The 57,418-nt window shown below is 72.4% G+C and carries 50 protein-coding genes and 1 tRNA gene (1 of these 51 cut by a window edge); 31 read left to right on the top strand and 20 right to left on the bottom strand.

Features of this window, described 5'->3' with window-relative positions; all coding sequences use genetic code 11:
• A protein-coding gene (locus BU197_RS20915) for an MMPL family transporter (protein ID WP_188269823.1) crosses the window boundary here: on the top strand, positions 1-2,073 show its 3' portion. 123 nt of this gene lie to the left of the window's left edge; only the last 2,073 of its 2,196 coding nucleotides appear in the window; the start codon falls outside the window, past its left edge; its stop codon occupies positions 2,071-2,073.
• Positions 2,074-2,202: 129 nt separating this feature from the next.
• Here the strand turns inward: BU197_RS20915 and BU197_RS20910 are convergent, their stop codons facing one another.
• Positions 2,203-2,571: an SsgA family sporulation/cell division regulator gene (locus BU197_RS20910; RefSeq protein ID WP_188269822.1), complete on the bottom strand. Its 369-nt coding sequence runs from the start codon at positions 2,569-2,571 to the stop codon at positions 2,203-2,205.
• 163 nt (positions 2,572-2,734) lie between these two features.
• On the opposite strand from BU197_RS20910, the gene BU197_RS20905 reads away from it, so the two are divergent.
• The 5 genes from BU197_RS20905 (at position 2,735) to BU197_RS20885 (ending at position 7,904) form a co-directional block, all read left to right on the top strand.
• Positions 2,735-3,970: an energy-coupling factor ABC transporter permease gene (locus BU197_RS20905; RefSeq protein ID WP_188269821.1), complete on the top strand. Its 1,236-nt coding sequence runs from the start codon at positions 2,735-2,737 to the stop codon at positions 3,968-3,970.
• Between the two features lies 1 nt (position 3,971).
• Positions 3,972-4,733 (top strand): cobalt ECF transporter T component CbiQ, encoded by a 762-nt coding sequence (cbiQ, locus tag BU197_RS20900; protein WP_188269820.1) that lies wholly within the window; start codon positions 3,972-3,974, stop codon positions 4,731-4,733.
• Positions 4,730-5,482, top strand: coding sequence for an energy-coupling factor ABC transporter ATP-binding protein (locus BU197_RS20895; protein ID WP_188269819.1), 753 nt, complete (start codon positions 4,730-4,732; stop codon positions 5,480-5,482). Before cbiQ ends, BU197_RS20895 begins: the two co-directional genes overlap by 4 nt.
• A gap of 85 nt (positions 5,483-5,567) precedes the next feature.
• Positions 5,568-6,917 carry a serine hydrolase domain-containing protein gene (locus tag BU197_RS20890; protein WP_317452334.1) on the top strand — a complete coding sequence of 450 codons (1,350 nt, stop codon included), beginning with the start codon at positions 5,568-5,570 and terminating at the stop codon, positions 6,915-6,917.
• Between the two features lie 240 nt (positions 6,918-7,157).
• The gene (locus BU197_RS20885; RefSeq protein ID WP_188269857.1) at positions 7,158-7,904 is read left to right on the top strand and encodes an SDR family NAD(P)-dependent oxidoreductase; all 747 of its coding nucleotides are present in this window, start codon (positions 7,158-7,160) and stop codon (positions 7,902-7,904) included.
• 106 nt (positions 7,905-8,010) lie between these two features.
• Here the strand turns inward: BU197_RS20885 and BU197_RS20880 are convergent, their stop codons facing one another.
• Positions 8,011-8,883 (bottom strand): helix-turn-helix domain-containing protein, encoded by an 873-nt coding sequence (locus BU197_RS20880; protein WP_188269818.1) that lies wholly within the window; start codon positions 8,881-8,883, stop codon positions 8,011-8,013.
• 261 nt (positions 8,884-9,144) lie between these two features.
• On the opposite strand from BU197_RS20880, the gene BU197_RS20875 reads away from it, so the two are divergent.
• The 7 genes from BU197_RS20875 to BU197_RS20845 all read left to right on the top strand — a co-directional run bounded on the left by BU197_RS20875 (position 9,145) and on the right by BU197_RS20845 (position 15,366).
• The gene (locus BU197_RS20875; RefSeq protein WP_188269817.1) at positions 9,145-9,369 is read left to right on the top strand and encodes a hypothetical protein; all 225 of its coding nucleotides are present in this window, start codon (positions 9,145-9,147) and stop codon (positions 9,367-9,369) included.
• Complete coding sequence (locus BU197_RS20870) at positions 9,369-9,773, top strand: ATP-binding protein (RefSeq protein WP_188269816.1); 405 nt, start codon at positions 9,369-9,371, stop codon at positions 9,771-9,773. The genes BU197_RS20875 and BU197_RS20870 overlap by 1 nt, the downstream gene beginning before the upstream one ends.
• Before the next feature lie 173 nt (positions 9,774-9,946).
• Positions 9,947-10,963, top strand: a complete 1,017-nt coding sequence (locus BU197_RS20865) for an XRE family transcriptional regulator (protein WP_188269815.1) — start codon at positions 9,947-9,949, stop codon at positions 10,961-10,963.
• A gap of 233 nt (positions 10,964-11,196) precedes the next feature.
• Positions 11,197-11,937: a hypothetical protein gene (locus BU197_RS20860; protein WP_188269814.1), complete on the top strand. Its 741-nt coding sequence runs from the start codon at positions 11,197-11,199 to the stop codon at positions 11,935-11,937.
• Between the two features lie 2 nt (positions 11,938-11,939).
• On the top strand, positions 11,940-13,253 hold the full coding sequence (locus BU197_RS20855; RefSeq protein WP_188269813.1) for a UDP-N-acetylglucosamine 1-carboxyvinyltransferase: 1,314 nt from the start codon (positions 11,940-11,942) through the stop codon (positions 13,251-13,253).
• A gap of 2 nt (positions 13,254-13,255) precedes the next feature.
• Entirely contained in the window at positions 13,256-14,299 is a 1,044-nt protein-coding gene (locus BU197_RS20850; protein WP_317452333.1) for a serine hydrolase domain-containing protein, read from the top strand.
• A gap of 11 nt (positions 14,300-14,310) precedes the next feature.
• Positions 14,311-15,366 (top strand): UDP-N-acetylmuramate dehydrogenase, encoded by a 1,056-nt coding sequence (locus BU197_RS20845; protein ID WP_188269812.1) that lies wholly within the window; start codon positions 14,311-14,313, stop codon positions 15,364-15,366.
• Positions 15,367-15,460: 94 nt separating this feature from the next.
• Here BU197_RS20845 and BU197_RS20840 read toward each other — a convergent pair whose 3' ends face one another.
• The 4 genes from BU197_RS20840 to BU197_RS20825 form a co-directional block, all read right to left on the bottom strand.
• Complete coding sequence (locus BU197_RS20840; protein WP_188269811.1) at positions 15,461-16,312, bottom strand: EamA family transporter; 852 nt, start codon at positions 16,310-16,312, stop codon at positions 15,461-15,463.
• Complete coding sequence (locus tag BU197_RS20835; protein ID WP_223183971.1) at positions 16,309-16,743, bottom strand: YbaK/EbsC family protein; 435 nt, start codon at positions 16,741-16,743, stop codon at positions 16,309-16,311. Before BU197_RS20835 ends, BU197_RS20840 begins: the two co-directional genes overlap by 4 nt.
• A 347-nt stretch (positions 16,744-17,090) precedes the next feature.
• On the bottom strand, positions 17,091-18,725 hold the full coding sequence (locus BU197_RS20830) for a penicillin-binding transpeptidase domain-containing protein (RefSeq protein WP_188269809.1): 1,635 nt from the start codon (positions 18,723-18,725) through the stop codon (positions 17,091-17,093).
• A 126-nt stretch (positions 18,726-18,851) separates the two neighbouring features.
• Positions 18,852-20,594 (bottom strand): dolichyl-phosphate-mannose--protein mannosyltransferase, encoded by a 1,743-nt coding sequence (locus BU197_RS20825; protein WP_188269808.1) that lies wholly within the window; start codon positions 20,592-20,594, stop codon positions 18,852-18,854.
• Positions 20,595-20,646: 52 nt separating this feature from the next.
• Here BU197_RS20825 and rsmI point away from each other — a divergent pair, with 52 nt between their 5' ends.
• The 14 genes from rsmI to BU197_RS20755 all read left to right on the top strand — a co-directional run bounded on the left by rsmI (position 20,647) and on the right by BU197_RS20755 (position 37,884).
• Positions 20,647-21,534: a 16S rRNA (cytidine(1402)-2'-O)-methyltransferase gene (gene rsmI, locus BU197_RS20820; RefSeq protein WP_188269807.1), complete on the top strand. Its 888-nt coding sequence runs from the start codon at positions 20,647-20,649 to the stop codon at positions 21,532-21,534.
• Between the two features lie 138 nt (positions 21,535-21,672).
• Complete coding sequence (locus tag BU197_RS20815) at positions 21,673-22,083, top strand: hypothetical protein (RefSeq protein ID WP_188269806.1); 411 nt, start codon at positions 21,673-21,675, stop codon at positions 22,081-22,083.
• Positions 22,084-22,182: 99 nt separating this feature from the next.
• A complete protein-coding gene (locus tag BU197_RS20810; RefSeq protein WP_188269805.1) occupies positions 22,183-23,052 on the top strand; it encodes a TatD family hydrolase in 870 nt (289 codons plus the stop codon).
• Between the two features lie 308 nt (positions 23,053-23,360).
• Positions 23,361-24,485: a ubiquitin-like domain-containing protein gene (locus tag BU197_RS20805; RefSeq protein ID WP_317453400.1), complete on the top strand. Its 1,125-nt coding sequence runs from the start codon at positions 23,361-23,363 to the stop codon at positions 24,483-24,485.
• A gap of 347 nt (positions 24,486-24,832) precedes the next feature.
• Positions 24,833-25,705 carry a 16S rRNA (adenine(1518)-N(6)/adenine(1519)-N(6))-dimethyltransferase RsmA gene (rsmA, locus tag BU197_RS20800; RefSeq protein ID WP_188269804.1) on the top strand — a complete coding sequence of 291 codons (873 nt, stop codon included), beginning with the start codon at positions 24,833-24,835 and terminating at the stop codon, positions 25,703-25,705.
• Positions 25,702-26,634, top strand: a complete 933-nt coding sequence (locus BU197_RS20795; protein WP_317452269.1) for a 4-(cytidine 5'-diphospho)-2-C-methyl-D-erythritol kinase — start codon at positions 25,702-25,704, stop codon at positions 26,632-26,634. Before rsmA ends, BU197_RS20795 begins: the two co-directional genes overlap by 4 nt.
• A 214-nt stretch (positions 26,635-26,848) precedes the next feature.
• Positions 26,849-28,654, top strand: a complete 1,806-nt coding sequence (locus BU197_RS20790) for an ABC-F family ATP-binding cassette domain-containing protein (RefSeq protein WP_188269803.1) — start codon at positions 26,849-26,851, stop codon at positions 28,652-28,654.
• A gap of 112 nt (positions 28,655-28,766) precedes the next feature.
• Positions 28,767-30,641, top strand: coding sequence for a PQQ-binding-like beta-propeller repeat protein (locus BU197_RS20785; RefSeq protein ID WP_188269802.1), 1,875 nt, complete (start codon positions 28,767-28,769; stop codon positions 30,639-30,641).
• Between the two features lie 13 nt (positions 30,642-30,654).
• Complete coding sequence (locus BU197_RS20780) at positions 30,655-32,631, top strand: PQQ-binding-like beta-propeller repeat protein (protein WP_188269801.1); 1,977 nt, start codon at positions 30,655-30,657, stop codon at positions 32,629-32,631.
• 212 nt (positions 32,632-32,843) lie between these two features.
• Positions 32,844-33,527, top strand: coding sequence for a response regulator transcription factor (locus BU197_RS20775; protein WP_188269800.1), 684 nt, complete (start codon positions 32,844-32,846; stop codon positions 33,525-33,527).
• A 188-nt stretch (positions 33,528-33,715) separates the two neighbouring features.
• Positions 33,716-34,762, top strand: a complete 1,047-nt coding sequence (galT, locus tag BU197_RS20770; protein ID WP_188269799.1) for a galactose-1-phosphate uridylyltransferase — start codon at positions 33,716-33,718, stop codon at positions 34,760-34,762.
• Positions 34,759-35,739 carry a UDP-glucose 4-epimerase GalE gene (gene galE / locus BU197_RS20765; RefSeq protein ID WP_188269798.1) on the top strand — a complete coding sequence of 327 codons (981 nt, stop codon included), beginning with the start codon at positions 34,759-34,761 and terminating at the stop codon, positions 35,737-35,739. Before galT ends, galE begins: the two co-directional genes overlap by 4 nt.
• Positions 35,736-36,875 carry a galactokinase gene (galK, locus tag BU197_RS20760; protein ID WP_188269797.1) on the top strand — a complete coding sequence of 380 codons (1,140 nt, stop codon included), beginning with the start codon at positions 35,736-35,738 and terminating at the stop codon, positions 36,873-36,875. The genes galE and galK overlap by 4 nt, the downstream gene beginning before the upstream one ends.
• Before the next feature lie 232 nt (positions 36,876-37,107).
• Positions 37,108-37,884, top strand: coding sequence for a response regulator transcription factor (locus BU197_RS20755; protein WP_317452268.1), 777 nt, complete (start codon positions 37,108-37,110; stop codon positions 37,882-37,884).
• Here BU197_RS20755 and BU197_RS20750 read toward each other — a convergent pair.
• The 4 genes from BU197_RS20750 to BU197_RS20735 all read right to left on the bottom strand — a co-directional run bounded on the left by BU197_RS20750 (position 37,843) and on the right by BU197_RS20735 (position 42,408).
• Positions 37,843-38,340 carry a MarR family winged helix-turn-helix transcriptional regulator gene (locus BU197_RS20750; protein ID WP_188269795.1) on the bottom strand — a complete coding sequence of 166 codons (498 nt, stop codon included), beginning with the start codon at positions 38,338-38,340 and terminating at the stop codon, positions 37,843-37,845. The two genes, BU197_RS20755 and BU197_RS20750, sit on opposite strands and share 42 nt — an antisense overlap.
• Positions 38,341-38,619: 279 nt before the next feature.
• Positions 38,620-40,329 (bottom strand): FG-GAP repeat domain-containing protein, encoded by a 1,710-nt coding sequence (locus tag BU197_RS20745; protein WP_188269794.1) that lies wholly within the window; start codon positions 40,327-40,329, stop codon positions 38,620-38,622.
• Positions 40,330-40,756: 427 nt separating this feature from the next.
• Positions 40,757-41,437: a TetR/AcrR family transcriptional regulator gene (locus tag BU197_RS20740; protein WP_188269793.1), complete on the bottom strand. Its 681-nt coding sequence runs from the start codon at positions 41,435-41,437 to the stop codon at positions 40,757-40,759.
• Complete coding sequence (locus BU197_RS20735) at positions 41,434-42,408, bottom strand: acyl-CoA desaturase (protein ID WP_188269792.1); 975 nt, start codon at positions 42,406-42,408, stop codon at positions 41,434-41,436. The genes BU197_RS20740 and BU197_RS20735 overlap by 4 nt, the downstream gene beginning before the upstream one ends.
• Before the next feature lie 265 nt (positions 42,409-42,673).
• Here BU197_RS20735 and ppc point away from each other — a divergent pair, with 265 nt between their 5' ends.
• Entirely contained in the window at positions 42,674-45,403 is a 2,730-nt protein-coding gene (ppc, locus tag BU197_RS20730; protein ID WP_188269791.1) for a phosphoenolpyruvate carboxylase, read from the top strand.
• Positions 45,404-45,470: 67 nt separating this feature from the next.
• On the opposite strand, the gene BU197_RS20725 is transcribed toward ppc, so the two are convergent.
• The 7 genes from BU197_RS20725 to BU197_RS20695 form a co-directional block, all read right to left on the bottom strand.
• Positions 45,471-46,535, bottom strand: coding sequence for an LPXTG cell wall anchor domain-containing protein (locus tag BU197_RS20725; protein WP_223183672.1), 1,065 nt, complete (start codon positions 46,533-46,535; stop codon positions 45,471-45,473).
• A 437-nt stretch (positions 46,536-46,972) separates the two neighbouring features.
• Positions 46,973-47,416 carry a hypothetical protein gene (locus BU197_RS20720; protein ID WP_188269790.1) on the bottom strand — a complete coding sequence of 148 codons (444 nt, stop codon included), beginning with the start codon at positions 47,414-47,416 and terminating at the stop codon, positions 46,973-46,975.
• Between the two features lie 98 nt (positions 47,417-47,514).
• Positions 47,515-48,111, bottom strand: a complete 597-nt coding sequence (gene pth / locus BU197_RS20715) for an aminoacyl-tRNA hydrolase (protein ID WP_188269789.1) — start codon at positions 48,109-48,111, stop codon at positions 47,515-47,517.
• Between the two features lie 129 nt (positions 48,112-48,240).
• The gene (locus tag BU197_RS20710) at positions 48,241-48,822 is read right to left on the bottom strand and encodes a 50S ribosomal protein L25/general stress protein Ctc (RefSeq protein WP_188269788.1); all 582 of its coding nucleotides are present in this window, start codon (positions 48,820-48,822) and stop codon (positions 48,241-48,243) included.
• A 268-nt stretch (positions 48,823-49,090) separates the two neighbouring features.
• Positions 49,091-50,065, bottom strand: a complete 975-nt coding sequence (locus tag BU197_RS20705) for a ribose-phosphate diphosphokinase (RefSeq protein WP_188269787.1) — start codon at positions 50,063-50,065, stop codon at positions 49,091-49,093.
• A gap of 121 nt (positions 50,066-50,186) precedes the next feature.
• Complete coding sequence (gene glmU / locus BU197_RS20700; RefSeq protein ID WP_188269786.1) at positions 50,187-51,635, bottom strand: bifunctional UDP-N-acetylglucosamine diphosphorylase/glucosamine-1-phosphate N-acetyltransferase GlmU; 1,449 nt, start codon at positions 51,633-51,635, stop codon at positions 50,187-50,189.
• Between the two features lie 110 nt (positions 51,636-51,745).
• Positions 51,746-51,817, bottom strand: a tRNA-Gln gene (locus tag BU197_RS20695).
• Between the two features lie 168 nt (positions 51,818-51,985).
• On the opposite strand from BU197_RS20695, the gene BU197_RS20690 reads away from it, so the two are divergent.
• Positions 51,986-53,359 (top strand): sensor histidine kinase, encoded by a 1,374-nt coding sequence (locus tag BU197_RS20690; protein WP_188269785.1) that lies wholly within the window; start codon positions 51,986-51,988, stop codon positions 53,357-53,359.
• A gap of 136 nt (positions 53,360-53,495) precedes the next feature.
• Here BU197_RS20690 and BU197_RS20685 read toward each other — a convergent pair whose 3' ends face one another.
• Positions 53,496-53,987, bottom strand: coding sequence for an SUKH-3 domain-containing protein (locus BU197_RS20685; protein ID WP_188269784.1), 492 nt, complete (start codon positions 53,985-53,987; stop codon positions 53,496-53,498).
• 10 nt (positions 53,988-53,997) lie between these two features.
• Entirely contained in the window at positions 53,998-54,510 is a 513-nt protein-coding gene (locus BU197_RS20680) for a YwqJ-related putative deaminase (RefSeq protein ID WP_188269783.1), read from the bottom strand.
• A 269-nt stretch (positions 54,511-54,779) separates the two neighbouring features.
• On the opposite strand from BU197_RS20680, the gene BU197_RS20675 reads away from it, so the two are divergent.
• Positions 54,780-55,778, top strand: a complete 999-nt coding sequence (locus BU197_RS20675) for an SMI1/KNR4 family protein (protein ID WP_188269782.1) — start codon at positions 54,780-54,782, stop codon at positions 55,776-55,778.
• A gap of 72 nt (positions 55,779-55,850) precedes the next feature.
• Here BU197_RS20675 and BU197_RS30625 read toward each other — a convergent pair whose 3' ends face one another.
• Entirely contained in the window at positions 55,851-56,894 is a 1,044-nt protein-coding gene (locus BU197_RS30625; protein ID WP_223183680.1) for a hypothetical protein, read from the bottom strand.
• 313 nt (positions 56,895-57,207) lie between these two features.
• On the opposite strand from BU197_RS30625, the gene BU197_RS30620 reads away from it, so the two are divergent.
• Positions 57,208-57,418 (top strand): hypothetical protein (locus BU197_RS30620; protein WP_223184109.1); only part of this gene is annotated, 211 nt, incomplete at its 3' end.

The following is a 57,418-nucleotide window of genomic DNA, read 5'->3' as shown; positions in this document are numbered from 1 at the left end:
ACCAGTTCCTTCTCGATGCCCGGCACCGAGGCCCAACGCGCCTTCGACCTGCTCGAAGAGCGCTTCCCCGGCGGTGCCGCCGACGGCGCCACCGCCCGGATCGTCTTCCAGGCCCCCGAGGGCCGGAAGGTCACCGACCCGGCGCACAAGGCCCTCGTCGAGCAGACCGTGGCCTCGCTGAAGTCCGGCTCGGACCAGATCGCCTCGGTCACCGACCCGTACACCGCGCACGCCGTCTCGCAGAACGGCTCCACCGCCTACATCTCCGTCGCCTACAAGGTCAACGCGATGGAGCTGACCGACGCGACGCGCGAGGCGCTCACCGAGGCGGGCGAGGACGCCCGGGGCCAGGGCCTGACCGTCGAACTCGGCGGCGACGCCCTCATGAGCATGCCCGAGGGAGGCGCGGGCGAGGCCATCGGCGTCGTCATCGCCGGCATCGTCCTCGTCATCACCTTCGGCTCCCTCGTCGCCGCCGGTCTGCCGCTGCTCACCGCGATCATCGGCGTCGGCATCGGCGTCTCCACGATCGGCGCGCTCGCCAAGGTCCTCGACCTCGGCAACACCACCTCCACCCTCGCGATGATGATCGGCCTCGCCGTCGGCATCGACTACGCCCTCTTCATCGTCTCCCGCTACCGCGCGGAGCTGGCCGAGGGCCGCGAGAAGGAAGAAGCCGCGGCCCGCGCGACCGGCACCGCCGGTTCCGCCGTCGTCTTCGCCGGACTCACCGTCGTCATCGCCCTGGTCGGCCTGGCCGTCGTCAACATCCCGATGCTGACGAAGATGGGCTTCGCCGCCGCGGGCACCGTCGTGATCGCCGTACTGATCGCGCTGACCCTGGTCCCCGCCCTGCTCGGCTTCGCCGGTGACAAGGTCCTCGGCCGCAAGCAGCGCAAGGGCGCCAAGGGCACCGAGGGTGCCAAGGGCGCCCGGACCGCCGACGCGCCCGCCGTCCGGGACAACGGCGGCACCCGCTGGGCCCGCTTCGTCCTGCGCCGTCCCATCCTGGTGCTGCTCGTCGGCGTCCTCGGCCTCGGCGCGATCGCGCTGCCCGCCACCTCGCTGAAGATGGGCCTCCCCGACGACAGCGTCAAGCCGACCTCGGCCACCGAGCGCCGCGCCTACGACGCCCTGTCCGACGGCTTCGGCCCCGGCTTCAACGGCCCGCTGCTCGTCGTCGTCGACGGCGACAAGGCGACCGCCGACAAGGCCGTCACCGCGATCAAGTCCCTCAAGGGCTGGGCCGCCGTCACCCCGCCGGCGCCCAACGAGGCCGGCGACGCCGCCATGATCACCGTGATCCCGAAGGACCGCCCGTCCTCGGCCGCCACCGAGCAGCTGGTCCACGACATCCGCGCCGCCACCGGCGACGAGGTCATGGTCAGCGGCGCCCCCGCGATGAACATCGACTTCTCGCAGAAGATGAACGACGCCCTGATGCCGTACCTGGCACTCGTCGTCGGTCTCGCCTTCGTCCTGCTGATCCTGGTCTTCCGCTCGGTCCTCGTCCCCCTGAAGGCGGCCCTCGGCTTCCTGCTCTCGGTGGTCGCGGCCCTCGGCGCGGTCGTCGCGGTCTTCCAGTGGGGCTGGCTCGGCAGCCTCTTCGGGGTCGAGCAGACCGGCCCGATCATGTCGATGATGCCGATCTTCATGGTGGGCGTGGTCTTCGGCCTCGCGATGGACTACGAGGTCTTCCTCGTCACCCGCATGCGGGAGGCGTACGTCCACGGGGAGCGGCCCGCCGAGGCGATCGTGACCGGCTTCCGGCACAGCGCCCGGGTGGTCACCGCCGCCGCGGTGATCATGATGGCGGTCTTCGCGGGCTTCATCACCATGAGCGACCAGATGGTCAAGATGATCGGCTTCGGCCTGGCCGTCGCCGTCCTCTTCGACGCCTTCGTGGTCCGTATGGCGATCGTCCCCGCCGTCCTCGCGCTCCTGGGCCACAAGGCCTGGTGGCTGCCGAAGTGGCTGGACCGCGCCCTGCCCAACGTCGACGTGGAGGGCGAGGCGCTCAGCAAGACGTCCGCGACCGACGAGACCGCGCACCCGGACCTGGTGAAGGTCTGACCGCACGGCCCCCGGCCTCACGAGGCACCTCGCCAGGCATCTCGCGTAGCTGCTCGCAAGGCACCTCGTAAGGCCCTTCGTAAGGCCTGATCCACCCGGTCCGCCGGGACCCGCGCCGCCGGTACGTCGTCATCGACGTGCCGGCGGCGTCCGTGTGTCGACGGCGGCGTACGTGTGCCGCAGGAAGCGCCGCAGGGTCTGGCTGTCGAACTGGACGACCGTGACCCCGTCCGCCGTGTGCAGCTCCACCACCGTCTGCACCCGGCCGCAGGGCCACACCTCGATGTCACCGCGCCGGGTCGGGGCGCGCAGCCCCTTCTCCAGGAGGGAGCGCGGGAAGGACCACTCGACCGCGTCGGGGAAGCCGAAGCGCACGGTGGCGGGGGCGGAGCCGGGGTCGTAGCGGAGGGACACGGGTACGGGGCGGGAGAGCGGCGCGTCACTGATGATGCGGCCCTTGGCCCGGTCCTCGACGGGTCGATCGGCTGCGGCGGCCATCGAAGGCTCCTCAGGATTGTCCTCTTGTCGACTAATGTCCCACTTCTTCCCCGGATGCGCGCGACTATGCTCCGTCGTTCCGAGCCCCGGGGCCCGTGCTCCGCCGTTTCCGTGACCCATGCGCTCTTGCAAGCCCTTCGCAACAGCGCTCATCATTCAGACTGTGCATGTACCTGACGGTTTCATCAACGCGCCCGTCTCGGCCGCCGCCGGAGTCCTCGCCGCCGGGGCCGTCGCCGTGAGCCTGCGCGGCGCGCGCCGCGAGCTGGACCAGCGGACCGCCCCGCTCGCCGGACTCGTCGCCGCCTTCGTCTTCGCCGTACAGATGCTGAACTTCCCGGTCGCCGCCGGGACCAGCGGACATCTGCTCGGCGGCGCGCTCGCCGCGATCCTCGTCGGCCCCTGGACCGGCGTCCTGTGCATCGCCGTCGTCCTGCTCATGCAGGGCGTCCTCTTCGCCGACGGCGGACTCACCGCCCTCGGCGTGAACATCACCGTCATGGGCGTCGTCACCGTCGTCGTCGCCTACGCCCTCTTCCGGGGCCTCGTCCTCCTGCTGCCCCGCACCCGCGCCTCCGTGACGGCGGCCTCCTTCCTCGCCGCCCTGGTCTCCGTACCGGCCGCGGCGACCGCCTTCACCGGCATCTACGCGATCGGCGGCACCACCGACGTCCCCGTCCCCAAGGTCCTCACCGCCATGGTCGGCGTGCACGTCCTCATCGGCATCGGCGAGGCCGTCATCACCTGTCTGACCGTCGGCGCCGTCATCGCCGTCCGCCCCGACCTGGTGTACGGCGCCCGGGGCCTGACCGCCCCGCTCAAACTCCGCGTCGGCGGGGTGCTGGTCGACGCCCCGACCGCGACCCCGACCGCGACCCCGACCGCGACCCCGGCCCCGACTCCGACCCTGACCTCGGCCCCGACCCCGATCAGGGCTTCGGCCCCGGCCCGTTCCCCGCGCGCCCTCTGGGCCGGTGGTGTCGTCACCGCCCTCCTCCTGGCCGGATTCGTCTCCTTCTACGCCTCCGCCAGCCCCGACGGTCTGGAGAAGGTCGCCGCCGACCAGGGCATCGACGCCAAGGCCGAGGACCACGCGGCGGCCGGTTCCCCGCTCGCCGACTACGGCGTCAAGGGCGTTCAGGCACCCCGGCTCTCCGGCGGTCTCGCCGGGGCGATCGGCGTCGGCGCCACGCTCGCCGTCGGCAGCGGCGTCTTCTGGGCCACCCGCCGCCGGGCCGCCCAGACGTCGGGGGCGGCGGCCGAGACGGCTTCGGTATCGGCCCCGGCATCGATCCCGGCATCGGCGGCCCCGGCATCGGCCCCGGCGCCGACGGTCACCGAATCGCCCAGCTCGCCCAGCTCACCCCACTCGCCCGACTCGCCCCCGGACGCCCGCTGACATGGGCGCGGGGCACGCGCACCAGCTCTACCGGCACGCCCGCTCGCCGGTCCACGAGCTGCCCCCGCAGACCAAGCTCGTCGCCGTCCTCGGCTTCGTCGTGGTCGTCGTCTCCACCCCCCGCGAGGCCGTCTGGGCCTTCGCCCTCTACGCGCTGCTCCTCGCGGGCGTCGCGGCCACGGCCCGGGTCCCGGCAGGACTCCTGCTGCGCAGGCTGCTCATCGAGCTTCCGTTCGTCGCGTTCGCGCTGCTCATGCCGTTCGTCGTGCCCGGCGAGGAGACCCGCGTCCTCGGGGTCACGCTGAGCGTCCCCGGCCTCTGGGGCGCCTGGAACGTCCTCGCCAAGGGCACCCTCGGCGTCGCCGCCTCCGTCCTCCTCGCCGCCACCACCGAACTGCGCGCCCTGCTCCTCGGCCTCCAGCGGCTGCGGCTTCCCCCGTTGCTCGTCCAGATCGCCTCGTTCATGATCCGCTACGGCGACGTCGTCACCGACGAGCTGCGCCGGATGTCCGTGGCCCGCCGCTCCCGGGGCTTCGAGGCCAGGGGCGTACGCCACTGGGGCGTCCTCGCCAAGACGGCGGGCGCGCTCTTCATCCGCTCGTACGAGCGCGGCGAACGGGTCCACCTCGCCATGGTCAGCCGGGGCTACACCGGCACCCTGCCCGTCCTCGACGAGACGGCCGCGACCCGCGCCCAGTGGGCCCGCGCCGCCGTGCTCCCGCTCGCCGCCCTCCTGATCCGCCTCCCGGGATGGACCCCATGACCGCTCCCGCCCACCCCTCCCTCGTCGTATCCGGTCTGGCGTACGCGTACCCCGACGGGCATCAGGCCCTCTACGGCGTCGACCTGACCGTGGCGCGCGGCGAACGGGTCGCCCTCCTCGGGCCCAACGGCGCGGGCAAGACCACCCTCGTCCTGCACCTCAACGGCATCCTGACGCCCGGCGCGGGAACGGTCACCGTCGCCGGGCTGCCCGTGGGCCGCCGGCACATGGCGGAGATCCGGCGCAAGGTCGGCATCGTCTTCCAGGACCCGGACGACCAGCTGTTCATGCCGACCGTCCGGGAGGACGTGGCCTTCGGTCCGGCCGCCGCAGGGCTGCGGGGCGACGCGCTCGACACGGTGGTCCGCCGGGCCCTCGACCGGGTGGGCATGGCGGACTTCGCCGACCGGCCCCCGCACCACCTCTCCTTCGGGCAGCGGCGCCGGGTCGCCGTCGCCACCGTCCTCGCGATGGAACCGGAGATACTCGTCCTCGACGAGCCCTCCTCCAACCTGGACCCGGCCTCACGCCGCGAACTCGCCGACATCCTGCGCGATCTGGACGTCACCGTCCTGATGGTCACCCACGACCTGCCGTACGCCCTGGAACTCTGCCCGCGCGCGGTGATCCTCAGCGAGGGCGTCATCGCCGCCGACGGCCCGACCGGCGTGATCCTCGCCGACGAGGAACTCATGGCCCGCCACCGCCTGGAACTGCCGTTCGGCTTCGTGCCGCAGTCGGTCGCCTGACGCCCCCGGAATCCGCCCCGGGCCCGCCGCGTTGCACCATGGACGGTCGAGAACCGGACATGTGCGACGAGCGAGGAGTGGGGACGTGGACGTCCAGGGCACGGTGGCGGCGGGCTGGGAGCCCGTCAGGGACGCGTTCCTGCGTAACTTCGAACAGCGCGGCGAGCGCGGCGCGGCGGTCGCCGTCCACCACGACGGGAAGACGGTCGTGGACCTGTGGGCGGGCAGGAAGGACGCGGACGGTCCGGGCGCCCCCGGCACCCCTGAAGGGACGAGCGGCGCGGGAAGGACCCGTACGGGAGACCCCGAGGCCCTGTCCGACGCGGGAGCGGCCCTTACGGGAGACCCCGAGGCCCTGTCCGGCCCGGGAGCGACCCCTACGGGAAACCCCGAGGAGGCGGGCGCCCCCACCTCCGCCCCCACCCCCTGGACCGCCGATACCGCCCAGGTCGTCCGCTCGGCCACCAAGGGCGTCGCCGCCGTCGTCCCGCTGCTCCTGCACCAGCGCGGGCTGCTCGACCTGGACGCCCCGGTGGCCGCGTACTGGCCGGAGTTCAAGGCGGCGGGCAAGGAGCGCGTCACCGTACGGGAGCTGCTCGCGCACCGGGCGGGCGTGCCCGTCCTGGACCGGCCGCTCACCCTCGCCGAGGCCGTCGACCTGCCGACGGCGGCCGCCGCGATCGCCGCCCAGGCCCCCGTCTGGGAGCCCGGCACCGCCCACGGCTACCACGCCCACACCTTCAGCTGGCTGCTCTCGGGCCTCGTGCACCGGGTCACCGGCCGGACCATCGGCCGGTGGGCCGCCGAGGAGATCACCGGTCCCCTCGGCCTGGACCTGTGGATCGGACTGCCGGACGAGGAGGCCCACCGGGTCGGCCGGATCGGCCCCGTGGAGGAGACCGAACCGCCCGGCGGCGGCGGGCTCAGGCTCCGCCCCAAGCGCGCGGTCACGGAGGCGTACCAGGACCCGGACTCCCTCACCCGGCGCGCCTTCGCCGTCATCGACCCGCGCCCCGACGAGAACGACCCGGCCTATCTCGCCGCCGAACTCCCCGCCTCGGCCGGAGTGGCGACGGCCCGCGCGCTCTCCCGCTTCTACGCGGCGCTCCTCGGCCCCGTGGACGGCGCCGCCCGGCTCCTCACCCCCGAGAGCCTGGCGCTCGCGGGCACCGAGCAGTCGGCGGGCCAGGACCGGGTGCTGCTCGTCGGCACCCGCTTCGGCCTCGGCCACATGCTGCACGGACCGGCGTCCCCGCTGCTCGGCCCCTCCTCCTTCGGACACCCGGGCCGGGGCGGCTCGCTCGGCTTCGCGGACCCGGAGACGGGGGTGGCCTTCGGCTACGTCACCAACGGCATGCGAAAGACGGTCACGGCGGACCCGCGCGCCCAGTCCCTGGTCAGGGCGGTGCGGACGGCGCTGGACGGAAGGGCCTGAGACCGCCCGCGCACCCCTCCCGCAGGCCCTTCCCCGCGTCCGCCGGGCGCTTTTCCGACCGCCGGGGTCTGGCGCGGAGCCGTACCGGCTGCTGTGATCGACCGCATGGATGACACGGGCGGTACGGGTGGGACGGACGGTACGGGCGTGGCGAACGGTGCGGACGGTACGGGTGTGGCAGACGGTGCGGACAGTGCGGGTGTGACGGATCTGCGGGAACGGTTCGGCGGCTGCGCGGCCATGGTCACGGGTGCGGCCAGGGGCATCGGCGCGGCCACGGCGCGGAGGCTCGCGGCGGAGGGCGCGCGGGTCCTCGTCACGGACGTCGACGAGGCGGCGGCGCGGGAGACGGCGGCGGGCATCGAGGGCGCGGAGGCGGTGCGCTGCGATGTGTCGGACCAGGCGTCGGTGGACGCGGCGGTGGCGCACGCGGTCCGCGTCTTCGGGCGGCTCGACGTCCTCGTCAACAACGCGCTGGGCCCGGTGACCCCGGACGAGGCCCTCTTCGAGGACGAGCCGGAGGAGGTGTGGACCGTGCAGCAGGACGTGACGTTCCTGGGCGCGGTCCGGTGCGCGCGGGCGGCGCTGCCGCATCTGGCGGCCGGCGGGCGGGGCGCGATCGTGACGATCGGCTCCGTCAACGCGGAGGCGGACTTCGGCAATCACGCGTACAGCGCGGCGAAGGCGGGCCTGGCGTCGCTGACCCGCACGCTCGCGGGGGACGCGGCGCGGCGCGGGGTCCGGGTCAACCAGGTCAACCCGGGCACGATCGCGACGAGGGCGTGGGCGGGCCGGGAGAAGGACCTGGCGGCGCTCGGGGACCGGGTCTACCCGCTGGGCCGGGTCGGCACCCCGGAGGACATCGCGGCGGCGGTGGCCTTCCTGGCGTCGAAGGACGCGTCCTGGATCACGGGTACGGTCCTGCGGGTGGACGGCGGACTGCTGGCGGTGAACCGTCACTTCGCGGAGGTACTGGGGGAGGAGTAGCCCCGCCCCCAGGCCGCACGCTCCCGGCCCCGGCCCCGGTCCCGCACGTTCCCGGCCCCGGGCCCGCACCCTCTCGACCCGGGCCCGGGGCCTCCCGACCCCCGGCTCACACCTTCCCCTCCAACTCCTTGGCCAGCAGACGCAACAGCTCGGCGCTGTCGTCGGGCCCGAGTGCCACCGCCTGAAGGTTCTCGAACATGGATTTGAAGTGGCGGATCTCCTCCTCGGCCTCCAGGAAGGCGTCGCCCGCAGGGGTTTCCACGTAGACGAGTTCGGGGTCGTCCGCGTCCGGGAAGTCCATGTGGGTGAAGCCGCCGGTCATGCCGACGTGCGCGCCACACGTGAACGGGAGGACCTGGAGGGTGATGTGGGGCTCGGCCATCAGGTCGAGCAGGTGCCACAGCTGGTCCCGCATGACCTCGGGCCCGCCGACCTCGCGGCGCAGGGCCGCCTCGTCCACGACGGCCCGGAAACGCGGCGGCTGCGCCCCGGCGAGGGCGGTCTGCCGTTCGCGGCGCACCTGGAGACGCTGCTCGGTCTCCTTCCGGCCGACGGCGGGGAGGGTGCCCCGGACGACGGCCAGGGTGTACGGCTCCGTCTGGGCGAGCCCGGGGACGAACAGGGACTCGTAGGTGCGGACAGTCCGCGCCTCGCTCTCGAAGCCGAGGTAAGAGGCGAACTTCTCGGACAGCTCCGAGTGGTAAGTCCGGACCCGTTCCTGGTCGTTCGAGCCGCTCTGGAGCGCGAGGAGATCGGCGCGCTGGGTCTCGCTGGCCCGGTAGACGTCCAACAGGCCGACGAGGGTGCGCTTCTGGGGCCGGGCCCGTGAGCGCTCGATCCGGTAGAGCGTCGCCTCGTTGATCCCGGTCCGCTCGGACACGTCCTCGCGCGTGAGTCCCGCTTCGGCGCGCAGCTTTCTCAACTCGGCGGCCAGACGCCGGAGTCGGACGGTCGGTGGACGCGGTCTCTTGTCGGCCATGTGCCGGTTCCCTCTCTGCCGGGACGGTTTCCGCGAGTGTGCGCCGTCAGCATGCCGACTCTCAAATCACTCGAACGCCTAGAGATCTTTCGCCTGCCTTGCGTTCGCCGGTCGGGCGTGGGCAGGCTGTGCCCGTGATCGCCGACTGTCACGGCTCCGTGACGTTGGGGTGATCGTGCCTGCCTGTGCGCGAAACAGGCGGACCCCCGCGACCGAGCGACCGGTCCGGGGGCGTGGTCAACGCCTTCAAGGAGCGCCAACGTGCGTAACCCTATCGTCCGTGTCGTGGAGTTGGTTCTGCGTCGGCTCCTGCCCCCGACGGGCCGCCGCCGCTCGAACGGCACGCCGCCGCCCCCTCCCGTACCGCCGACCCCGCCGGTCCCGCCCGTGCGCGGCTGCGGAGGCCTCGCCCCGGCGGGCCACTGCCACGCCCGGGTCCTCTGCCTCCGGGCCGAGGGCGCCCGCCTCGTCCGAGGGGCGGCCTGATGGAACCCGATGTGATCGTCCTGCGCTGGACCCAGTCGCCGGGCAGCGTCCCGGCGGCCCGCAGGGAACTGCGCCGCACGCTGACCCGCTGGTCGTGGACCACCGTCGAGGACGCCGCCTCCCTGGTCCTCTCGGAACTCCTCACCAACGCCGTACGTCACGGCCACGTACCCGGCCGAGAGATCGAAACCCACTTCGCCCGCACGGGTGACACCCTGCGTATCGAAGTCCACGACGCCTCGGAACACCGCCCCTTGATGGCCCTCCCGGAGGAAGGAGCGACCGAGGGCGGCTGGGGCCTTCCCCTGGTCGACACCCTGGCGACGAAGTGGGGCGTGGAGAGCCGCCGGGGGCCGGGGAAGCTGGTGTGGGCGGAACTGGCGGTGGAGGAGAGGGAGTTCTGAGAGACGCGCGCCCCTCGGACGCGTCTCGAAGGGATGTTCGGCGGCTGGGCCCCCTTCCACCGCCCGAGTCCCGCACTACGCTGGCGAGTGCGCCCGCCGCCGGGAGGAACGCCGGACGGAACACCGGCCAGGGGACCGGGAAGAGCACGGAAAAGGACCCCGAGGAGGACGATGTGCGTCGCCGCCCGTTCCTGACCCTGGCAGCCGCCGCCCTCTTCGCCCCGTCCATCGGTCAACAGGCCGCGCACGCACAGGAGAAGGAGCTGCCGGGAGACCTGGAAGACCTCCTGTTGTACGGGCAGGACCGGATCCAGGCCCCCCGCCGCGAGCCGACCCGGCAGACCGTCGCCGCGTCACTCGTCGCCTCCCGCGAGGAGTTCAAGGCGGCTCGCTACGACGCTCTGGCCCGCGCCCTGCCCGGCCGGATCGCCGCAGCCGGAAGGGTCGGCGCCCCGGAGGAACAGGCCCGTAACGTCGCCCGGCTCTACAGCGTCGCGGTACGGCTCTGCATCAAGATCGGCACCGACCACCTGGTGTCCGTGACCGCCGACCGTGCCCTGACCGCCGCCAGGCAGGGCGGCGATCCCCTGATCACGGCGGAGGCCCAACGGATGGTCTCCAGCGCGTGGCGCCGCCAGGGGAGCCTGGCGCGCGCGACGGGCATCGTGGTGGACGCAGCCGAGGAACTGCTCGCCGACACCACCGCCCCCGAGGCAGCCCGGCTCGCCGTCCGCGCCGACCTGTACGCCACCGCCGCGTACACCGCCGCGAAGTCCGGCGACCGTTCCGCCGCGCACGCCCTGATCAAGGAGGCCGCCGACAGTTCGGCGGCGGCCGGCAGGGCTTCGGGACAGGTCGACGGACTCCCCGGGGTCGCCCTGCACCAGCTGTCCGTGCACTACGAGCTGGGCGACTCGGGAAAGGCGATCGAACTGGCCGCCACGATCGACCCGGCCGCTCTGCCGACCACCGAACGGCAGGCCCGGTTCTTCACCGACGTGGCCCGCGCGTTCGACCAGTGGGGCAAACCGGCGCACTGCTACCGGGCCCTGCTCGCCGCCGAGGAGGTCGCCCCACAGGAGATCCGCCGTGGCGCGGTACGCGACCTCGCCACCGGCCTGCTGCGCCACGACCGCACCCTGCCCGGCATCCGCGCCTTCGCCGAGCGCGCGGGCGTACCAGTCGTCTGACCCGTAGTCGGAGTACGGCCCGTAGCCCGGCTACGAATCCGGTTTCCGAAAAGGGAGTTCACTGGAGAACGTTCCACTTCTGCTGTGGAACGGCGCGGCGCCATGGTCCACGGGCAGGTTGAGGCTTGCCCGAATGCAGGGGTGGTCGTGCCTGACACGTCACCGCCCAGGTTCGCCGGGGCCGTCAAGCATTACGCCGTCTTCCGCTCGCCCGTCCGAGAGGAGATCCACGCATGCCCCGAATGACCGACCCGGCCACGACCTACGCCGAGCTGGAGCGCTTCGACCGTCGGACTGCTCCCGCGTACTACATAGACACCACGGCCATCAAAGATCCGACCGTGCTCGACCTGCTGAACTCCTGCCCGACTGTCTTCGGCATCAAGAAAGCCGTCGCTGAACTGCTGGCAGGGCGTCGGGGCACCAAGTTGCCCGAGACTGCCGGGATCATCGAGCCGGGCGCGACCGTCCGGGGTCATGTGATCGTGGCGGCCGGAGCCGTCATCGCGGAAGGTGCCCATGTCACCGGCCCGGTGTTGGTCTGCTCCGGCGCGGTGATCGAGGCCGGTGCCCGAGTACGTGACAACACCGTCATCGGCCCCGATTGCCGGATCGGCTTCGGAGCCGAGGTCACCCGCTCCCTGCTCGCCGGCGGGGTCTTCATGAAACACACCAGCTTCGTCGGTGACTCCGTGCTCGGCCTCGGCGTCAACATCGGCGCGTTCGCCTCCACCACCGGCCTGCGTGTCACTTCCGGGCCGGTCGCCGAGCCGGCCACCGTCGAGGTGTGCGCCTACCTCGACGGCCACCGGGTGCCCACAGGCCAAACGAAGTTCGGTGCGGTGGTCGGCGATGGTGTGATCATCCCAGCCGGGACCATCCTCCAGCCCGCCACTCTCATTGGCTCACACACCCTGCTCTACCCCAAGTCCCAGGTCGGTGGCTTCTATCCGGCCGGAAGCCAGGGAAGGTGACCATGCCCATCGCCGGGATCGGAACCGACGCACCGGTGAGCGACGCCCGTGCCGTGCACATCATCGGCGGCCACCGTCTGACCGGCACCACCGCTGTCCAGGGCAGCAAGAACATCGCGTTGCACCTGTACGCCGCCGCGATCCTTGCCGATGAACCGGTGACCCTTCGTGGCGCGCCCGAGATTCTGGACACCCGCGTGGTCGCCGACATCCTTCACCGCACCGGCACCGTTGTCACGGTGGCAGGTGATGAGTTTGCCACCAGTCCGGCCGATTCGTGCCTTGCCGTAGTCCCGGACGAACTCGGGCGGCGCATCCGCACCACTGCGGTGATAGGAGGCGCCCTTCTCGCCCGCTCGGGGAAAGTCACTTTTCCGCTGCCCGGCGGAGACGCCTTCTGTGCACGCCGCATCGACCGGCACCTGGCTGCGATGAAGGCTGCCGGGGCAGAGGTCGAGGTCGGCGAAGGCCGAGTACGTGCCCGCTTCACCGGCAAGCGGGTGCCCTTCACCACAGATGCCGAGACCAGTTCGTGGGGGCCGAGCCTGGGGGCGACGGTTACAGCGATGCTGCTGGCCGTCCGTACCACGGGGACTTCCGTGATTCTGAATCCGAGCCTGGAGCCCGAAGTCGCCCACACCGCCGCCCTGCTGTCTCAAGCCGGTGTCGGCATCGAATGGCAGGGCAGGGCGGCTCTGCACGTCACCGGCGTCGGCCACGTCAGGGGCGGCGTGTTTTCCGTGCCGCCGGACCGGCTGGAGGCCGCCACCCTCGCGCTGGCCGCAGCCATCACGGGCGGGTCTGTGCAGCTTGAAGGGTTTCCCTTGGCAGCCTTCCCTGACGGGCTGTTGTCGGTGTTCGCCGACGCCGGTCTCCAGCTCGCCCCGCTGGGCAGTGGCACCGTCGTCAGTGCCCCGGGCGGGCTGCATGCGGTACAGATGGCCACGGGACCGCACCCGGGTTTCCCGACCGGCGTACAGCCCCAACTGACAGCCCTCCTTACTCAGGCTGAAGGAACATCCCGGATCCGGGAACGTGTCTACATCCGACGCGATACTCATCTACCGGCCCTCGCCGCTTTCGGCGCGAGTGTCAACACGACAGGCTCGCTGATCACCGTCCAGGGCCGGTCCGTGCTCAGGGCCGCCGATGTGGTCGGGAAGGACATTCGGGCCGCGACCGCGCTCGTGCTTGCCGCCCTGGCGGCCGAGGGCACCTCTACGATCCGGGGGATGTACCACCTGCGGCGCGGATACGGCAGTCTCCTGCCCAAGCTCGCCGCCCTCGGAGCAAGAGTGACGATCCGTCAGGAGTAGCCGTGGCTGCCACCGCACCGCTGAACCCGAACATGATCACCGAACTGCGAGAATGCCTGGAGTTGATGACCGCCGACGGCATCGTGCCTGGCGGAGTCATTGCCCACGGCACCGTCGAGGCAGTCCCCTGCTACATGGCCTCCGGTGTCGTCGCACCCGAGTGTGGTGACGCCCGGCCGGGCCCGGAGACCGTGTACGACGTCGCGTCGCTGACCAAGGTGCTGGCCACCTGGCCGCTGGTCGGCATGGCACTCGACGGCGGCTTCACACTGGACACCCCCATGTGGGAACTGCTGCCCATGATGGGCCCCGACGCCCCTGGTGGGAGGGTCACCGCCCGCCACATCCTGAGCCACACCTCCGGTCTGCGGGCGGATACCCGGCTCGATCGGTACCGGAACCGGGGCGAATCGCTGGCCCAGCTGATCTGCGACGAAGACCTGATCGCAGAGCCCGGCGCAGGGCACCGCTACATCAACCGTGGATTCATCCTGCTCGGTCTCGCCCTCGCCCACACCAACGGGCGGCGCTTGGACGACCTGGCCACCGAACTCTGGCAGGCCCTCTCCATGCACGCCACTGTCTACGGGCCCATGACCCGCTCCCCCCGGGTCGCGCCAACGGAACAGCGACTGCCCGGCGGTCCCAGGCTGTGGGGAATTCCGCATGACGACAACGCCGCTCTCCTCGGGGGTGTCGCCGGTCATGCCGGAGTGTTCACCACACCGGCCGACCTTGCCGTCTTCGCCACCGCACTGCTGGCTTCACACAAGACCGGCGGGCGCCTGGGAAGTTGGCTCTCCGACAGCATGCGACCGGTGGCCGAGATCGAACCCGGCCTCGACCGGGGACTGGCCTGGATTCTTGCCGACAGCGGCCGGGTGGCCTACCACCACGGTTTCACCGGCACCAGTCTTTATCTCGCCCCCGAGACCGGCCGCTACCTGGCCATCTGCACCAACGCGGTCTACCACCATCAGGACCACCGGGCCCGGCTGGCCCCGCTGCGGGCCCTTGCGCTCAAGGCGATCTCTCACGAACCCTAGGAGGGGAGTCCGTGCCCCCGACCAGCCTCGCGTCCCTGACCACCTTGCGCTTCGGCGGCCCGATCGCGGAACCGCTGTGGCTCTACGACCCCGACGACTGGCAGGAACTGGTCCACATCATCGGCCGGCGTCGGGAAGGCAGCCCTTTGACGCTTGGCCACGGCAGTAATGTCATTGCTTCCGACACTGGATATCCAGGCTCCGTCACCGTGGTGAACACCTGCGGCATCTTCGCGGAGAAGCAAGGCGACGGCACGGTGCTGGCAACGGTGCAGGCCGGTCATCCGCTCACCGATCTCGTCGCTTGGGCCGCTGGCGAGTCCCTTGCCGGGGTCGAGTGCCTGGCCGGTATACCTGGCACCACCGGCGCCGCTCCGGTCCAGAACACCGGAGCGTATGGGCAGCAGATCGGCGACGTCCTCGACCACGTCACTGCCTGGGACTGGGACCTGGGCGGCCTGCGGACCCTGCCTTCCCAGGCGTGCCGTCTGCGGCACCGAGGCAGCCGGTTCAAGAACGAACCCGACCGCTGGACCGTCCTCACTGTCACTCTTCGCCTCACTTCGGCCCCGGCTGCCCCGATCACCTACCGCCCGCTGGCCGAAGAACTCGGCGTTCAGCCCGGAGCCAGACCGCCTGTCGCCGAGGTCGCCGCCGCTGTCCTCGCAAACCGCCACCGCCGTGGGCTCCTGCTCGACCCGCACGGCTCCGATGCCCGTCAGGTGGGCTCCGTCTTTCTCAACCCGCCCATTACCTCGGCCCAAGCCGACCGTTGGTCGGCGACGGGCTGCCCAATCCACACCGACAGTGACGGAGAACTGCGGGCCAGTGCGGGCTGGCTCCTCGAACTCGTCGGATGTCGACCCGGCCGGAAGATCGCCCAAGGAACTCGGTGTTCGTCGGCCCGCACCCTCACACTGACCGCCCACGAGGGCGCCACCGCGACCGGTTTCGTCGACACCTTGTCCGCCCTTGCCTCCCAGGTCGAGCGGGCCACCGGCATTTCTCTTCGCCCTGAGCCGGTGAAGGTGGGCACGTGGGCGCCACCGCACCGTGAATCGGTGTGACGGCGAAGGCCGCCCGCAAAGGCCGAAACGGTGCTGGTGGTCTCGCAGGCTTCGGCATCGGAGCGGCACGACACCGTCCGCTGAACCGCTCCCCTCACCCCGCCCGCAGCATCAACCCGATCCCCACCGCCATCAGGGCCGCCGCCGCGATGCGCGGGGCGCCGAAGCGTTCCTTGAAGAAGAAGGCGCCGATGGCCGCGCCGACGATGATCGACGATTCGCGGAGGGCCGCGATGGGGGCCAGAGGGGCCTTCGTCTGGGCCCACAGGACCAGGCCGTAGGCGCCGACCGAGAGGGCCGCGCCGAGGAAGCCCCGGGCCGCGTACGGGCGGAGTTGGGGGAGCAGGGCGCCTCGGCGGGTCCACAGGGCGTACGCCGGGATCGACACGCCCTCCAGGACCATCAGCCACGCGATGTAGCCGATCGGGGTTCCCGAGGCGCGGACGCCCACGCCGTCCACGACCGTGTACCCGGCGATCGCCAGGCCCGTGCCCATCGCCGCGAGCAGCGCCGGCCACTGCGGGGCGCCGCCCTTGCCCCGGATGCCCCACAGCGCCATCCCCGTCAGGCCCGCGCAGGCCACCGCGACGCCGAGCAACTGCCAGCCGCCCGGCACCTCGTCCAGGAACAGCGCCGCCAGGACCGTCACCACCAGCGGCGCCGTCCCCCGCGCGATCGGGTACATCTGCCCGAAGTCGCCCAGCGTGAACGAACGCATCAGCAGCACCATGTAACCGACGTGCAGCCCCGCCGACACCACCAGATACGGCCACGCCCCCGCCGCGGGCAGCGGCGCGAACAGCGCGAGCGCCAGGCCGATCAGCGCGCCGCCACCGGATATCAGGGTGAACGAGAGCAGTTGGTCCTTGATGTGGTGCGCGATCGCGTTCCAGCCCGCGTGCGTGATGGCCGCCGCCAGGACCGCGAGCGTGACGAGCGGTGTCATGCCGACTGCTCGCGCACATCCACCAGGGCGGCGCCCGCGTGGGCGATCAGCGACTTCGGGTCGAGCGCGAACACCGTGTGCGGCGTGCCCGCCGCCGCCCACACCAACTCGTGGTCGAGCAGCCCCCGGTCCGCCAGGACCCGCGTCCGGGTACGGTGCCCGAACGGCGGTACGCCCCCGATCGCGTACCCCGTCGTCTCCCGGACCACCTTCGCGTCCGCCCGGGTCACCTTCTCCGCGCCCAGCTCCCGCCGGACCCGCTCCACGTCCACCCGCGACGCCCCGTCCATCAGGACCAGGACGGGCACCCCGTCCGCCGCGAAGATCAGCGACTTCACGATCTCGGAGACCTCGCAGCCGATCGCCTCGGCCGCCTGCGCCGCGGTCCGGGTCTCGTCCGGGAAGCGCCGGACCTCGACGTCCAGGCCCAGTTCCCGGAGCGCGGCGGCGAACTGCGGGTGCGCGGCGGATCCGGGGGAGTCGGGGGATCCGGGGGAGTCGGGAGAGGTGGGCGAGGTGGGGGAAGCGGGAGAGGTGGGCGAGGTGGGCGAAGCGGGAGAGGTGGGCGAGGTGGGCGAAGCGGGAGAGGTGGGGGAAGCGGTCGCGTCGCCTGTGCCTGCCGCGCCCGCGCTTTCGGTGTTCTCAGCCGTCATGGCCAGCACCGTAGCGGTCGGTGTAGGGGGCAAGCGACCCACTTACGGTCCCGGGGACCCGGCCGGTGGGCACCGGCCCCGGCCCCACCCGCACCCCGCACCCCGGCCCCCACGCCGCCCCGCCCCTACCCCGCCTTCAGCACCCGCGCCACGACCTTCCCCGCCGAGTCGCCGCCGTGGCCGCCCTCCTGGACGACCGCCGCCGCCGCCAGGTCGCCCGAGTAGCCGGTGAACCAGCTGTTCGAGGTGGCGTTGCCGTCGACCTCCGCCGAGCCGGTCTTCGCGCCCTTGGGGGACGGGACCCCGGCCATCGCCTGCGCCGCCGTGCCGTTGACCGCCGTCTCGCGCATCATCCGGCGCAGCCCCGAGGCGATCCGGGTGGGGAGCGGGTCGGCCTCGGCGAACGGGCGGTCGTCCAGCTTCCGCGCCACCAGGTACGGCTGGAGGAAGGCGCCGTTCTTCGCGGTCGCGGAGAGCGAGGCCACGTTCAGGGCGCTCATCGTGATCTTGCCCTGGCCGATGTACGAGGCGGCCGTCTCGGCCGACTCCGAGGCGGGGACGCTGCCGTCGGCGGACGGCACGCCGATCTTCCACTCCTTGCCGATGCCGAAGTAGCGACTGGCGGTGTCGCCGAGCGCCGTCCCCTCGATCCCCTTCTCGTTGAGCGGACCGATCGCCTTGATGAAGGCGGTGTTGCAGGAGCGGCGGAAGGCGTCGGAGAGGGTGCCGTCATCGATCTTGAAGTCGTCGAGGTTGTGGAAGGTGCGCCCGTCCCACGGGACCGACGGCGGACACTCGACCTTGCTGTCCGGCATCGCCAGACCGTGTTCCATCATCATCGTCGCCGTGACGATCTTCATGGTCGAGCCGGGGGCCTGCGCCCCCTGGAGGGCCGTGTTGAAGCCTCCCGCCGGGCTGTTGGCGACCGCCCGTATCGCCCCGGTCGACGGCTCGACGGCCGCCACCGCCGCCTGGCCGTAGGCCTGCACGGCCTTCTCCGCCGCCGCCTGCACGTCCGCATCGATGGTCGTCCTGAGCACCCCCGGCTTGCCCTTCCGCAGGACGAGGAGGGTGGTGTCGGGGACGGTCTCGCTGCCCGAGTCGATCCAGGTCTCGATGCCGGAGGTCCCGTCGACCTGCGAGCCGTACCGCTGCCGCAGCGTGTCGAGGACGGGGGCGAGGGAGGGGTACTTCTCCGGGGACAGCTCGACGCCCTCGTGGTCCAGGGCTTTCAGGGCGGCGGTCTTCGCCGTCCCCGTGCGCAGGGTGGCGTTCGCGGTGAGCCGGGGGTGGAGCACCGTCGGCGCCCACTTCACCAGCGGCCGGCCGGTGCTGAGCCCGCGCACCACGGTCAGCTGGGAGGAGTACGCCAGCTCCTTGGAGACGTCCTCGTAGGAGACCGTGGCCCGGACGGTGAACGGCACCTTCGTACCGGCCGGGGGGCCAGGGGTGATCACCGCCCTGGTGATCCCGGCGCCGCCCTGGAAGGCGGTGAGCGCCGGGCCCGCCGTGACCGGGTCGTTGGTGTACTGCGCGGCCTGATCGGACTCGCCCGCCGCCCAGGCGGCCAGGAAGTCCTTGGCGACGGCGGTGGTCTCCTCGGCGGTGAGGGGCCCGGTCTTCGGGGCGTTCGCGCTCGTGGTCCCCGTGGAGTCGCCTCCGGTGACCCCGTTCCAGAGGTTCCAGCCCCCGTAGCCGACCCCGCCCGCCACGACGGCGAAGACGCTCCCGACGATCGCGACCTTGGCTCCACTGCGCATGGCTGCGCCTCCCCTCCCCAGGTGGACGTTCGAGTCAAGCAGCCGGGGCGAACGCCTGTCGAGCGACTTCCCGCATATCAGTCACACCCGCCGTACGCCTCGCATCCGCCCCGCCCGCCGCACCCGTCACACCCAGGTGTCCAGCCACATCCGCCCGCGCCACTGATCCAGTGGAATCGGCGTTCCCGTGTAGATGGGCCAGAAATAAATGAAATTCCAGATGATGAGGAGGACGATGCAGCCCGCCGCCACCGCGCCGAAAGTACGGCGTCTTTCCGACGAGCCTGCCGGGCCGACGATCGCGCCCAGCATCATGGCCACCGCCAGACAGAGGAACGGAACGAACACCACGGCGTAGAAATAGAAGATGGTGCGTTCCTGGTAGTGGAACCAGGGGACCCAGCCCGCCGCCACGGCGCACGCGATGGCGCCCGCGCGCCAGTCCCGGCGGAAGGCCCAGCGCCACAGGATGTACAGGAGGGCGATGCAGGCGGTCCACCACAGGAGCGGGGTGCCGAGGGCCAGGATCTCCTGGGCGCACTTCTCCTTCGCGTCGGCGGGGCAGCCGTTCACGCCGGGGGCGGGGGACTCGTAGAAGTACGAGACGGGGCGGCCGAGGACGATCCAGGACCAGGGGTTCGACTCGTACACATGGGGCGAGGTGAGGCCCACGTGGAAGTTGTACACCTCGAACTCGTAGTGCCAGAAGCTGCGCAGCCAGTCCGGCAGCCAGCTCCAGGTGCCGCCGCCGTTCAGCTTGTCCTGGTCGGCGGCCCATGTCCGGAAGTAGCCCTTGTCACTGGCGAGCCAGCCGCTCCAGGTCGCCATGTACGCGGCGATGCCCACCGGCACCACCGCCCCGAACGCCGGGGCCAGGTCCTTCAGGAACACCGCGACGCGCGGGCGGACCGCACCGGCCGTACGGCGGGCGCCGACGTCCCACAGCACCGTCAGGAGGCCGAAGGCGACCATGAAGTACAGCCCGTTCCACTTGGTGCCGGCGGCCAGGCCCAGCATCACACCGGCCGTGATCCGCCACGGGCGCCAGCCGAGCCGCAAGGACTCCGCGATCTCCGCGTCGGGCCGGAGGACCCCCTCCTCGTCCTCCGGGAGCGCCGCCGCGAGCCGCCGTCTCGCCCAGTCCCGGTCGATGACCAGGGAGCCGAAGGCGGCCACCGCGAAGAACATCACCACCAGGTCGAGCAGGGCGGTGCGGCTCATCACGAAGTGCAGTCCGTCGACGGCGAGCAGCAGACCCGCCAGACAGCCCAGGAACGTCGAGCGGAACAGGCGCCGCCCGATCCGGCAGATCATGAGCACCGACAGGGTGCCCAGCAGCGCCACCATGAAGCGCCATCCGAACGGCTCGAAGCCGAACATCTTCTCGCCGAGACCGATCAGCCACTTGCCCATCGGCGGATGGACGACATAGCCCGGGTCCGTCGGGATCAGGACCGCGCCCGGGTCGGAGAGGATCGTCTTGTCGATGTCTTTCGGCCACGCCCCCTCGTACCCCTGGTTGATCAGGGCCCAGGAGTCCTTGGCGTAGTACGTCTCGTCGAATATCACCGCGCGCGGCTTGCCCAGGTTCCAGAACCTGAGCAGCCCCGCGAGGGCCGTGACCAGGAGCGGACCGCCCCAGGCGGAGAGCCGCCAGAGTCGCTCGGCCCGCTCGGGAGAGAGCCCGAGCAGCGCCGTGACACGGGCGGAGGGACGGATGAACGGAGGGACGAGGCGCTCCCGCAGCCCGATGGGTGCGGTGCGTCCGGCGGGCGGTTCGTAGCCGAAACGCCGCAGCCGTCGCTGCCACGAAGAGGGCTCTGCCACGGCGTGCCGGCCCTCCAGGGCCTCGGGTGCGGTACTGGTCACCGCGCCATCGTAGGGAACGCGCCTGCGCACGTCGCCTGTCCGGGCTGCGAGGATGGGCGGTGTGACAGGAACGCTGGTACTCGCAGGGACCCCCATCGGTGACATCGCGGACGCTCCGCCCCGACTCGCCACCGAACTGGAGAACGCGGACATCGTGGCCGCCGAGGACACCCGGAGGCTGCGCGGACTGACGCGCGCGCTCGGCGTCCACACCTCGGGCCGGGTCGTCTCCTACTTCGAGGGGAACGAGTCCGCCCGTACGCCGGAACTGGTCGAGGCGCTGGCCGGCGGCGCCCGGGTGCTCCTGGTGACCGACGCGGGCATGCCGTCCGTCTCCGACCCCGGCTACCGGCTCGTCGCCGCCGCCGTCGAGCAGGACATCAAGGTGACCGCCGTCCCCGGGCCGTCCGCCGTGCTCACCGCGCTGGCCCTCTCCGGGCTCCCCGTCGACCGCTTCTGCTTCGAGGGCTTCCTGCCGAGGAAGGCGGGCGAGCGGCTCGGGCGGCTGCGCGAGGTCGCCGACGAGCGCCGGACCCTCGTCTACTTCGAGGCGCCGCACCGGCTCGACGACACCCTCGCCGCGATGGCCGAGGTCTTCGGCGCGGAGCGGCGGGCGGCCGTCTGCCGCGAGCTGACCAAGACGTACGAGGAGGTCAAGCGGGGTCCGCTGGCCGATCTCGCCGCCTGGGCCGCCGAGGGCGTACGCGGGGAGATCACCGTCGTCGTCGAGGGCGCCCCGGAGACCGGACCGGCCGAACTCGACGCGGAGGAGCTGGTCCGCAGGGTGCGGGTGCGCGAGGAGGCGGGCGAGCGGCGCAAGGAGGCCATCGCGGCGGTCGCGGCGGAAGCGGGGCTTCCCAAGCGGGAGGTATTCGATGCCGTCGTGGCGGCAAAGAACGCGGCTGCGGCGTCCCCCGGAAACGGTAAAGGACTAATCTGAAAAGCAAAGGGAAAAGCCGTGCCGGGACACTCCGCAGGGCAGTTGGCAAGGGAAGAGCCAAAAGCCTCCCATGGTTCGTCTCGCGCTGATGCGCTCCGGCCGGAAAAGGCGTCCACTGATCAGTGGAGAGGAGCTGGCATGAGTGAGACCACCGGTACCGGCATATCCGTCGCCCACGAGGCTTACGCCTTCGCCTGCATGCGCTGTGGATACGGCTGGGAGCAGGCGTACGAGATCGAGCACCACACCGACGCTTCCCACAACGCGTTCGTCGTCTACAAGGCGGACGGGGAGCGGGTTCCGTCGCCGCTGTCCAGTCCCACCTGCATGAACTGCGGCGGCCATGTCGTCCGGATCATGCGCGCGGGGCAGGTGTCGTCCGTGCTCGACCTGATCGCGGCGACGGAGAAGCACCGGCGTGGCGCCAAGGAGACCAAGCCGGTGTCGCCGTCCGGCCCCATCGGCCAGGAACTCACCGAGGGGGAGCCCCCGGTGCCGCACCACTGGCACCTGGCGGACCTTCTGCATCCCTTCCGGCGCCGTACGTGACGGAGGTCCGGCGCCGCACGCGCCGTCGGCTCCGGCGTCGCGCCTGACCCGGGGGCGACCCCGAGCGCGGGGCGGGGCGGGCCTCGTACGATCGGGGCCATGAGTGCCAAGGACGCCCCGCCGCCGCTGCCCGAACCCCTCCTGGTGGAGGTCGCGGACTCGCACACCCATCTGGACCTCCAGTCCGGGACCGTCGAGGAGGCCCTCGTCAAGGCCGCCGCCGTCGGCGTGACCACGGTGGTGCAGGTGGGCTGCGACGTGAAGGGCTCCCGGTGGGCCGCCGAGACCGCCGCCGCCCACGAGCGGGTGCACGCGGCGGTCGCCCTGCACCCCAACGAAGCCCCGAGGATCGTCCTGGGCGACCCCGAGGGCGTGGCCCGGCAGGGCGTACGGGAAGGCGGCGGCGACGCGGCCCTCGACGACGCCCTCGCCGAGATCGACCGGCTCGCCGCCCTCCCGTACGTCCTCGGGGTCGGCGAGACCGGCCTCGACTTCTTCCGTACGGGCCCCGAGGGCATCGCCGCGCAGGAGCGTTCCTTCCGGGCCCACATCGAGATCGCCAAGCGGCACGGCAAGACCCTCGTCATCCACGACCGGGAGGCCCACGCCGACGTGCTGCGCGTCCTGGACGAGGAGGGCGCCCCCGAGCGGACCGTCTTCCACTGCTACTCCGGCGACGCGGCCATGGCCGAGATCTGCGCCGCCAAGGGCTACTACATGTCCTTCGCGGGCAACGTCACCTTCAAGAACGCCCAGCCCCTAAGGGACGCGCTCGCGGTGGCCCCGCTGGAACTCGTCCTCGTCGAGACCGACGCGCCCTTCCTCACCCCGGCCCCCTTCCGAGGCCGCCCGAACGCCCCCTACCTGATCCCGGTGACCCTCCGGGCGATGGCGGAGGTACGGGGCATCGGCGAGGAGGAGATGGCCGGGGCGATCGCCACGAACACGGCTCGGGCCTTCGACTACTGAGACGGGCGGGGGCGCCCGGTATCGGTGCGGGTGGGGCGCCGGGGTTGCCGGTCCTGAGACAGGTGGGCGCGCCAGGGTTGCCGGTCCCGAGCCGGGCGGGGCGCCGGGGCCGCCGGTCCTGAGACAGGTGGGGCGCCGGGGCCGCCGGCCCTGAGACAGGTGGGCGCGCCAGGGTTGCCGGTCCTGAGCCGGGCGGGGCGCCGGGGCCGCCGGTCCAGGTGCGTACGGGGCGTCTCCGGGATGTCTCCGGGACCTCTCCGGGGCGTCACCCAGGGGGCCGGGACGGTCGAGGCTAGAGTCCGGGCCTCGTGAGCACTTCCCCGGCCGCGCCCGCCCCCGGGCGGCGGCGCCCCGCAGGCCCACGCCTCCTCGGCCGACGGCTGCGCGCCCTCCTCCCGCAGGGGCTCGTCGTCGTCCTGCTCGTCGGCGGCACCACCGCCTTCGTCGCCGCCGACAAGACCGTCCGGCTCACCGTCGACGGCGTTCCGCGCACCCTGCGCACCTTCGCCGGGGACGTCGGGGGACTGCTCGCCCGCGAGGGGGTGACCGTCGGGGCGCACGACCTCGTGGCGCCCGCCCCCGCCGTACCCCTGACCGGCGGCGACGAGGTCGTGGTCCGTTACGGGCGTCCCCTCTCCCTCACCCTGGACGGGCGCCGCCGCCGGGTATGGACCACCGGCAGGACCGTCGAGGAGGCGCTGCGGCGGCTCGGGGTCCGCGCGGAGGGCGCCCACCTCTCGGTCTCCCGGAGCACCGCCGTCTCCCGTAGGGGTCTCGCGCTCGCCGTACGGACCGAGCGGTCCGTCACCTTCCTCGCCGACGGGCGCGAGCGGACCGTCCGGACGAACGCCGCCACCGTCGCGGGGGCGCTCGCCGAGGCGGGCCTCACCCTCACCGGGCGGGACACCACCTTCGCCGACCCCGGCTCCTTCCCCCGCGACGGCCAGACGGTGACCGTGCTGCGGATCAGCGGCTCCCGGCAGGTCCGCGACGAGACCGTGCCCTACGCCGTCGAGCGGATCCCCGACCCGGGGCTGCCCGTGGGGGCCGAGGTGGTCGAACGGCAGGGCGCCGCCGGGCTGCGCCGGATCACCTACGGGTCCCGGCCGGCCGACGGGGAGCCGGTCCGCGAGCCCGTCAGCCGCCGGGTGCGGATCGGCACCCGCCCGCCGCCCGCCACGGCCACCGCCGCCGACGGACTCGACTGGGCCGCGCTCGCCGCCTGCGAGTCCGGCGGCCCGCCGTCCGGGGCCGGTCCCGGCGGGACGCCCGGCGGGCTCTACCGCCTCGACCCCGCCACCTGGCGGGCCCTCGGCGGCACGGGCCTGGCCGGAGCCGCCCCCGCCACCGAGCAGACCCACCGCGCGAAGAAGCTGTACGCGCGGAGAGGGGCGAGCCCGTGGCCGCATTGCGGACGGAGACTGTACGGGTGAGGGGCCGGGCCGTGCCGGGCCGTGCCGTGCCGCACGAGCAGGCTCGGCACCCTCAGGCTCGGCGCCCTCAGGCCCCGCACCTGTGGACCCCGGACCCCAGGTCACGCGCCCCCCCGTGGGCCTCGCCCGCGCCATCCGGCTCGTGGCCCATGCCAGGTCCCGCATCCGCAGGTCCGGCGCCCCAGACCCCGCATCCGCAGGTCCGGCGCCCCCAGGCCCGGCACCTCCAGCCCCTGCACCCCCAGCCCCCCCAGGCCCCGCACCCCACAGCCCCCGCGCCCACCCCGCAGGCCCCGGCCCCATGCCATCCGGCCCGTGGGCCATGCCGGGCCCCGTAGGCTGTACCAGTGAGCACCACCACCGGCCCCGAAAGCCCCGACGCCCTCCTCGGCCCCGCCGACATCCGTGAGCTGGCCGCCGTCCTCGGCGTGCGCCCCACGAAGCAGAAGGGCCAGAACTTCGTCATCGACGCCAACACCGTCCGGCGGATCGTCCGCACGGCCGAGGTGCGGCCCGACGACGTGGTCGTGGAGGTGGGGCCCGGCCTCGGCTCCCTCACCCTGGCCCTCCTGGAAGCCGCCGACCGGGTGACGGCCGTCGAGATCGACGACGTCCTCGCCGCCGCGCTGCCCGCCACGATCGCCGCCCGTATGCCCGCCCGCGCCGACCGCTTCGCCCTGGTGCACTCCGACGCGATGCTCGTCGAGGAGCTGCCGGGCCCGGCGCCGACCGCGCTCGTGGCCAACCTGCCGTACAACGTGGCCGTGCCCGTCCTCCTGCACATGCTGGAGCGCTTCCCGAGCATCGAACGGACGCTCGTCATGGTCCAGGCGGAGGTCGCCGACCGGCTCGCCGCCCGCCCCGGGAACAAGGTCTACGGCGTGCCGTCGGTCAAGGCCAACTGGTACGCGGAGGTGAAGCGCGCCGGATCCATCGGCCGCAACGTCTTCTGGCCCGCGCCGAACGTCGACTCCGGTCTCGTCTCCCTGGTCCGCCGGGCCGAGCCGCTCGCCACCACCGCCACCCGCAAGGAGGTCTTCGCGGTCGTCGACGCGGCCTTCGCCCAGCGCCGCAAGACCCTCCGCGCGGCCCTCGCGGGCTGGGCGGGCTCGCCCGCGGCGGCCGAGGAAGCCCTGGTCAAGGCCGGTATCTCACCGCAGGCCCGCGGCGAGGCGCTGACCGTGGAGGAGTTCGCCCGGATCGCGGAGGCCAAGGCGTGATCGGCCAGGACACGAGCGGTCAAGGCGCGAACGGCGTCACCGTACGGGTCCCCGCCAAGGTCAACGTGCGGCTGGCGGTCGGCGCGGCGCGCCCCGACGGCTTCCACGACCTGGCCAACGTCTTCCTCGCGGTCTCCCTGTACGACGAGGTGACCGCGACCCTCGCCGAAGGCCTCACGGTCAGCTGCGAGGGCCCCGACGCCGACAAGGTGCCGCTCGACCGCACCAACCTCGCCGCCCGCGCCGCCGAACTCCTCGCCGCCCGGCACGGCATCACGCCCGACGTGCGTCTGCACATCGTCAAGGACATCCCGGTCGCGGGCGGCATGGCGGGCGGCAGCGCCGACGGCGCGGGCGCCCTGCTCGCCTGCGACGCGCTCTGGGGCCTGGGCTCCTCGCGCGAGGAACTCCTTGAGATCTGCGCCGAACTCGGCTCCGACGTGCCGTTCAGCCTGGTCGGCGGCGCGGCGCTCGGCACCGGACGGGGCGAGCGCCTTGAGGTCCTGCCGGTCGGCGGCACCTTCCACTGGGTCTTCGCCGTCGCCGACGGCGGGCTTTCGACCCCGGCGGTGTACGGCGAGTTCGACCGGCTCACGGAGGGCGTCGAGGTCCCCGTACCGGCCGCCTCCCCGGCCCTCCTGGACGCCCTGCGCACCGGGGACACCACCGCCCTCGCGGCCACCCTCGCCAACGACCTCCAGCCCGCGGCGCTCTCGCTGCGCCCGTCGCTCGCGGCGACCCTGGCCGCGGGCACGGCGGCGGGCGCCCTCGCGGCCCTGGTCTCCGGCTCGGGTCCGACGACGGCGTTCCTGGTGAAGGACGCGGAGTCCGCCGAGACGGTCGCCGCCGCCCTCACCGCCTCCGGCACCTGCCGTACGGCCCGCACGGCGACCTCCCCGGCCCCCGGAGCGGTCGTCCTCCCCGGCTGACCGGAACCGGTCCTCGCACGACCGGGACCCACGGGCGGCCCGCGCCCCCGGCCACCGGCCGAGCCTCCGCACGGGCCGGTCGACGCCTCCGCACGGGCCCCGTACCCCCGGGGGCGCGGGCCCGCACCCCGGGGCCCCGCCCCGGAGCGCGGGGGAGGGGGTGTCCGGGGACGTACCCTGGAACGTCGATCGATCACCCCGTACAGGAGTCAACGTGGCCGTCAACCTGGTCAATGTCGAGGCCGTCAGCAAGGTGTACGGCACCCGCGCCCTCCTCGACGGGGTTTCGCTCGGTGTCTCCGAAGGCGACCGCATCGGAGTCGTCGGCCGCAACGGCGACGGCAAGACCACCCTCATCCGGATGCTCGCCCGGCTCGAAGAAGCCGACAGCGGCCGGGTCACCCACAGCGGCGGGCTCCGCCTCGGGGTCCTCACCCAGCACGACTCGCTCGACCCGAAGGCCACCGTCCGGCACGAGGTCATCGGCGTCATGGCCGATCACGAGTGGGCGGGCAGCGCCAAGATCCGCGATGTGCTCACCGGGCTCTTCGGCGGGCTCGACCTGCCCGGCTTCGAGAACGGTCTGGACACCGTCATCGGTCCGCTCTCCGGCGGCGAGCGCCGCCGCATCGCGCTGGCCAAGCTCCTCATCGAGGACCAGGACCTGATCGTCCTGGACGAGCCCACCAACCACCTCGACGTCGAGGGCATCTCCTGGCTCGCCAAGCACCTCCAGGAGCGCAGGTCCGCGCTCGTCTGCGTCACCCACGACCGCTGGTTCCTCGACCAGGTCTGCACCCGCATGTGGGACGTGCAGCGCGGCACGGTGCACGAGTACGAGGGCGGCTACTCGGACTACGTCTTCGCCCGTGCCGAGCGCGAGCGCATCGCCGCCACCGAGGAGGTCAAGCGGCAGAACCTGATGCGCAAGGAGCTGGCCTGGCTGCGGCGCGGCGCCCCCGCCCGTACCTCCAAGCCCCGCTACCGCATCGAGGCGGCCAACGAGCTGATCGCCGACGTGCCGCCGCCGCGCGACACCTCCGAGCTGATGAAGTTCGCCAACGCCCGCCTGGGCAAGACCGTCTTCGACCTGGAGGACGTGACCGTCACCGCGGGGCCCAAGACCCTGCTGCGGCACCTCACCTGGCAGCTGGGCCCCGGCGACCGCATCGGCCTCGTCGGCGTCAACGGCGCGGGCAAGACCTCCCTCCTGCGGGCGCTCGCCGACGCGGCCACCAGCCAGGGCGAGATCCAGCCCGCCGCCGGGACCGTCACCGTCGGCAAGACCGTCCGGCTCGCCTATCTCTCCCAGGACGTCACCGAACTCCCCGGCACCCTGCGGGTCCTGGAAGCCGTCCAGCAGATCCGCGACCGCGTCGACCTCGGCAAGGGCCGCGAGATGACGGCGGGCCAGCTCTGCGAGCAGTTCGGCTTCAGCAAGGAGAAGCAGTGGACGCCGGTCGGCGACCTGTCCGGCGGTGAGCGCCGCCGCCTCCAGCTGCTGCGCCTCCTCATGGACGAGCCGAACGTCCTCTTCCTCGACGAGCCCACCAACGACCTCGACATCGAGACCCTGACCCAGCTGGAGGACCTCCTCGACGGCTGGCCGGGCTCCATGGTCGTCATCTCCCACGACCGGTTCTTCATCGAGCGCACCACGGACAAGACGCTGGCGCTGCTCGGCGACCAGACCCTGCGGATGCTGCCGCGCGGTATCGACGAGTACCTGGAGCGGCGCCGGAAGGCGGCGGAGTCGGCCGCCCCCGCGCCCGCCGCCGCGCCCGCGCAGACGAAGCCGGGCGTCTCCGCCGCCGACGCCCGCGCCGCGAAGAAGGAACTCCAGAAGGTGGAGCGGCAGCTCGACAAGGTCTCCGACAAGGAGGCGAAGCTGCACGCCAGGATCGCGGAGAACGCCACCGACTTCGAGCTGGTGGCGAAGCTCGACGCGGAACTCCGCGAACTCGCGGGTGAGCGCGAGGAGCTGGAGATGCGCTGGCTCGAACTGGCCGAGGACGCGTAACGAGGGCATCACGGGCCGGTCCTCCCTTGGGTACAAGGGGCGGACCGGTCGCTTTTGCGCCATCACGTCGGTGGTAGAAAGTAAAGCCGCTCACGCCAAGGGGGAACCGTAGATGACCCAGCCGCCCAGCAACCAGCCGCCGGGGGGCTTCGGGGCTCCCCAGGACCCGGGCCAGGGCCCGCACCAGGACCAGGGCCAGGGTTTCGGCCAGCCGCCGCAGACCCCGGGCGGGACCCCGCCGATGCCCCCCGGCCAGCCGCCGATGCCTCCCGGCCAGCCGCCGCAGGCCCCCGGCCAGCCGCCGCAGCCGGGATACGGCTACCCGCAGCAGGGTCAGCCGGACCCCTACGGGCAGCAGCCCGGCCCCTACGGGTACCCGCAGCAGGGCCAGCCCGGCCCGTACGGACCCCCTCAGGGTCAGCCCGGCCCGTACGGGTCCCAGCCCGGCCCCTACGGGCAGCAGCAGAACCCTTACGGCGGCCTGCCCACCCAGCCGATGTACCCGGCCGCCCCGACCCCGCCGCCCCCGGGCGGCCCCGGTGGTCCCCGCAAGGCCCGGACCGGTGTCGTGGCCGGTGTGGCCGTCGGAGCGGTCCTGGTGACCGCCGTCGCCACCTGGGCGGTCGTCGGAGGCGGCGACGAGAAGCCGGCGGCCACCGCGCCGACCGTCTCCGCCTCGACCACCTCCGCCGCGCCGAAGACCTCGGAGCCGGTGGACCGGGGCGACGGCTCGGGCGACGGCGCGGGCGGCGACGAGGACCTCAACGCGGGCCGCAAGCCCGGCGAGGCCAAGGTCGACTGGCTCCTGACGAACGACGTCGACCTGCCGCGCAACGGCGCCGACGTCTTCGGCCCGTGGATCGTCGGCGACACCGTCGTCAAGGCCATGTACAAGGGCGTCGACGGCTACAGCCTCGCCGACGGCTCCCCGAAGTGGCATGTGGACCTGCCGTTCAAGCTGTGCGCGGTCCCCGCGAACCCCTCGCCGAACGGCGTCATGGTCTTCGGCTACGAGGAGAGCGCCAAGGATGGCGCCAAGTGCGGCGAACTCCAGCAGATCGACCTGAAGACCGGCAAGGCGGGCTGGAAGAAGTCCGTGCCCAAGCCCAAGGGCCTGTTCGCGTTCTCCGACAACACCCTCGCCATCAGCGGCGACACGCTGACCGTCGCCGGAACCAGCAGCGCGTACGGCTTCTCGCTCGCCGACGGACGGCAGCTGTTCACCGGCCCCGCGGAGGGCTGCAAGCCCTTCGCCTACGCGGGCGGCAGCAGGCTGATCGCGGCCATGGACTGCCCCTCGGGCAGCACGACCAAGAAGATCCAGGCGGTCGGCGCGGTCGACCCGGCCACCGGCAAGCCGAAGTTCACCTTCCGGCTGGAGGAGAACTGGGAGGTCGACAAGGTCTACTCGGTCGACCCGCTCGTGGTCTCCGCCACCCAGCGCGAGCAGAAGAAGTGGACCGTCTTCGCGCTCGACGCGGGCGGCAGGCTCCGCTCCCAGATCCAGGGCGGCAAGGACAAGTTCGCCCCCTCGTGCGGCGGCGGCTTCGTCATCTTCGGCCGGAACCTGGACGGCTGCACGGGTGTCGCCGCCGACGCGAACACCTTCTACATGGCCACCGGCGGCTCGTACGGCACCGCCAACGAGGTCGTCGCCTTCGACCTGTCGACGGGCAAGGCCAAGTGGCGCTCCAAGGCTCCGGACAAGCAGACGATGACGCCGCTGCGGATGGAGGGCTCCGAGGTCCTGCTGTACGTGGAGCCCACGTACGACAAGGGCGGCGCGGTCGCGACCCTCGCCCCGACCGGCGGCGCGCCGAAGATCCTGCTTCAGCACCCGCAGTCGACCGCCCGGATCGAGGACACGTTCTACGAGCCGGGCTACGCCTACGGCGACGGCACCTTCGTCGTGGCCAGCGGACGGGTCTCCGCCGCGAACGACAAGGAAGAGAAGCTCGTCAAGACGATGATGGCGTTCAGCAAGTGAGGTACGAGGACCGATGACGCAGCCACCCCCGCCGCCGAACCAGCCCCCGGACCCGCGAGGCGGCTTCGGCGCTCCGACGCCCCCGCCGCAGGAGCCGGGCTACGGCCACCCGCAGCCCGCACCGGGCCAGGACCCGGCGGCGTACGGCTACCCGCCGCAGCAGCCCCGGCCGGAGCCCGGCTACGGCTACCCCCAGCAGCCCCAGCAGCCCCAGCAGCCCCAGCAGCCCCAGCAGCCGTACGGAGAGCCGCCGCAGGCCCCCTACGGGCAGCCCGTGCCGCCCCCGTACGGGCAGCCGCCGCAGCCGGGGCAGGCCCCCTACGGGCAGCCGCCGCAGCCCGGACAGGCCCCCTACGGGCAGCAGCCCCAGCCGGGGCAGGCCCCCTACGGGCAGGCACCCCAGCCCGGACAGCCTCCCTACGGGCAGGCCCCCTACGGCTATCCGACACAGCCTCAGCAGGCGTACGGGCAGCAGCCGACCGCCCCGGTCCCCGTCGCGGCGGGTCGGAAGAAGCCGTCGGCGCAGCTCCGGATCGTCGTCGCGGCGGTCGTCGCGGTCGTCCTGATCGTCGGCGGGGGCATCTGGTACGCCAATTCCGGCGACAAGAACGGCGGGAACGGCGGGAACACCGACGCCAAGGGCTCGGGCGGCACCTCGCAGGGCACCGGCGGCGACGGCGGGAAGGGCGGCGGCGGGGTCGGCGGCGACGGCAAGGAGAAGCCGGGCGCCGCCACCAGGGCGAAGCTGTCCTTCTCGGTCGAGGTCCCCAAGGTCCCCGACGTCACCGACATGTCCGGCTCCTGGCTCACCGCCAAGACGTACGCCAAGTCCGGGCTCGACTCGGTCGTCGGCTACGACCCGGCCAAGGGCTCGGTCCTGTGGAAGCTGCCGCTGACCGGCCAGGTCTGCGGAGCCTCCCGGCACCAGACCGCCGACGGCAAGGCGGCGATCCTCTTCGAGGCGAAGAAGCGGACCGCGCCGCGCTACTACGAGCCGTGCACCGAGGTCGGTCTGGTCGACCTGGACTCCGGCAAGCTGCTCTGGTCGACCTCGGTCACCGGCGGCACCGGCGGGGACGGCAAGGTCCGCTTCGGCGAGGTCACCCTCAGCGGCAAGACGGTCGCCGCCGGCGGTCTCGACGGCGGCGCCGCCTTCGACATCGCCAACGGCAACCCGCGCTGGAAGCCGCAGGCCAACAAGGACAACTGCGACGACCTGGGGTACGGCGGCGGCGAGGGTCTGGTCGCGGTCCGCAAGTGCGGCCCGTACGACAGCCAGTACGTCCTGATCCAGAACCTCGACCCGATGACGGGCGCCCCGCGCTCGCAGTACCGGATGCCGACCGGGGTCAAGTACGCCTCCGTGGTCTCCACCAAGCCGCTGGTCGTGGCGGCGGACGTCGGCGACACCGCCGGGGACGGCAGTGGCATCTCGGACTTCTTCTCGATCGACGAGGCGACCGGGAAGCTCAAGGTGAAGATCGCCGCCGACGCCGACCAGTACGCGGGGCGCTGCCGCGCCACCAAGGTCGAGTCCTGCCAGCGGATCCTGGTGGGCAACGGGCGTCTGTACGTGCCGACCGAGGACCACGAGGGCTCCACCGGCGAGTACGGCGACGAGACCAACGAGATCATCGCCTTCGACCTGACCACCGGCAGGACCCTGCCGGAGAAGGCGGACGCGGGGGACAAGTACACCTACGTCCCGCTGCGGATGGACGGCGGCGACCTCATCGCGTACAAGGAACCGCCCTACGACAAGGGTGGCCGGATCGTTTCCATCGACGCGGGCACGATGAAGGAGACCCTTCTCCTGGAGAACCCGGGGGACCGGGCGATCCGCGAGCTGGAGACCGGCGTCAGCCTCAACAGCTCCGAGTTCCTCTACGCGAACGGGCGCCTGTTCATCGCGGACAACCTGGTCAGCAAGCCCAGGGAAGGCGCCACGGACAAGAAGTACCTGGTGGTCTCCTTCGCCGTCACGCCCTGACGGCCGCGACCCCCGACGCGGGCCCCTCCGGTGATCCGGAGGGGCCCGCGCGCGTCTTCCGGGTGCCTCCGCCGTCACCGGGACGGGCGGAAAACGGTACCGGGAGGGGGCATCCGACCGGGGTTGGGGCGAAGGCCGACGGGGGAGCGTGTACCTTGCCGGGTCAGGCGTGCCGGGGGACGGCGGGCGCGAAGGGATGGGGGAAGACCGGGATGGGCGTACGCCTCGTGGTGGTGGACGACCACCGCCTGCTCGCGGAAGCGCTGGCCTCGGCCCTGAAACTGCGGGGGCATCGGGTGCTCGCGGCGACGGCGCCGGTGGCGGGTGCGGCGGAGCTGGTGGTGAACCGCGCGCCGGAGGTCTGTCTGCTGGGTACGGCGGCGCCCGCCGCGCCGGGGGCCTTCGACCCGGTGGTGCGGATCAAGCGGGAGCGGCCGCAGGTGGCGGTCGTGGTGCTCGGTCCCGTGCCGTCGCCGCGCGGGATCGCGGCGGCGTTCGCGGCGGGCGCTTCGGGGTACGTGCGGCACGACGAGCGGATCGAGGGCGTCGAGCGGGCGCTGGTGAAGGCGCGGGCGGGGGAGTCGGCGGTGGCGCCGCAGCTGCTCAGGTCGGCCTTCGCGGAGCTGCTGCACCCCTCGGCGCAGCCGGACGACGAGGGGCAGCGGCTGCTGCGGCTGCTGACGCAGCGGGAGGTGGAGGTCCTCGTCCGGGTCGCGGAGGGGGAGGACACCCGGGTGATCGCGGCGGGGATGGGGATCGCGCCGAGCACGGCGCGCACGCATGTGCAGCGGGTCCTGATGAAGCTGGGGGTGGGGTCGCGCCTTGAGGCGGCGGCCCTGGCGGCCCGTACGGGACTGCTCGACCGGGCGCTGCCGGGGGCGCGCGGGTCCTTCTGAGCCGGAGCGCACGCCCGGCGCACCCAGGCTCCCGTCCCGACGGGCCCGTGGTCCGGGGTCCGGGCCCGTGGCGCTCTTCGACGGTCTCAGCCCGGTCCGGTGGCGTGGGCGGGGTTCACCGTTGACGGAGATGTTCGAATGTGATTCCTTGTGTGTGGTTCTGTTTGGTCCGCCCGGAGGGCACCGCCGTGAAGAAGACCGTCACCACACTCGCCGACGGGCGCGAACTCATCTACTACGACGCGCGGGACGACACCGACCGCACCGCCGTCGATCCGCGCACGCTGGCCCCCGTCGTCTCCCGCTCCGAGATCCGCCGCGACCCCCTCACCGGGGACCCCGTCGTCGTCGCCTCGCACCGGCAGACCCGCACCCACCTCCCGCCGGCCGACGCCTGCCCGCTCTGCCCGGCGCGGCCGGGGCACGAGAGCGAGATCCCCGAGGAGGGGTACGAGGTCGCGGTCTTCGAGAACCGTTTCCCCTCGCTCTCCGGGGGCGTCGGCCGCTGCGAGGTCGTCTGCTTCACCGACGACCACACGGCCTCCTTCGCCGACCTCACCGAGGAGCGGGCCGCCCTCGTCCTCGACGCCTGGACCGACCGCACCGCCGCGCTCTTCGCGCTCCCCGGCGTCGAGCAGGTCTACTGCTTCGAGAACCGGGGCCGGGAGATCGGCGTCACCCTGCCGCACGCGCACGGCCAGATCTACGCCTTCCCCTACGTGACCCCCCGGACGGCCGCCATGCGCCGCCGCATCGACGAGCACCGGGCCGAGACCGGCCGGAACCTCTTCGACGACGTCGTCGAGGCCGAACGCGCCGAAGGCGAGCGGGTGGTCCTGGAGACCGAGCACTGGATCGCCTTCGTGCCGTACGCCGCCCACTGGCCGTACGAGGTGCATCTGCACCCCCGGCGCCGGGTCCCCGACCTCCTCGCGCTCGACGGCGCGGCCCGCGCGGAGTTCGCACGGGTCTATCTGGAACTCCTGAGGCGCTTCGACCGGATCTTCGGCCCGGACGAGCCGCCGACGCCGTACATCTCCGCCTGGCACCAGGCGCCGTTCACGGACCCCCGGCGGGAGGACTTCGGACTGCACCTGGAGCTTTTCACCGTCCGACGGGCCTCCGGCAAGCTGAAGTACCTGGCGGGCACGGAATCCGGCATGGGCGCGTTCATGAACGACATCCGGCCGGAAGACGCGGCCCGACGACTCCGAGAGGTGGCGGGCATCGGATGACCGAGCCGCAGAAGTACCTGGTGACGGGTGGGGCCGGATACGTGGGCAGCGTCGTCGCCGCCCACCTCCTGGAGCGCGGCCACCGGGTCGTCGTCCTCGACGACCTGTCCACCGGCTTCCGGGAGGCCGTACCGGCGGGGGCCGAGTTCGTCGAGGGACGCGTCCAGGACTCCGCCCGCCTGCTCGACGGCTCCTTCGACGCAGTCCTGCACTTCGCCGCCTTCTCGCAGGTCGGCGAGTCCGTCGTGCACCCCGAGAAGTACTGGGAGAACAACGTCGGCGGCACCATGGCCCTGCTCGCCGCCATGCGGACGGCGGGGGTGCGGCGCCTCGTCTTCTCCTCCACCGCCGCCACCTACGGGGAACCGGCCGTCGTGCCGATCCCCGAGACCGCCGCCACCCTCCCCACCAGCCCCTACGGGGCCAGCAAGCTCGCCGTGGACCACATGATCGGCGGCGAGTGCACCGCCCACGGCCTGGCCGCCGTCTCGCTGCGCTACTTCAACGTGGCCGGGGCGTACGGCGGACTCGGCGAGCGCCACCAGCCCGAGTCCCATCTGATCCCGCTGGTCCTCCAGGTCGCCCTCGGCCGCCGCGAGGCGATCTCGGTGTACGGCGACGACTACCCGACCCCGGACGGCACCTGCGTCCGCGACTACATCCACGTCGCCGACCTCGCCGAGGCCTATCTCCTCGCGCTCGACGCCATGACCGAGGGCCGGCACGTCGTCTGCAACCTGGGCAACGGCAACGGCTTCTCCGTCCGCGAGGTCGTCGAGACCGTCCGCAAGGTCACCGGCCACCCCGTCCCCGAGGTCGCCGCCCCGCGCCGCCCCGGCGACCCGGCCGTCCTCGTCGCCTCCGCCGACACCGCCCGCGAGCACCTCGGCTGGACGCCGTCCCGCCCCGACCTCGCGGAGGTCGTCGCCGACGCCTGGGCCTTCGCCCTGCTGCGGCACGGAAAGGACGGCGCATGAGCCTCGCCGCCGCCTTCGAAGCCCTCTACGGGAGCGCCCCCGAGGGGCTGTGGGCCGCCCCCGGGCGGGTCAACCTCATCGGCGAGTACACCGACTTCAACGAGGGCTTCGTACTGCCGCTCGCGCTGCCGCACACCACCGTCGCCGCCGTCTCCCGCCGTACCGACGGCGTCCTGCGGCTGCACTCGGCCGATGTCGGCGGCGGGATCGTCCACCTGGACGCCGCGGCCCTGGAACCCCGCTCCGGCGGCGGCTGGGCCGCGTATCCCGCCGGGGTCGTCTGGGCCCTGCGGGCGGCCGGGCATCCGGTGACGGGCGCCGACGTGCATCTGGCCTCGACCGTGCCGACGGGCGCGGGCCTGTCCTCCTCCGCGGCCCTCGAAGTCGTCGTGGCGCTCGCCCTGAACGACCTCTTCGGGCTCGGTCTCTCCCGGCCGGAACTGGCCAGGCTCGCCCAGCGCGCCGAGAACGACTTCGTGGGCGTGCCCTGCGGAGTGATGGACCAGATGGCCTCCGCCTGCGCGATCGAGGGCCACGCCCTCCATCTGGACACCCGGGACCTGTCGTACCGTCAGGTTCCCTTCGACCCGGCCCGCGAGGGGCTGCGGCTGCTCGTCGTCGACACCCGGGTGAAACACGCCCTCGGGGACGGCGCGTACGCCGAGCGGCGCGCCGGTTGCGAAGCGGGTGCGCGGGCGCTCGGAGTGCGGTCCCTGCGCGAGGTGGAAGCCGCACGCCTGCCCGAGGCGCTCGACCGGCTGGCCGACGAGACCGTGCGCCGCTACGTCCGCCATGTCGTCAGCGACAACGCGCGCGTGGCGCGGACGATGGCGCTGCTCGACGCGGGGGACACCCGGGCGGTCGGCCCCGTCCTCACCGAGGGACACGCCTCCCTCCGCGACGACCTGCGGGTTTCCTGCCCGGAGCTGGATCTCGTGGTCGCCTCGGCGAACGCGGCGGGCGCGCTCGGCGCCCGGATGACCGGGGGCGGATTCGGCGGTTCGGCCCTCGTCCTGGTCGAGGCCGACCGGGCGGACGCGGTCGTCGCCGCCGTGACCGGGGCCTTCGCCGGGGCCGGGTACGCCCCTCCGGCGGTCTTCCCCGCCGTCCCCTCGGCGGGGGCGCGCCGCCTCTGAGGACCGCAGGAGTTCGGACAGTTCCGTGAATCGGCCCCCACCGGGGCGCCTCGCCCCTACCCTGAGGGGCAGCGCCGGTGGGGGCCGGTGCTTTCAGGGGGCGAGACCCGGTCGGGTACGGCGCCGGAAGCGGGGTAGCGGTCAACGCGCGGCGGCGGCCGTGCGCGGGGCGCGCCCGGTCCCCGGCTCCGTACCCGCTTCGGTTCCCGTTCCTCGACACTTGGGGGTGTCCGTGGCACGCATCCGTGTCCTGGTGGTGGACGACCACCGCGTCTTCGCCGAATCGCTGGCCGCCGCGCTCGCCGCGGAGCCCGATGTCGACGTGTCCGCGGCGGGCAGCGGCCCGGCGGCCCTGCGCTGTCTGGAGCGCGGGGCGGCGGAGGGGCGCAGATTCGACGTGCTGCTCGTGGACGCCGAGTTGGGCGCGGGTCCGCCGGGCTCCGTGCCCCGGGTGGTGCCGGACGATGCCGAGGGCGTCGTGGACGGGATCTCGCTGGTGGCGGGGGTGCGCGCGGCGCATCCCGGGGCCCGGATGGTGGTCCTGGCGGAGAGGGACGACCCGCACCGGGCGGCGCTCGCGCTCCAGGCGGGGGCCTCGGGCTGGGTGGCGAAGGACTGTTCGCTCCAGCGCCTGCTCGTGGTGGTGCGGGGGGTCCTGCGGGACGAGACGCATCTGCCGCCCGCCCTGCTCACCGGGGTGCTGCGGGAGCTGACGGAGGTCCGCAAGCACCGGACGGACAGCGAGCGTCTGGTGGAGTCGCTGACCCCGCGTGAGCGGGAGGTGCTGTGCTGCATGGTGGCGGGTCTCGGCCGCAAGGCGGTCGCCGAGCGGCTCTTCCTGTCCCCGCACACGGTCCGTACGCACATGCAGAACGTGCTGGGGAAGCTGGGCGTGCACTCGACACTCGCGGCGGTGGCCCTCGCCCGGCGGGCGGGGGTGGGGCCCGCGCCGGTCCTCGGGGCTCCGTCAGCCGGGGACGTTGTCGAACGGGGCGGTCAGCCGGCGTAGCAGTCCGGCCAGTTCGGTGCGCTGGCCGGGGGAGAGCCGGGCCAGGATGGCGCGCTCCTGGGCGAGGAGTCCGGCCAGTGCCTCGTCGGCCCGGTCGCGGCCCTCGGGGGTGAGCCGGACGAGGACGCCGCGCCGGTCGCTGGGGTCGGGCAGCCGCTCGACGAGGCCCTTCTTGGTGAGCCGGTCGATGCGGTTGGTCATGGTGCCCGAGGTGACCAGGGTCTGGGTGAGGAGCTGGCCGGGGGAGAGCTGGTAGGGCGCTCCGGCCCGGCGCAGGGAGGTGAGGACGTCGAACTCCCAGGGCTCCAGGTGGTGCTCGGAGAAGGCGAGCCGACGGGCGCGGTCGAGGTGCCGGGCGAGCCGCGAGACGCGGCTGAGCACCTCGAGCGGTTCCACGTCGAGGTCGGGGCGCTCGCGGCGCCATGCAGCGACCAGTCGGTCGACCTCGTCCTCCATGACGATCAGTGTAGAGGGTCTGTTGACATAAAGTCTCTTGGGTTCGAGTTTCTTTACGACAAGCATATCGATCTCAAGCATCTTGATATCGAGAGACCCGCTTTCCGGAATCCGCCGCACCGCCCCGGGTCGGCCCTCGCGCACCGCGCCCGGTCGGCTCGCGCACCGGCCCCGGGAACGCGGACGCCCCGCACCGGAGTTCCGGTGCGGGGCGTCCTGTGCGACCCGGAGGGCGCGGTGCGACCAGTGCGGCGTGCGACCCGGGGGTGCGCGGTACGACTAGTACAGGCCGTTGTAGATCTGGTAGCCGTAGCCGATCTTGGCCTTCGGCTTGAAGGGGCTGCCGGCCACGCCGGTGCCCGAGTAGCGGTAGACGTCGCCGCCCGAGGTGACGGCGAGCAGGTCGCCCTTGCCGTCGCCGTTGAGGTCACCGGGCGCCACGAGCTTGGAGAACGCGTTCCAGCCGCCGCCGATGCGGGTGCGCGGCTTGAACGGCGAGGCGGCCTTGCCCGTACCGGCGTGCAGGTAGAGCGAGCCGTCCTTGGCGCGGGCCACGATGTCGTTCAGACCGTCGCCGGTGTAGTCGCCCGAACCGACGATGCGGTCGTACCCGCCCCAGCCACCGCCGACCTTGACGCGGGCGTGCAGGGCGGTGCCGTCCTGGTTGGCGCGGTACAGCCACAGGACGCCGGAGCGGTCCCGGGCCACGAAGTCGCCGCTGCCGTCGCCGTTCAGGTCGCCGGGACCGACGATCATGTTGATCGCGCCCCAGCCGCCGCCGAAGGAGGTCTCGCCGCCGTACAGCTTGCCCTGGTAGATCTCCAGGGTGTCGGAGTTCGCGTCGCGCCCGAGCGAGTTGACCTCGTAGATCGTCGAACCGGCCCAGCCGCCGGTGTCGCTGATCTGGTAGCGCTTGCCCAGCTTGGCGTTGTAGCCGCTGTACCAGAAGAGCGTGCCGGCCTTGTCGCGGGCCAGGAGGCCTTCCTTGCCGTGCGAGGGCACGTTGCCCGCGCCGGAGAACTGGCCGACGCCGCCCCAGCCGCCGGACGCGCCGACCTGCTTGCGGCCGGTGAAGTAGCCCTTGCCGGTGCCGAAGTACTCCCACAGCGTGCCGTTGTCGTCACGCGCGAGGAGGTCCGGGATCCCGTTGCCGTTGTCGTCGTCGACGCCGATGATCTGGTTGAACTGCTGCCAGCCCTGGCCGACCTGCTTGCGCGGCTTCACCGTGCCCGGGTTGCCGGTGCTGCCGTAGTAGAAGAGCTGGCCGGAGGGCGTACGGGCGAGGAAGTCGCCCTTGCCGTCGCCGTCGCTGTCGCCGAGACCGACCAGCTGGTCGTAGGCGTTCCAGCCGTTGCCGATCTTCTTGCGGGCGTGGAACGGGGCGTACGGGTTGCCGGTCGACGTGTAGACCCACAGCTCGCCCGAGTACGTCCGGGCGAGGACGTCGGCGTGGCCGTCACCGCTGATGTCGCCGGGCGAGAACAGCTTGCTGTAGATGTTCCAGCCGGCGCCCGTCCAGCGGTAGTTGCCGAAGGACGAGGTGGCGTTGCCGTACAGGGTGACGGCGCCGGACTTGGAGACGGTCAGGACCTCGGGGCCGCTGCCGTCCCGCTCGAAGTCGCCGAGCGGGATGATGTCCTTGACGAAGCTCGTGTCGTAGTCGCGGAAGAACTCGTCGCCGGCGGAGTTCGTCGTCGCCGTGTGCAGCTCGTCGCCGATGCGCATGAACAGGTCGGTCTTGCCGTCGCCGTCCAGGTCGGAGCGGGACGGCAGCGGGTCGGCGGCCGAGGCTCGGGCGGCGGGAGCCGCGTCGGACTGCGGGACGGCCCGCTTCGAGGGCGCGGAGGCCGCCGGAGCGGGCTTCTCGACGGTCGGCCGGGGCGCCGGGGCGGCGGCCGATGCGGGGCTCGCGAGGAGCATGCCGGCGGAGACGGCGAGAGCGGTGCAGCCGGCGAGACGACGGGCCCGCTTGGAGCGAAGGAAGAACAAAAGAGATCCCCCCCAGGGATCAGAGGTTCAACGGGGCCAAACGGAGGGGGTTCACGGACGCGTCGAACGGCGTCAGGGCATGTCAGTGGGCACGCGGAGACGACCTCGTAGGACGGTCGGAACATCCCCCCCCGGATGTTGAACATGAGTCTACTCATCGGGGAAGCGTTTACCAGAGGTTTACAGTGAGAATCCGACCGTCCGGTCAGTTCTTCGGGATCCGGCGGTTTCCGACGGGTCCCGAGAGGGGCCGAGAGGCGGCGACGGACACTGGTGCCGTCCACCGCCGGGTGCCTGCCGCCCGCCGTCCGCCGCCGGGTGCAGACGGCCCCGGGTGCCGACGGGCCAGGGCGCAGACGGGCCCCTGGGTGCCGACCGGTCCCGGGTGCCGACCGGCCCCGAGGGGCCCGGGTCTCGGCGGTGCCCGTCAGTTCTTGCGGTGCCCGATCAGCCGGGGCTTCGCCTCCAGGCCGTCCAGACCGTGCCAGGCCAGGTTCACCAGATGCGCCGCGACCTCCGCCTTCTTCGGCTTGCGGACGTCCAGCCACCACTGCCCCGTCAGCGCCACCATGCCCACGAGCGCCTGCGCGTACAGCGGCGCCAGCTTCGGATCGAAGCCCCGCGCCTTGAACTCAAGCCCGAGGATGTCCTCCACCTGGGTGGCGATGTCGCTGATCAGCGAGGCGAACGTGCCCGTCGACTGCGCCACCGGGGAGTCCCGCACCAGGATGCGGAAACCGTCCGTGTAGTTCTCGATGTAGTCGAGCAGCGCGAACGCCGCCTGCTCCAGAAGCTCCCGGGGGTGCCCCGCCGTCAGCGCGCCCGTCACCCCGTCGAGGAGCTGGCGCATCTCCCGGTCGACCACGACCGCGTACAGCCCCTCCTTGCCGCCGAAGTGCTCGTACACCACCGGCTTGGAGACCCCGGCCTTGGCCGCGATCTCCTCCACCGAAGTGCCCTCGAAGCCCTTCGCGGCGAACAGTGTCCGGCCGATGTCCAGCAGCTGCTCCCGGCGCTCCGCGCCCGTCATCCGCACCCGGCGCCCGCGCCGGGGCTTCTGCTCGCTGCTGCCGCTGGTCCTGCCGTCGATCGCCACGTCGTCCATCATGCAACGTCTGCGGACGCGCCCTGGCGGCGGGCTTCGATGCGGGACTTCGCGGGCCACCGCACGTCGGACGCCCAGCCCGCCAGCTCGAACCAGCGGATCAGCCGCGCGCTGGAGTCGACCTGCCCGCGCAGCACCCCGTGCCGTGCCGACGTCGGGTCCGCGTGGTGCAGGTTGTGCCAGGACTCGCCGCAGGACAGCACCGCGAGCCACCACACGTTGCCCGAGCGGTCCCGCGACTTGAACGGGCGCTTGCCCACCGCGTGGCAGATCGAGTTGATAGACCAGGTCACGTGGTGCAGCAGCGCCACCCGGACCAGCGAGCCCCAGAAGAACGCGGTGAACGCGCCCCACCACGACATCGTGACGAGCCCGCCCACCAGCGGCGGGATCGCCAGCGACACCACCGTCCACAGCACGAACTGGCGCGAGACCGCCCGGATCGCCGGGTCCTTGATCAGATCGGGCGCGTACTTGTGCTGCGGCGTCTGCTCCTCGTCGAACATCCAGCCGATGTGCGCCCACCACAGGCCCTTCATCAGCGCCGGGAGCGTCTCGCCGAACCGCCACGGCGAGTGCGGGTCGCCCTCCGCGTCCGAGAACTTGTGGTGCTTGCGGTGGTCCGCCACCCAGCGCACCAGCGGCCCCTCGACGGCCAGCGAACCCATGACCGCGAGCGCGATCCGCAGCGGGCGCTTCGCCTTGAAGGAGCCGTGCGTGAAGTACCGGTGGAAACCGATCGTGATCCCGTGGCAGCCGATGTAGTACATCGCCACCATCAGCCCCAGATCCAGCCAGCTCACCCCCCAGCCCCAGGCCAGCGGCACCGCCGCGAGCAGCGCGAGGAACGGCACCGTGATGAAGAGGAGAAGCGTGATCTGCTCGATCGACCGCTTGTTGTCCCCGCCGAGCGTCGCGGAGGGCAGGACCGCGGCACCGTCCGGCGCCGCGGTCACTTCGGGGCTGGTGGTCATGGGTGTCCCTGGGGATGAGGGGAAGGAGGGGAGGCCGTCAGGTGGCGGAGAGCGGAGAAAGTACGGCAAAGGGCCACCCTGGCTACGCTTCCGTAACCTACGGCGTCGTAAGTATGGCAGCGCCGCGGCGCGCGGCAAGAGGGCACCACAGGGGCAGCGCCCCCGCCGGAACGGCGGCCACCTATCCTGGGTGCGTCGGACAGCGCGGTCCGCAAGCCTCCAGAACCCCTCCAGACGTGCTCAAACACTGCAAGGAGCCTCACCTGTGAGCAGTGCCGACCAGACTCCCACCGCCAGCACCGAGCTGCGTGCCGACATCCGCCGACTGGGCGACCTGCTGGGCGAGACGCTCGTCCGCCAGGAGGGCCACGAACTCCTCGACCTCGTCGAGCGGGTCCGCGGTCTCACCCGTGAGGACGGCGAGGCAGCCGCCGAACTGCTGCGCGGTGTCGAGCTGGAGACAGCCGCCAAGCTCGTGCGCGCCTTCTCCACCTACTTCCACCTCGCCAACGTCACCGAGCAGGTCCACCGCGGCCGCGAGATGCGCGAGAAGCGCGCCGCCGAGGGCGGTCTCCTCGCCCGTACCGCCGACATGCTCAAGGACGGCGACCCCGAGCACGTACGCGAGACCATCAAGAACCTCAACGTGCGCCCCGTCTTCACCGCGCACCCCACCGAGGCCGCCCGCCGCTCGGTCCTCAACAAGCTGCGCCGGATCGCCGCCCTCCTGGAGACCCCGGTCATCGAGGCCGACCGGCGCCGTGTCGATCTGCGGCTCGCCGAGAACATCGACCTCATCTGGCAGACCGACGAGCTGCGGGTGGTCCGCCCCGAGCCCGCCGACGAGGCCCGCAACGCCATCTACTACCTCGACGAGCTGCACGCGGGCGCCGTCGGCGACGTCCTGGAGGACCTCGCCGCCGAACTCGACCGCGTCGGCTACGAGCTGCCCGCCGGGACCCGCCCGCTCACCTTCGGCACCTGGATCGGCGGCGACCGCGACGGCAACCCCAACGTCACCCCCCAGGTGACCTGGGACGTCCTGATCCTCCAGCACGAGCACGGCATCACCGACGCCCTCGAACTCGTCGACTACCTGCGCGGACTGCTCTCCAACTCCATCCGCTACACCGGAGCCACCCAGGAACTCCTGGACTCCCTCCAGCGCGACCTGGAACTCCTCCCGGAGATCAGCCCCCGCTACAAGCGCCTCAACGCCGAGGAGCCCTACCGGCTCAAGGCCACCTGCGTCCGGCAGAAGCTCGTCAACACCCGCGAGCGCCTCGCCGCGGGCACCACCCACCAGCCGGGCCGCGACTACCTCGGCACGTCCGAGCTGCTGCACGACCTCACCCTGATCCAGACCTCGCTCCGCGAGCACCGGGGCGGTCTCTTCGCCGACGGCCGGATGGACCGCACCATCCGCACCCTCTCCGCCTTCGGCCTCCAGCTCGCCACCATGGACGTGCGCGAGCACGCCGACGCCCACCACCACGCCCTCGGTCTGCTCTTCGACCGCCTCGGCGAGGAGTCCTGGCGGTACGCCGACATGCCGCGCGACTACCGGCAGAAGCTGCTCGCCAAGGAGCTGCGCTCGCGCCGCCCGCTCGCGCCCACGCCCGCCCCGCTCGACGCGGCCGGTGCGAAGACCCTCGGCGTCTTCCACACCGTCAAGGAGGCCTTCGAGCGCTTCGGCCCCGAGGTCATCGAGTCGTACATCATCTCGATGTGCCAGGGCGCGGACGACGTCTTCGCCGCCGCCGTCCTCGCCCGCGAGGCCGGACTGATCGACCTGCACGCGGGCTGGGCCAAGATCGGCATCGTGCCGCTCCTGGAGACCACCGACGAGCTGAAGGCCGCCGACGTCATCCTCGACGGGATGCTCGCCGACCCCTCCTACCGGCGTCTGGTCTCGCTCCGCGGCGACGTCCAGGAGGTCATGCTCGGCTACTCGGACTCCTCCAAGTTCGGCGGCATCACCACCTCCCAGTGGGAGATCCACCGCGCCCAGCGCCGGCTGCGCGACGTCGCCCACCGCTACGGCGTGCGGCTCCGCCTCTTCCACGGCCGGGGCGGCACCGTCGGGCGCGGCGGCGGCCCCTCGCACGACGCGATCCTCGCCCAGCCCTGGGGCACCCTGGAGGGCGAGATCAAGGTGACCGAGCAGGGCGAGGTCATCTCCGACAAGTACCTGATCCCGTCCCTCGCCCGCGAGAACCTCGAACTGACCGTCGCCGCCACCTTGCAGGCCTCCGCCCTGCACACCGCGCCGCGCCAGTCCCACGAGGCCCTCGCCCGCTGGGACGCGGCCATGGACACCGTCTCGGACGCGGCCCACACCGCGTACCGCCGTCTGGTCGAGGACCCGGACCTGCCCGCGTACTTCTTCGCGGCCACCCCGGTCGACCAGCTCGCCGATCTGCACCTCGGCTCGCGCCCCTCGCGCCGCCCCGACTCGGGCGCCGGGCTCGACGGACTCCGCGCCATCCCGTGGGTCTTCGGCTGGACCCAGTCCCGCCAGATCGTCCCCGGCTGGTTCGGCGTCGGCTCCGGCCTCAAGGCGCTGCGGGAGGCCGGTCTCGACCCGGTCCTCGGCGAGATGTACGAGCAGTGGCACTTCTTCCGCAACTTCCTCGGCAACGTCGAGATGACGCTGGCCAAGACGGATCTGCGGATCGCCCGCCACTACGTCGACACCCTGGTGCCCGACGAGCTGAAGCACGTCTTCGACACGATCGAGGCGGAGCACGCGCTGACCGTCGCCGAGGTCCTCAAGGTCACCGGCGGCGAGCGGCTCCTGGACTCCAACCCGGTGCTCCAGCAGACGTTCTCCATCCGTGACGCCTACCTGGACCCGATCTCCTACCTCCAGGTCGCCCTGCTCGCCCGTCAGCGCGCGGACGCCGAGGCGGGCGCGGAGCCCGACCCGCTGCTCGCGCGGGCGCTGCTGCTCACCGTCAACGGTGTGGCGGCGGGTCTGCGCAACACCGGCTGACCGGTCCCGAACGGCAGGTGCCCCCGTGGAGATCTCCACGGGGGCACCTGCCGTTTCACGGGGTGCGTCAGTGCTGCTGCGCCTTGCGACGGCGGCTCACCAGGAACGCGCCGGCCCCGGCGAGGGCGACGGCCACCCCGGCGATGATGCCCACGGGGGCGCTGCTGCCGGTCTCGGCGAGGTCGCCGCCCTTGGTGTCGGAGCCGCCGGTGGTCTGCTCGCCGCCGGTCGAACCGCCGGTCTCGCCCCCGGTGCTCTCGCCGCCGGTGGTGCCGCCCGTGGTCTCGCCGCCGGTGGAGCCCCCGGTGGTCTCGCCGCCGGTCGTGCCACCCGTGGTCTCGCCACCCGTCGAACCGCCGGTCTCGCCTCCGGTGGTCTCACCGCCGCCGGTCGTGTCGCCACCGGTCGTGTCACCGCCGGAGGTCTCGCCGCCGGTCGTCTCGCCGCCGGTCGTGCCGCCCGTGGTCTCGCCGCCGGTGGTCCCGCCTGTGGTCTCGCCCCCGGTCGAACCGCCGGTGGTCTCCCCGCCGGTGGTCTCGCCCGTGGTCTCCCCGCCGGTCGTGCCCCCGGTGGTCTCCCCGCCGGTCGTGCCGCCCGTGGTCTCGCCACCGGTGGTCCCGCCGGTCGTCTCGCCGCCGGTCGTACCGCCCGTGGTCTCGCCGCCCGTGGAGCCACCGGTGGAGCCGCCCGTGGTGCCCCCGGTCGAGCCGCCGGTCGAGCCGCCCGGCTCGCAGGCGACCTTGAAGACCTTCTTCTTGCCCGAGCCGTGCTCGCCGTCGAAGTTCCAGAACAGCTTGTACTGGCCGTTGTCGAGGGTCATGTCCCCGGTGCGGCCGTGGCCCTTGGCGTCCAGGGTGATGACGCCCTTCTTGACCTCGGTGCCCTTGTCCTTGTCGTTGTTCGCCCAGGCCTCGATGCGCCAGGTCGCCTTCTGGGAGGCGTCGAAGTGGAACGCGTCCAGGTAGAACGCGCAGACCTTCGGTTCGTTGGCCGTGTTCTCCTCGCCGGTCCTGGCGTCGTGGATCTTGACCGTGCCGTTGTCGCCCTTCGCGGCGAAGGCCACCGGGGCGAGGGCGAGGGAGCCCGCCATGGCCGCTACGAGTGCGGCTGCGGGGATGAAAGAGCGTCGCATGGGGCAGTCGTCCATATCGGATGAGAGATGCGTGGGGGATGGCAGGGGGGCAGCCTATCCGTTGCTCTTCGTAATCCTCAGGGCAGAGGTGAATAAGGACGAGGCCGGGGAGTGGTGGGGTTCGATCAGTCCACGCGGGCCCGGAAACTCAAGGGATATCAAAGGGGTTGAAGGGGGTGAGGTGGTGTCGAGAGAGGTGCGCGAGGGTGAAATCGGCACAGAAGGTGACCATGTGATGATTTCGGAGCGTAAGGCTCAGGGGTGAGCTTTATGTCCAGGTTTGAGAGCCGTTTAGTCGCCTGGTGATATACGGATAGAAGCTGACAAGGGGGAGTCAGCGGGCGCAAAAGGGCAGCGCGAAGCACCGGCCGGAGCCGTATCCAGCCGGAGCGGTATCCAGGGAGAGGGGGAAGGAGGGCGCGGGGACGGCCCGTCGCTCAGAGCGTGAAGAAGACCGCCACGAGGAGCGCCCCGCCCGCCCCCGCCATCGACCACGCCGTCCTCGTGAGCCGCAGCCCGCCGCCGATCAGCGGCGCCGCGAGCAGCAGCGCCCCGCCCAGCGGCAGCCACGCGTGCAGACCGCCGCCCCACCCGGCCCGTACGCCCTCGTTCGTGTCCGGCTTCACCACCACCGGGATCGTCTCGCCGCTCCGCGCCGCGACCGAGCGCGCGATCGTCAGCGTCCGTCGCGCCGAGGCGGGGTCCTCGGGGGTGTACCGCCCGCCGCACGTCTTCTCGTCGCACCCGGTCACCGTCAGCGTCCCGTGCTCCCGCCCCTTGGCGAGCAGGACGTGCTGGGCCGAGTCCCAGGAGACCCAGGCACCCGCGACGAGAAGCAGCAGGGCGAGGAGGGCCATGGCGGCGTTGCGGGCGTGCGTCATGGTCCGCGATCGTACAGTCGTACGTTCATGGGGCCGGGTACGGCGAAGGGCGGCCCCGGCCGAAGCCGTGGACCGCCCCTGGAAAACCCGCCGGCGTCCTACGAGTTGTACGCCGACTGCGCCCGCTCCAGGCCCTCCGCGACCAGGCACTCCACCGCGTCGGCCGCCCGGTCCACGAACCAGTCGAGGTCCTTGCGCTCCGTCGAGGAGAAGTCCTTGAGGACGAAGTCGGCGACCTGCATCCGGCCCGGCGGGCGGCCGATGCCGCAGCGGACGCGGTGGTAGTCGGGGCCCATCGCCTTGGTCATGGACTTCAGGCCGTTGTGCCCGTTGTCGCCGCCGCCGAGCTTCAGCCGCAGGACGCCGTAATCGATGTCCAGTTCGTCGTGGACCGCGACCACGTGCGCCGTCGGCACCTTGTAGAAGTCCCGCAGGGCGGTCACCGGGCCGCCGGAGAGATTCATGTACGACATGGGCTTGGCGAGGATCACCCGGCGGCTCGCCGGTCCGGGCGGGCCCATCCGGCCCTCGACCACCTGCGCCTGCGCCTTCTGCGCGCGCTTGAACGAGCCGCGCATCCGTTCCGCGAGCAGGTCCACCGTCATGAAGCCCACGTTGTGCCGGTTGGCCGCGTACTCGGGCCCCGGGTTGCCGAGGCCGACGATCAGCCAGGGGGCGTCCGCGTCGTCCGTCATCTGCGTCAGTCTCCTCGGGTGCGTACGGAGGGAAGGGGGGAGGGGGAGGGGGAAGCCAGGGCGGGACAGCGAAACGGGGTGGCGGGCCGTGTGGCCCGTCACCCCGTCACGTCAGAGAGAGCCTACGGCTCAGGCCTCGTCGCCCTGGGCGGCGTCGGCGGCCGGCTCCTCGGCCTGCGCGGCCAGGACCTGGAGGACGACGACGTCGGCCTCGGTCACGAGGGAGACACCGGCCGGGAGGACCAGGTCGCCGGCGAGCACGGAGGAACCGGCCTCCAGGCCCTCGACGGAGACGGTGACGGCCTCGGGCAGGTGGGTGGCCTCGGCCTCGACCGACACGGTGGAGAGCACGTGCTCCAGCAGGTTGCCACCGGCGGCCAGCTCGCCCTCGGCCTGGACCGGGACCTCGACGGTGACCTTCTCGCCGCGCTTCACGAGGATCAGGTCGACGTGGACGAGGTAGCCCTTGATGGCGTCGCGCTGGACGGCCTTCGGGATCGCCAGCTCGTTGGTGCCGTCGATGTCCAGGGAGAGCAGGACGTTCGGCGTACGCAGCGCCAGGCCCAGCTCGTGGGACGGGAGGGTGATGTGGACGGGCTCGGAGCCGTGGCCGTAGACGACGGCGGGCACCTGGCTGTCACGGCGGATGGCGCGGGCGGCGCCCTTGCCGAACTCGGTGCGGACGGCGGCGGCGAGCTTGACCTCGGACATGTGCACTCCTCGTAGAAAGGTGACGAACGTGGTGGTCACCCGGCCACGACTGGCGATGGCCTGCTACGAAGAGCGCGTCGATAACGGACCGCCGTGACCCCATGGGGGTACGGCCTCCCTCGCCGAGCAACTACGACAGTCTACCGGCCGACCCCTCTACCACCCAATTCGATCACCGAAACCCTCTTCGGAGGGTGGCCGAAAACGACGGAGGGCCGTTCCCCCGGACGGAGGAACGGCCCTGCTGCCCGGCCGAGGCCGGAGTGTCCTACTGCTCCTCGAAGAGGCTCGTCACCGAACCGTCCTCGAAGACCTCGCGCACCGCGCGGGCGATCGTCGGCGCGATCGACAGGACGGTGATCTTGTCCAGTTCGAGGGCGCCGGGGACCGGGAGGGTGTCGGTGAAGACGAACTCGCTGACCTTGGAGTTCTTCAGGCGGTCGGCGGCCGGGCCGGACAGGATGCCGTGCGTGGCCGTCACGATGACGTCCTCGGCGCCGTGCGCGAAGAGCGCGTCGGCGGCGGCGCAGATCGTGCCGCCGGTGTCGACCATGTCGTCCACCAGGACGCAGACGCGGCCCTTCACGTCACCGACGACCTCGTGCACGGTGACCTGGTTGGCGACGTCCTTGTCACGGCGCTTGTGCACGATGGCCAGCGGCGCGTCGAGACGGTCGCACCAGCGGTCGGCGACCCGCACGCGGCCCGCGTCCGGGGAGACGATCGTCAGCTTGGCGCGGTCGACCTTGGCACCCACGTAGTCCGCGAGGACCGGGAGCGCCGACAGATGGTCGACCGGGCCGTCGAAGAAGCCCTGGATCTGGTCGGTGTGCAGGTCGACCGTGAGGATGCGGTCGGCACCCGCGGTCTTCAGCAGGTCCGCCACCAGTCGGGCCGAGATCGGCTCGCGACCGCGGTGCTTCTTGTCCTGGCGGGCGTAGCCGTAGGACGGGATGATCACGGTGATGCTCCGGGCCGAGGCCCGCTTGAGAGCATCGATCATGATCAGCTGTTCCATGATCCACTTGTTGATGGGAGCCGTGTGGCTCTGGATCAGGAAGCAGTCGGCGCCGCGGGCCGACTCCTGGAAGCGGACGTAGATCTCACCGTTGGCGAAGTCGAACGCCTTGGTCGGAACGAGGCCGACGCCCAGCTGGTGCGCGACCTCCTCGGCCAGCTCGGGGTGGGCGCGGCCGGAGAAGAGCATCAGCTTCTTCTCGCCGGTCGTCTTGATCCCGGTCACAGCACTGTCTCCTCAGACGTGTTCTCTGGTCGCGTGCCACGAGCCGTCGTGCGCGTGTGCGAGCCAGCCGAATTTATGTGCACGTATCACGGTACGCCGTGTTCGACGTACCTGTTTCCGGTCAGCTTTCGCCGGCGGAGTCCTGCGAGGCGGACTGGGCGGCCTGCGCGGCGGCGCTGCCGGGCCTCTTCCGGGCCACCCAACCCTCGATATTCCGCTGCTGGCCACGGGCGACGGCCAGCGAGCCGGCGGGCACGTCCTTCGTGATCACGGACCCGGCGGCGGTGTAGGCGCCGTCCCCGATCGTGATGGGAGCCACAAACATGTTGTCCGAGCCGGTCCGGCAGTGGGAGCCGATCGTGGTGTGGTGCTTGGACTCGCCGTCGTAGTTCACGAAGACGCTGGCGGCGCCGATGTTGGTGTACTCGCCGATCGTCGCGTCGCCCACGTACGACAGGTGGGGGACCTTGGTGCCCTCGCCGATCGTCGCGTTCTTCATCTCGACGTACGTACCCGCCTTGGACTTCGGCCCCAGGTTCGTGCCCGGACGCAGATACGCGAAGGGGCCCACGGAGGCGCTCTCGCCGATCACGGCGGAGAGGGCGACCGTGTTGTCCACCCGGGCGCCCTTGCCGACGGTGGTGTTCTCCAGGCGCGTGTTCGGGCCGACCACGGCGTCCTCGGCGATGTGGGTGGCGCCGATCAGCTGCGTGCCCGGCAGGAGCACCGCGTCCGGCTCGAAGGTCACGGTGACGTCCACCAGGACGGAGGCGGGGTCCACGACCGTCACGCCGGCGAGCATCGCCCGCTCGATCAGGCGCCCGTTGAGCAGGGTGCGCGCCTCGGCCAGCTGGACGCGGTTGTTGATGCCGAGGATCTCGCGGTGGTCGGCGGCGACCGAGGCGCCGACCCGGTGCCCGGCCTCGCGCAGGATCGAAAGCACGTCGGTGAGGTACTCCTCGCCCTGGCTGTTGTCCGTCCGCACCTTGCCCAGGGCGTCCGCGAGCAGCTGCCCGTCGAACGCGAACACGCCGGAGTTGATCTCCTTGAGCGCGCGCTGCTCCTCGGTGGCGTCCTTGTGCTCGACGATCTCCGTCACCGCGCCGGTCGCCGGGTCGCGCACGATCCGCCCGTAGCCCGTGGAGTCCGGCACCTCGGCGCTCAGCACGGTGACGGCGTTGCCGTCGGCGGCGTGCGTGCCGGTCAGCGCCCGCAGGGTCTCGCCGGAGAGCAGCGGGGTGTCGCCGCAGACGACGACCACGGTCCCGCCGGGCGTCTCGCCCAGCTCTTCGAGGGCGGTCCTCACGGCGTGCCCGGTGCCCTTCTGCTCCTCCTGGACGGCGGTACGGGTACCGGCGTAGTGCTCCTCCAGGTGACCGCGCACCAGCTCGCGGGCGTGCCCGACGACCACGACGAGGTGCTCGGGCTCCAGCTCCCGTGCGGCGGAGACGACGTGGCCGACGAGGGACCGTCCGGCGATCTCGTGCAGGACCTTGGGGGTCTTCGACTTCATACGGGTGCCCTCACCCGCTGCGAGGACGACGACGGCTGCCGGGCGGTTGGCGCTCACGGGAATGCCCTTCGGCTTTGGGTGGTGGACCCACGCAGGATACCGGGGGGCCTGGGCCCGGACATGAGCGCGGGTCCTGACCCGAGGAGGTCAGGACCCGTACAGTGCGGCTCCCCTGCCAGGACTCGAACCCGGACATAGGACTCCAAAGGTCCCAGTGCTGCCGATTACACCACAGGGGATTGCATGACCAGCTAAAACGGGCAGAACGAATGACCGCCTGGCCGGTGGCCCCCCACTATGCCGTACCCGGCCCCCTTGACGCGACGGTGCACGGGCGGGGCAGGGGGTGCGTCGCCTGGCCGGGCGGCGCGCTTCGCCGGACGGGGCCCGCCCGTAGGGTGGTGGGTATGACCACAACGGGGGCAGACCGGGACGCCGTGGGCGTCCGCGCGGGGAACTGGTGGTGGTGGGGGAGACGGCGCGGAGCCGTGCTCGATGTCGGGCTCGCCCTGCTGTCGTCACTGGAATGCGCGGTGGAGGGCATCGGCTTCGCAGGGAAGACCGGACTGCCGGTGCCCGTGGGCGTGCTCTTCGGGCTGCTCGTCGGCACGGTGCTGCTGGTGCGCCGCCGCTGGCCCATCGCCGTCGTCCTCGTCTCGATCGCCATCACCCCCACCGAGATGGGCTTCCTCCTGGGGATCGTCGGCCTCTACTCGCTCGCCGCCTCGGAGGTGCCGCGCCGGATCACGGCCGTGCTCGCCGGGATGTCGACGCTCGCCGTCTTCGTGGTGACCATGGTCCGGATGCGGGAGGACGTCGCCCAGGTCGACGCCGGGCCCCCGGACATCGACCCCAGCGGCTGGTACGTCCCCGTCGTCGCCCTCTTCATGACGCTCGGCCTCAACGCGCCGCCGCTCCTCTTCGGCCTCTACATAGGGGCCCGCCGCCGGCTCATGGAGAGCCTGCGGGAGCGGGCCGACAGCCTGGAACAGGAATTGTCGCTGCTCGCCGACCGCGCCGAGGAGCGCGCCCAGTGGGCCCGTCAGGAGGAGCGGACGCGGATCGCGCGCGAGATGCACGACGTGGTGGCCCACCGGGTGTCGCTGATGGTGGTGCACGCGGCGGCGCTCCAGGCGGTGGCCCTGAAGGACCCGCAGAAAGCGGTGCGGAACGCGGCCCTCGTCGGCGACATGGGACGGCAGGCGCTGACGGAGCTGCGGGAGATGCTGGGCGTGCTGCGGGAGGGCTCCTCCTCCCTGGCCGCCGCACCCGCCGTATCCGCCGCCCCGGAGGCTCCGGCTTCGGTGCCGCTCGCCGCCGTGGGACGGGCGGCGGCCGCCGCGGCCGAGGCGGCGGCCGAGGACGGCCCGTGCCTGGACTCCCTCGACGCGCTCTGCGAACAGTCGCGGCTCGCGGGGGCGGCCGTGGAGTTCCTGGTGATCGGCGTGGTGCGGGCGCATCCGCCGGAGGTGGAGCGGACCGCGTACCGGGTCGTGCAGGAGGCGCTGACCAACGTGCACAAGCACGCGGCGGGCTCGGCGGTCGTGGTGCGGCTCGCGCACCGGGAGGCAGAGGTGGCCATGCAGGTGGAGAACGGCCCGTGCCCCTCGGACGCGGGCACCCCTGACGTACGGCTCCCGAGCGGAGGGAACGGCCTGGTGGGGATGCGCGAGCGGGTCCTGCGCCTCGGCGGCGTCTTCGTCTCGGGCCCGACGGACGAGGGCGGCTTCCGCGTCTCGGCGGTACTGCCGACGGCGACGCTGCCGCTGCCGGAGGGATAGGGATAAGGGGTGACCTGGTTCGTACGGGAGGGGTGACCCGGTTCGTGTGGGGACGGTGACCTGGTTCGTACGGTGACGGTGACCCGGTTCGTACGGGAGCGGTGGCCCCGTTCGTACGGGAGCGGGGACCGTCTTCTCAGCCCGCCGTCAGGCGGGTCGGGCGCGCGCCCGTGACGAGGGCGGAGAGGGCGGCGTCGATGTCCTTGCCGAGGTACCAGTCGCCCGCGTGGTCGAGGCTGTAGACGCGTCCCTCGACATCCATGGCGAGTACCGCCTGCTGCTCCCCTTCCTCCCCGAGCGGAGCGATCTCCGTGTCCAGGGCGCGGCCGAGGTCCGCGAGGGTACGGGGGAGGTGGAGCCCGGCGAGCGGGTCGAAATGGAGAGCGGCGGGCGCTATCTGGCGTCCGTGGCCGGGGGTGGTGACCCGCAGCCCGCCGAACTCGGCCCACGCCTCGACGACGGAGGGGAAGACGCTGTGCCGGTGCCCCGCGGGGGAGACGTGGGCGCGCAGGGCGTCGGCCCACTCCTCGGCGAGTTTGATGTTCCAACGGCCGGGCTGCCAGCCTGCCGCGCGCAGGGCGGCGTCGACGTTGACCGGGAAGCGGGTCGTGCTGAGGTGGTCGGGCATGAGTGCGCGGTCAGCCGTTCTCTGCGGGCGTGGTGGGGTCGACGGCACGGACGCCGAAGTGGGCGAGCATCGCCGTACAGGACCGGCAGGGAGCCGCGTACGAGCCGTGCAGCGGGTCGCCGTCCTCGCGGATGCGCCGGGCCGTCAGTCTGGCCTGCTTGAGGGAGCGGCGGGCCTCGCCGTGGGTGAGGGGCTTGCGCTGGGCGCGCTTGGAGCGCCCGTTCTCGGTGGCGGTCAGGTGCCGGGAGAGCAGGATCGCCTCGGGGCAGCGGCCGGTGAAACGTTCTCGCTGGGCACTGGTGAGGGTGTCCAGGAAGTCCTGGACGAGGGCGTGCAGCACCGGCGGCCGGTCGCCGCGCCCCGCCGTGCACGTGAGGATCTCGCCGCGTACGGAGAGGGCCGCGCCCACGGTGGGGAGGATGCCGTCACGGCGGTGTCTCAGGGTGGGCGCACGGCCGTGGTCGGCGTTGCTGCTCCAGTTGAGACGTGGGTCACCCTGTGTGGGTGTAGGTGCGGTGTGCATAGCGCTGGTCTTCCCCTCCTGCAATCCCCCGAGTTGCGTGGACAGCCTGCCAAATAGGGAGCCATATGGGGAAGCTGGGGCGGCGGAACAGGGGTTTCGGTGTGTCGTGAGCACGATGTGATTGTCATGGTGTCGTGACGCTTGGTAACCGCCGGATCGGTCCGGTTCGGCCTCTTGTGGCAACGCATAGGCTGTGCGGCATCAGTCAGGAGCAGCCGTGGGGCTGCGGGTAGCGGCAGTCAGCGACGCCAGTGCAGGGGGCAACCGCCATGACGACAGGTCGGCTCGGGCAGGACACCGCGCCACCGAACGCGGCCTATGCCGGGCAGGTCGTGCACTTCCCCGATCCGGTGCGGGCCGCCCGCCATCCGCGCGGGGTACGGGTGGACGGTTCCGGCTATCCGGATTTCTCGCCGTACGCGCGCGCGGCGGCGGAGATCGCCGATCCGCCGGAGGGTTTCGGCGTCGACGAACTGAGGCTCACGGACTACGTCTCGGCGAACGCGGCGATGGCGGCGACCGGCCATGAGCTGTGGGACACGATCCCGGCGGTGGCGACCCCGCACGGCTGGACCTGGCACCACGTGGCGGACAAGCGCCGGATGGAACTGGTCCCGGTCGAGGTGAAGGCGCTGCTGCGGCACCACGGCGGGGTGGCGACGGCGGCGGTGGACCACGCCAAGCGGGGCACCCGCCCGCTCCAGGAGACCCGGCCGGCCCATTTCCGGCTCCCCAAGGGCCTGGTGTCGGTCTCGGAGCAGCAGCTCCAGGGCGTGGAGGAGGACCTCGGCTACCGGCTGCCGGGGGCGTACCGCTCGTTCCTGAAGGCGGCGGGCGGCTGCGCCCCGGTGGGGGCGGCGCTCGACGCGGAGCTGGGACTCCTGGTCGACCAGCCGTTCTTCACGGTCCGCGAGGAGGCGGGGGTCAACGACCTCGTCTATGTCAACAAGTGTCTGCGGGACCATCTGACCAAGGATTATCTGGGCGTCGCGTTCGTCCAGGGCGGTCTGATCGCGCTGAAGGTGCGCGGCGAGGCGGTCGGTTCGGTGTGGTTCTGCGCGTACGACGACGCCCGGGACGCCGGTGAGACGGCGGCGGGCTGGTCGGTCGGCGAGCGGGTGGAACGCCTGCTGCTGCCGTGCGGTGCGGATTTCGACGCGTTCCTCCAGCGGCTCGCGGGCAATCCGCCGGAGCTGGAGACGGTGGCGAACCTGATGGTGGACGGCGGCTTCGCGCGAGCGGTGCCCGTGGTCCCGGTGGGGGAGTGAGTGGGCTGTGGTGACGTTCGCGCAGGCGCAGGAGCGCGCCGAGGAGTGGATCAACGGCGACCTGCCGGGGTATCAGCACCGTGAGGTACGCGTACGCGAATTCGAACTTGGATTCGTGGTGTGGGCGGAGGATCGGTCCGGTGGACCGACGTCGGACGGCGGACGCCAGCGTCTGGTGATCGCCCGGGACAGCGGCGAGGCCACCCTTTGGCCCGCGCTTCCGGTCGGCGAGGTGATCCGGCGGTACGAGGAGGAGTACGGCTCCGACGAGGACGTGCCCGCGCAGGCGGCGGTCCCGGCGGCCCGGATCGACCTGAACCAGACGTCGTTCCTGTTGAGCCCGCCGGAGTGGCTCCAGGACGCGGCGGACAAGATCGGCCTGCCGAAGCAGCCGCACGTATCGCAGGAGAACGCGAGCGCGACGGCGTCGGCGGACGACACCTCGGAGCCGGTGGGCGCGGGGGAGACGGGGCCGTCGGCTTCGGTGGAGTCCTCGGCGCCGTCGGTGACGACGGCTTCGGCGGTTCCGCAGGCACGGCCCGGGTCGCCGGGGCCGCTGCCGCCCGTGGCGCCTGCGGCGTCCGTGTCCGAGCCGTCTTCGGAGCTGTCGGTGGAGTCGTCGTCGGCTTCGGTGCCGCCGATGCCGTCGGCGTCCTCGGAGTCTTCTGCGTCCTCTGAGTCCTCGGCGTCCTCTGGGTCTTCTGGGTTTTCGGTGGAGGAGGGCGGTTCGGCCGGGGAGGACGGGTACGAGCCCACCGAGATGGACGGGGTCCCGGCGGAGAAGCCCGGCTCCGGGGCGGGCCCGTGGGCCGACGCCAACGCGAGTTCCGGCGGGGCGGACGGCGCGGTGCCGCTGCCCGCGACCGTCTTCGCACCGCCGCTCTCGGGCTCGGACGACGAGGACGCCCCGCCGCCCTCCGTGGGCGCGGACGCGCCGACCGCCCTGATGAAGGGGGGCAGCGCGCTGCCCGCCACGGCGATCTCCCCCCGACTGGACCCGGGTGCCCCGGCCCAGGCGGACGCGACCCCGCCGCCGGTCCCGCCGTCCGCACCGACCCCGCCGCCGTCCTCGCCGGTCCCGCTGTCTCCTCCGGCGCCGCCGGCAGGCGAGGACATCGCGGACGCGGAGACGGGCAAGGCGCCGAGACGACCGGAGGACGGGCGAAGCCTGAAGGACGGGCGAAGCCTGACGACGCCGCCTCCGCCTCCAGGCACGCCGGGCACGCCGGGGAGCCCGGGTGCCCAGGGCATGCCGGGTGTTCCGGGCGATTCGGCCGCTCCCGGTATCCCGGGTGTTCCCGCCGCCCCGGCCGCGTCGGGCGGCCAGGGGACTCCTGCCACGCCCGGTGCCCCGGGAACCCCGGGCCCTCACGGAGCCCCCGGTTCGCAGGGCGCTCCCGGCGCCCCGTCGGCCCCGGGCGCTCCGCCCGTGTCCGGCACCCAGGGCGGCGCCCCCGCCTACGTACCGACTCAGCTGGTGTCGCAGCTCGGGCCCGAGGGGCCGCAGGCGGCGCCCGTACGGCCGGGGCAGCCCGGTCCGGCCGGTCCTCCCGCTCCTCCCGGTCCGCCGGGACCGCCGCCCGCTCCGGGGACGCCCCCGGGCGGAGTCGCGCACGCGGCCACGATGCTCGCGCACCCGA

Origin of the sequence: Streptomyces sp. CBMA291 (assembly GCF_014596525.1) — a bacterium.
Classification (GTDB): Bacteria; Actinomycetota; Actinomycetes; order Streptomycetales; family Streptomycetaceae; genus Streptomyces.
This window is presented reverse-complemented; position numbering and strand designations above follow the sequence as displayed.

What these genes read in the sequence shown, in the direction of transcription:
- BU197_RS20880 (WP_188269818.1), bottom strand. Translation starts at nt 8,883, where the DNA reads ATGGCCGACAAGAGACCGCGTCCACCGACCGTCCGACTCCGGCGTCTG.
- cbiQ (WP_188269820.1), top strand. Translation starts at nt 3,972, where the DNA reads ATGGGCGCGGGGCACGCGCACCAGCTCTACCGGCACGCCCGCTCGCCG.
- BU197_RS20720 (WP_188269790.1), bottom strand. Translation starts at nt 47,416, where the DNA reads ATGACGCACGCCCGCAACGCCGCCATGGCCCTCCTCGCCCTGCTGCTT.
- BU197_RS20740 (WP_188269793.1), bottom strand. Translation starts at nt 41,437, where the DNA reads ATGATGGACGACGTGGCGATCGACGGCAGGACCAGCGGCAGCAGCGAG.
- BU197_RS20895 (WP_188269819.1), top strand. Translation starts at nt 4,730, where the DNA reads ATGACCGCTCCCGCCCACCCCTCCCTCGTCGTATCCGGTCTGGCGTAC.
- rsmI (WP_188269807.1), top strand. Translation starts at nt 20,647, where the DNA reads ATGGGCGGTGTGACAGGAACGCTGGTACTCGCAGGGACCCCCATCGGT.
- BU197_RS20775 (WP_188269800.1), top strand. Translation starts at nt 32,844, where the DNA reads ATGGGCGTACGCCTCGTGGTGGTGGACGACCACCGCCTGCTCGCGGAA.
- BU197_RS20855 (WP_188269813.1), top strand. Translation starts at nt 11,940, where the DNA reads ATGCCCATCGCCGGGATCGGAACCGACGCACCGGTGAGCGACGCCCGT.
- pth (WP_188269789.1), bottom strand. Translation starts at nt 48,111, where the DNA reads ATGACGGACGACGCGGACGCCCCCTGGCTGATCGTCGGCCTCGGCAAC.
- BU197_RS20680 (WP_188269783.1), bottom strand. Translation starts at nt 54,510, where the DNA reads ATGCACACCGCACCTACACCCACACAGGGTGACCCACGTCTCAACTGG.
- BU197_RS20725 (WP_223183672.1), bottom strand. Translation starts at nt 46,535, where the DNA reads ATGCGACGCTCTTTCATCCCCGCAGCCGCACTCGTAGCGGCCATGGCG.
- BU197_RS20710 (WP_188269788.1), bottom strand. Translation starts at nt 48,822, where the DNA reads ATGTCCGAGGTCAAGCTCGCCGCCGCCGTCCGCACCGAGTTCGGCAAG.
- galK (WP_188269797.1), top strand. Translation starts at nt 35,736, where the DNA reads ATGAGCCTCGCCGCCGCCTTCGAAGCCCTCTACGGGAGCGCCCCCGAG.
- BU197_RS20830 (WP_188269809.1), bottom strand. Translation starts at nt 18,725, where the DNA reads ATGCGCAGTGGAGCCAAGGTCGCGATCGTCGGGAGCGTCTTCGCCGTC.
- BU197_RS20860 (WP_188269814.1), top strand. Translation starts at nt 11,197, where the DNA reads ATGCCCCGAATGACCGACCCGGCCACGACCTACGCCGAGCTGGAGCGC.
- BU197_RS20735 (WP_188269792.1), bottom strand. Translation starts at nt 42,408, where the DNA reads ATGACCACCAGCCCCGAAGTGACCGCGGCGCCGGACGGTGCCGCGGTC.
- galE (WP_188269798.1), top strand. Translation starts at nt 34,759, where the DNA reads ATGACCGAGCCGCAGAAGTACCTGGTGACGGGTGGGGCCGGATACGTG.
- BU197_RS20780 (WP_188269801.1), top strand. Translation starts at nt 30,655, where the DNA reads ATGACGCAGCCACCCCCGCCGCCGAACCAGCCCCCGGACCCGCGAGGC.
- BU197_RS20675 (WP_188269782.1), top strand. Translation starts at nt 54,780, where the DNA reads ATGACGACAGGTCGGCTCGGGCAGGACACCGCGCCACCGAACGCGGCC.
- BU197_RS20885 (WP_188269857.1), top strand. Translation starts at nt 7,158, where the DNA reads ATGGTCACGGGTGCGGCCAGGGGCATCGGCGCGGCCACGGCGCGGAGG.
- BU197_RS20750 (WP_188269795.1), bottom strand. Translation starts at nt 38,340, where the DNA reads ATGGAGGACGAGGTCGACCGACTGGTCGCTGCATGGCGCCGCGAGCGC.
- BU197_RS20810 (WP_188269805.1), top strand. Translation starts at nt 22,183, where the DNA reads ATGAGTGCCAAGGACGCCCCGCCGCCGCTGCCCGAACCCCTCCTGGTG.
- BU197_RS20685 (WP_188269784.1), bottom strand. Translation starts at nt 53,987, where the DNA reads ATGCCCGACCACCTCAGCACGACCCGCTTCCCGGTCAACGTCGACGCC.
- BU197_RS30625 (WP_223183680.1), bottom strand. Translation starts at nt 56,894, where the DNA reads ATGTCCTCGCCTGCCGGCGGCGCCGGAGGAGACAGCGGGACCGGCGAG.
- BU197_RS20815 (WP_188269806.1), top strand. Translation starts at nt 21,673, where the DNA reads ATGAGTGAGACCACCGGTACCGGCATATCCGTCGCCCACGAGGCTTAC.
- BU197_RS20870 (WP_188269816.1), top strand. Translation starts at nt 9,369, where the DNA reads ATGGAACCCGATGTGATCGTCCTGCGCTGGACCCAGTCGCCGGGCAGC.
- BU197_RS20910 (WP_188269822.1), bottom strand. Translation starts at nt 2,571, where the DNA reads ATGGCCGCCGCAGCCGATCGACCCGTCGAGGACCGGGCCAAGGGCCGC.
- BU197_RS20840 (WP_188269811.1), bottom strand. Translation starts at nt 16,312, where the DNA reads ATGACACCGCTCGTCACGCTCGCGGTCCTGGCGGCGGCCATCACGCAC.
- BU197_RS20690 (WP_188269785.1), top strand. Translation starts at nt 51,986, where the DNA reads ATGACCACAACGGGGGCAGACCGGGACGCCGTGGGCGTCCGCGCGGGG.
- BU197_RS20785 (WP_188269802.1), top strand. Translation starts at nt 28,767, where the DNA reads ATGACCCAGCCGCCCAGCAACCAGCCGCCGGGGGGCTTCGGGGCTCCC.